General features: G+C 68.6%; 52 protein-coding genes and 3 pseudogenes (1 of these 55 cut by a window edge). 28 read left to right on the forward strand and 27 right to left on the reverse strand.

Going from position 1 to position 57,196, the window contains the following annotated elements; genetic code table 11:
* Positions 1-94: 94 nt before the first annotated feature.
* Entirely contained in the window at positions 95-292 is a 198-nt protein-coding gene (locus tag AB0959_RS38165; protein ID WP_366831367.1) for a hypothetical protein, read from the reverse strand.
* Between AB0959_RS38165 and AB0959_RS38170 the strand changes: the two genes are divergently transcribed.
* Complete coding sequence (locus AB0959_RS38170) at positions 258-869, forward strand: hypothetical protein (protein ID WP_366831368.1); 612 nt, start codon at positions 258-260, stop codon at positions 867-869. The two genes, AB0959_RS38165 and AB0959_RS38170, sit on opposite strands and share 35 nt — an antisense overlap.
* Before the next feature lie 70 nt (positions 870-939).
* On the opposite strand, the gene AB0959_RS38175 is transcribed toward AB0959_RS38170, so the two are convergent.
* The 4 genes from AB0959_RS38175 to AB0959_RS38190 form a co-directional block, all read right to left on the reverse strand.
* Positions 940-1,185 carry a hypothetical protein gene (locus AB0959_RS38175; protein ID WP_366831369.1) on the reverse strand — a complete coding sequence of 82 codons (246 nt, stop codon included), beginning with the start codon at positions 1,183-1,185 and terminating at the stop codon, positions 940-942.
* Between the two features lie 93 nt (positions 1,186-1,278).
* Positions 1,279-2,778 carry an MFS transporter gene (locus AB0959_RS38180; RefSeq protein ID WP_366831370.1) on the reverse strand — a complete coding sequence of 500 codons (1,500 nt, stop codon included), beginning with the start codon at positions 2,776-2,778 and terminating at the stop codon, positions 1,279-1,281.
* A 119-nt stretch (positions 2,779-2,897) separates the two neighbouring features.
* Positions 2,898-3,917: an NAD(P)/FAD-dependent oxidoreductase gene (locus AB0959_RS38185; protein ID WP_366831449.1), complete on the reverse strand. Its 1,020-nt coding sequence runs from the start codon at positions 3,915-3,917 to the stop codon at positions 2,898-2,900.
* A gap of 34 nt (positions 3,918-3,951) precedes the next feature.
* Positions 3,952-4,191 (reverse strand): hypothetical protein, encoded by a 240-nt coding sequence (locus AB0959_RS38190; protein WP_366831371.1) that lies wholly within the window; start codon positions 4,189-4,191, stop codon positions 3,952-3,954.
* Between the two features lie 438 nt (positions 4,192-4,629).
* Between AB0959_RS38190 and AB0959_RS38195 the strand changes: the two genes are divergently transcribed.
* Complete coding sequence (locus tag AB0959_RS38195; RefSeq protein ID WP_366831372.1) at positions 4,630-4,980, forward strand: hypothetical protein; 351 nt, start codon at positions 4,630-4,632, stop codon at positions 4,978-4,980.
* A gap of 212 nt (positions 4,981-5,192) precedes the next feature.
* On the opposite strand, the gene AB0959_RS38200 is transcribed toward AB0959_RS38195, so the two are convergent.
* The 8 genes from AB0959_RS38200 to AB0959_RS38235 all read right to left on the reverse strand — a co-directional run bounded on the left by AB0959_RS38200 (position 5,193) and on the right by AB0959_RS38235 (position 12,490).
* Entirely contained in the window at positions 5,193-5,708 is a 516-nt protein-coding gene (locus AB0959_RS38200; protein ID WP_366831373.1) for a DUF302 domain-containing protein, read from the reverse strand.
* A gap of 52 nt (positions 5,709-5,760) precedes the next feature.
* Positions 5,761-6,639 carry an alpha/beta hydrolase gene (locus AB0959_RS38205; protein ID WP_366831374.1) on the reverse strand — a complete coding sequence of 293 codons (879 nt, stop codon included), beginning with the start codon at positions 6,637-6,639 and terminating at the stop codon, positions 5,761-5,763.
* Positions 6,640-6,752: 113 nt separating this feature from the next.
* Complete coding sequence (locus AB0959_RS38210) at positions 6,753-6,938, reverse strand: hypothetical protein (protein ID WP_366831375.1); 186 nt, start codon at positions 6,936-6,938, stop codon at positions 6,753-6,755.
* A gap of 107 nt (positions 6,939-7,045) precedes the next feature.
* Positions 7,046-7,396 carry a UBP-type zinc finger domain-containing protein gene (locus AB0959_RS38215; protein ID WP_366831376.1) on the reverse strand — a complete coding sequence of 117 codons (351 nt, stop codon included), beginning with the start codon at positions 7,394-7,396 and terminating at the stop codon, positions 7,046-7,048.
* The gene (locus AB0959_RS38220) at positions 7,393-8,865 is read right to left on the reverse strand and encodes an ATP-binding protein (RefSeq protein ID WP_366831377.1); all 1,473 of its coding nucleotides are present in this window, start codon (positions 8,863-8,865) and stop codon (positions 7,393-7,395) included. Before AB0959_RS38220 ends, AB0959_RS38215 begins: the two co-directional genes overlap by 4 nt.
* A complete protein-coding gene (locus AB0959_RS38225; RefSeq protein ID WP_366831378.1) occupies positions 8,862-10,538 on the reverse strand; it encodes an FAD-dependent oxidoreductase in 1,677 nt (558 codons plus the stop codon). Before AB0959_RS38225 ends, AB0959_RS38220 begins: the two co-directional genes overlap by 4 nt.
* 185 nt (positions 10,539-10,723) lie before the next feature.
* Entirely contained in the window at positions 10,724-11,566 is an 843-nt protein-coding gene (locus AB0959_RS38230) for an alpha/beta fold hydrolase (RefSeq protein ID WP_366831379.1), read from the reverse strand.
* A gap of 108 nt (positions 11,567-11,674) precedes the next feature.
* Entirely contained in the window at positions 11,675-12,490 is an 816-nt protein-coding gene (locus AB0959_RS38235; protein ID WP_366831380.1) for an oxidoreductase, read from the reverse strand.
* 204 nt (positions 12,491-12,694) lie between these two features.
* Between AB0959_RS38235 and AB0959_RS38240 the strand changes: the two genes are divergently transcribed.
* The 3 genes from AB0959_RS38240 (at position 12,695) to AB0959_RS38250 (ending at position 15,044) form a co-directional block, all read left to right on the forward strand.
* On the forward strand, positions 12,695-13,318 hold the full coding sequence (locus AB0959_RS38240; RefSeq protein WP_366831381.1) for a TetR/AcrR family transcriptional regulator: 624 nt from the start codon (positions 12,695-12,697) through the stop codon (positions 13,316-13,318).
* A gap of 484 nt (positions 13,319-13,802) precedes the next feature.
* Positions 13,803-14,045: a hypothetical protein gene (locus AB0959_RS38245; protein WP_366831382.1), complete on the forward strand. Its 243-nt coding sequence runs from the start codon at positions 13,803-13,805 to the stop codon at positions 14,043-14,045.
* A 324-nt stretch (positions 14,046-14,369) separates the two neighbouring features.
* On the forward strand, positions 14,370-15,044 hold the full coding sequence (locus tag AB0959_RS38250) for a Type 1 glutamine amidotransferase-like domain-containing protein (RefSeq protein ID WP_366831383.1): 675 nt from the start codon (positions 14,370-14,372) through the stop codon (positions 15,042-15,044).
* A 404-nt stretch (positions 15,045-15,448) separates the two neighbouring features.
* Here the strand turns inward: AB0959_RS38250 and AB0959_RS38255 are convergent, their stop codons facing one another.
* Positions 15,449-16,981, reverse strand: a complete 1,533-nt coding sequence (locus AB0959_RS38255; protein WP_366831384.1) for a CYTH and CHAD domain-containing protein — start codon at positions 16,979-16,981, stop codon at positions 15,449-15,451.
* Between the two features lie 298 nt (positions 16,982-17,279).
* Here AB0959_RS38255 and AB0959_RS38260 point away from each other — a divergent pair, with 298 nt between their 5' ends.
* The 6 genes from AB0959_RS38260 (at position 17,280) to AB0959_RS38285 (ending at position 21,324) form a co-directional block, all read left to right on the forward strand.
* Entirely contained in the window at positions 17,280-17,675 is a 396-nt protein-coding gene (locus AB0959_RS38260; RefSeq protein WP_366831385.1) for a luciferase family protein, read from the forward strand.
* Positions 17,665-17,928 (forward strand): three-helix bundle dimerization domain-containing protein, encoded by a 264-nt coding sequence (locus AB0959_RS38265; RefSeq protein ID WP_366831386.1) that lies wholly within the window; start codon positions 17,665-17,667, stop codon positions 17,926-17,928. Before AB0959_RS38260 ends, AB0959_RS38265 begins: the two co-directional genes overlap by 11 nt.
* 584 nt (positions 17,929-18,512) lie before the next feature.
* Complete coding sequence (locus AB0959_RS38270) at positions 18,513-18,878, forward strand: metalloregulator ArsR/SmtB family transcription factor (RefSeq protein ID WP_366831387.1); 366 nt, start codon at positions 18,513-18,515, stop codon at positions 18,876-18,878.
* A gap of 11 nt (positions 18,879-18,889) precedes the next feature.
* Positions 18,890-19,321 carry an SRPBCC domain-containing protein gene (locus tag AB0959_RS38275; protein ID WP_366831388.1) on the forward strand — a complete coding sequence of 144 codons (432 nt, stop codon included), beginning with the start codon at positions 18,890-18,892 and terminating at the stop codon, positions 19,319-19,321.
* Positions 19,322-19,425: 104 nt separating this feature from the next.
* Positions 19,426-19,695 carry a hypothetical protein gene (locus AB0959_RS38280; protein ID WP_366831389.1) on the forward strand — a complete coding sequence of 90 codons (270 nt, stop codon included), beginning with the start codon at positions 19,426-19,428 and terminating at the stop codon, positions 19,693-19,695.
* A gap of 1,497 nt (positions 19,696-21,192) precedes the next feature.
* Positions 21,193-21,324 carry a hypothetical protein gene (locus AB0959_RS38285; RefSeq protein ID WP_366831390.1) on the forward strand — a complete coding sequence of 44 codons (132 nt, stop codon included), beginning with the start codon at positions 21,193-21,195 and terminating at the stop codon, positions 21,322-21,324.
* A gap of 277 nt (positions 21,325-21,601) precedes the next feature.
* Here AB0959_RS38285 and AB0959_RS38290 read toward each other — a convergent pair.
* The 5 genes and pseudogenes from AB0959_RS38290 to AB0959_RS38310 all read right to left on the reverse strand — a co-directional run bounded on the left by AB0959_RS38290 (position 21,602) and on the right by AB0959_RS38310 (position 26,586).
* Positions 21,602-22,638: pseudogene (locus tag AB0959_RS38290) on the reverse strand (HEAT repeat domain-containing protein).
* Positions 22,632-23,411, reverse strand: coding sequence for a HEAT repeat domain-containing protein (locus AB0959_RS38295; protein WP_366831450.1), 780 nt, complete (start codon positions 23,409-23,411; stop codon positions 22,632-22,634). The pseudogene AB0959_RS38290 and the gene AB0959_RS38295 overlap by 7 nt, the downstream one beginning before the upstream one ends.
* Before the next feature lie 34 nt (positions 23,412-23,445).
* Positions 23,446-23,685: a substrate-binding domain-containing protein gene (locus AB0959_RS38300; RefSeq protein ID WP_366831451.1), complete on the reverse strand. Its 240-nt coding sequence runs from the start codon at positions 23,683-23,685 to the stop codon at positions 23,446-23,448.
* A 40-nt stretch (positions 23,686-23,725) separates the two neighbouring features.
* Positions 23,726-24,559, reverse strand: a pseudogene (locus AB0959_RS38305) (LacI family DNA-binding transcriptional regulator); the annotation flags it as partial.
* 26 nt (positions 24,560-24,585) lie between these two features.
* Positions 24,586-26,586: an RICIN domain-containing protein gene (locus AB0959_RS38310; protein WP_366831391.1), complete on the reverse strand. Its 2,001-nt coding sequence runs from the start codon at positions 26,584-26,586 to the stop codon at positions 24,586-24,588.
* A 560-nt stretch (positions 26,587-27,146) separates the two neighbouring features.
* Here AB0959_RS38310 and AB0959_RS38315 point away from each other — a divergent pair.
* The 10 genes and pseudogenes from AB0959_RS38315 to AB0959_RS38360 all read left to right on the forward strand — a co-directional run bounded on the left by AB0959_RS38315 (position 27,147) and on the right by AB0959_RS38360 (position 39,401).
* Entirely contained in the window at positions 27,147-28,145 is a 999-nt protein-coding gene (locus AB0959_RS38315) for a LacI family DNA-binding transcriptional regulator (protein WP_366831392.1), read from the forward strand.
* Positions 28,146-28,448: 303 nt separating this feature from the next.
* The gene (locus tag AB0959_RS38320; RefSeq protein WP_366831393.1) at positions 28,449-29,747 is read left to right on the forward strand and encodes an extracellular solute-binding protein; all 1,299 of its coding nucleotides are present in this window, start codon (positions 28,449-28,451) and stop codon (positions 29,745-29,747) included.
* A 50-nt stretch (positions 29,748-29,797) separates the two neighbouring features.
* The gene (locus tag AB0959_RS38325; RefSeq protein ID WP_366831394.1) at positions 29,798-30,682 is read left to right on the forward strand and encodes a sugar ABC transporter permease; all 885 of its coding nucleotides are present in this window, start codon (positions 29,798-29,800) and stop codon (positions 30,680-30,682) included.
* A 7-nt stretch (positions 30,683-30,689) separates the two neighbouring features.
* Positions 30,690-31,586 (forward strand): carbohydrate ABC transporter permease, encoded by an 897-nt coding sequence (locus AB0959_RS38330; protein WP_366831395.1) that lies wholly within the window; start codon positions 30,690-30,692, stop codon positions 31,584-31,586.
* Positions 31,583-34,237: a family 78 glycoside hydrolase catalytic domain gene (locus AB0959_RS38335; RefSeq protein ID WP_366831396.1), complete on the forward strand. Its 2,655-nt coding sequence runs from the start codon at positions 31,583-31,585 to the stop codon at positions 34,235-34,237. The genes AB0959_RS38330 and AB0959_RS38335 overlap by 4 nt, the downstream gene beginning before the upstream one ends.
* Complete coding sequence (locus AB0959_RS38340) at positions 34,234-35,667, forward strand: family 43 glycosylhydrolase (RefSeq protein WP_366831397.1); 1,434 nt, start codon at positions 34,234-34,236, stop codon at positions 35,665-35,667. Before AB0959_RS38335 ends, AB0959_RS38340 begins: the two co-directional genes overlap by 4 nt.
* 28 nt (positions 35,668-35,695) lie before the next feature.
* Positions 35,696-36,028: pseudogene (locus tag AB0959_RS38345) on the forward strand (ABC transporter substrate-binding protein); the annotation flags it as partial.
* A gap of 290 nt (positions 36,029-36,318) precedes the next feature.
* On the forward strand, positions 36,319-36,951 hold the full coding sequence (locus tag AB0959_RS38350) for a LacI family DNA-binding transcriptional regulator (protein WP_366831398.1): 633 nt from the start codon (positions 36,319-36,321) through the stop codon (positions 36,949-36,951).
* Positions 36,906-37,319 carry a substrate-binding domain-containing protein gene (locus AB0959_RS38355; protein ID WP_366831452.1) on the forward strand — a complete coding sequence of 138 codons (414 nt, stop codon included), beginning with the start codon at positions 36,906-36,908 and terminating at the stop codon, positions 37,317-37,319. Before AB0959_RS38350 ends, AB0959_RS38355 begins: the two co-directional genes overlap by 46 nt.
* A gap of 300 nt (positions 37,320-37,619) precedes the next feature.
* Entirely contained in the window at positions 37,620-39,401 is a 1,782-nt protein-coding gene (locus AB0959_RS38360) for an RICIN domain-containing protein (RefSeq protein WP_366831399.1), read from the forward strand.
* A gap of 81 nt (positions 39,402-39,482) precedes the next feature.
* Here the strand turns inward: AB0959_RS38360 and AB0959_RS38365 are convergent, their stop codons facing one another.
* A complete protein-coding gene (locus tag AB0959_RS38365) occupies positions 39,483-41,750 on the reverse strand; it encodes a glycoside hydrolase N-terminal domain-containing protein (RefSeq protein WP_366831400.1) in 2,268 nt (755 codons plus the stop codon).
* Between the two features lie 226 nt (positions 41,751-41,976).
* On the opposite strand from AB0959_RS38365, the gene AB0959_RS38370 reads away from it, so the two are divergent.
* The 5 genes from AB0959_RS38370 (at position 41,977) to AB0959_RS38390 (ending at position 48,756) form a co-directional block, all read left to right on the forward strand.
* Positions 41,977-43,023 carry a LacI family DNA-binding transcriptional regulator gene (locus AB0959_RS38370; RefSeq protein WP_366831401.1) on the forward strand — a complete coding sequence of 349 codons (1,047 nt, stop codon included), beginning with the start codon at positions 41,977-41,979 and terminating at the stop codon, positions 43,021-43,023.
* Between the two features lie 259 nt (positions 43,024-43,282).
* Positions 43,283-44,566 (forward strand): extracellular solute-binding protein, encoded by a 1,284-nt coding sequence (locus AB0959_RS38375; protein ID WP_366831402.1) that lies wholly within the window; start codon positions 43,283-43,285, stop codon positions 44,564-44,566.
* A 41-nt stretch (positions 44,567-44,607) separates the two neighbouring features.
* Positions 44,608-45,513, forward strand: a complete 906-nt coding sequence (locus AB0959_RS38380; RefSeq protein WP_366831403.1) for a sugar ABC transporter permease — start codon at positions 44,608-44,610, stop codon at positions 45,511-45,513.
* Positions 45,510-46,328 (forward strand): carbohydrate ABC transporter permease, encoded by an 819-nt coding sequence (locus AB0959_RS38385; protein ID WP_366831404.1) that lies wholly within the window; start codon positions 45,510-45,512, stop codon positions 46,326-46,328. The genes AB0959_RS38380 and AB0959_RS38385 overlap by 4 nt, the downstream gene beginning before the upstream one ends.
* 100 nt (positions 46,329-46,428) lie before the next feature.
* Positions 46,429-48,756: a glycoside hydrolase family 3 N-terminal domain-containing protein gene (locus AB0959_RS38390; protein WP_366831405.1), complete on the forward strand. Its 2,328-nt coding sequence runs from the start codon at positions 46,429-46,431 to the stop codon at positions 48,754-48,756.
* 591 nt (positions 48,757-49,347) lie between these two features.
* Here the strand turns inward: AB0959_RS38390 and AB0959_RS38395 are convergent.
* The 6 genes from AB0959_RS38395 to AB0959_RS38420 all read right to left on the reverse strand — a co-directional run bounded on the left by AB0959_RS38395 (position 49,348) and on the right by AB0959_RS38420 (position 54,141).
* A complete protein-coding gene (locus AB0959_RS38395) occupies positions 49,348-50,322 on the reverse strand; it encodes a protein-ADP-ribose hydrolase (protein ID WP_366831406.1) in 975 nt (324 codons plus the stop codon).
* Positions 50,323-50,414: 92 nt separating this feature from the next.
* Positions 50,415-50,738 carry a hypothetical protein gene (locus AB0959_RS38400; protein ID WP_366831407.1) on the reverse strand — a complete coding sequence of 108 codons (324 nt, stop codon included), beginning with the start codon at positions 50,736-50,738 and terminating at the stop codon, positions 50,415-50,417.
* A 1-nt stretch (position 50,739) separates the two neighbouring features.
* Positions 50,740-51,501 carry a nuclear transport factor 2 family protein gene (locus AB0959_RS38405; protein WP_366831408.1) on the reverse strand — a complete coding sequence of 254 codons (762 nt, stop codon included), beginning with the start codon at positions 51,499-51,501 and terminating at the stop codon, positions 50,740-50,742.
* Between the two features lie 187 nt (positions 51,502-51,688).
* Positions 51,689-52,555, reverse strand: a complete 867-nt coding sequence (locus AB0959_RS38410) for an SDR family oxidoreductase (RefSeq protein ID WP_366831409.1) — start codon at positions 52,553-52,555, stop codon at positions 51,689-51,691.
* Positions 52,556-52,603: 48 nt separating this feature from the next.
* A complete protein-coding gene (locus AB0959_RS38415; RefSeq protein WP_366831410.1) occupies positions 52,604-53,470 on the reverse strand; it encodes an NAD-dependent protein deacetylase of SIR2 family in 867 nt (288 codons plus the stop codon).
* Positions 53,467-54,141 (reverse strand): DsbA family protein, encoded by a 675-nt coding sequence (locus tag AB0959_RS38420; RefSeq protein ID WP_366831411.1) that lies wholly within the window; start codon positions 54,139-54,141, stop codon positions 53,467-53,469. Before AB0959_RS38420 ends, AB0959_RS38415 begins: the two co-directional genes overlap by 4 nt.
* Before the next feature lie 102 nt (positions 54,142-54,243).
* Between AB0959_RS38420 and AB0959_RS38425 the strand changes: the two genes are divergently transcribed.
* Together AB0959_RS38425 and AB0959_RS38430 are read left to right on the forward strand one after the other, a co-directional pair.
* Positions 54,244-55,134, forward strand: a complete 891-nt coding sequence (locus AB0959_RS38425; protein WP_366831412.1) for an AraC family transcriptional regulator — start codon at positions 54,244-54,246, stop codon at positions 55,132-55,134.
* A 133-nt stretch (positions 55,135-55,267) separates the two neighbouring features.
* Positions 55,268-55,936, forward strand: coding sequence for a nuclear transport factor 2 family protein (locus AB0959_RS38430; RefSeq protein ID WP_366831413.1), 669 nt, complete (start codon positions 55,268-55,270; stop codon positions 55,934-55,936).
* A gap of 72 nt (positions 55,937-56,008) precedes the next feature.
* Here the strand turns inward: AB0959_RS38430 and AB0959_RS38435 are convergent, their stop codons facing one another.
* Positions 56,009-57,196, reverse strand: the 3' portion of a protein-coding gene (locus tag AB0959_RS38435) for an aldehyde dehydrogenase family protein (protein ID WP_366831414.1). The gene runs 273 nt beyond the window's last position; only the last 1,188 of its 1,461 coding nucleotides appear in the window; the start codon falls outside the window, past its right edge; it ends in the stop codon at positions 56,009-56,011.

The raw sequence follows: 57,196 nt of genomic DNA on the forward strand, positions 1-57,196 counted from the left end.
CGGACGACGAGCACTCACACCTTGCCTAACGACCGCCCACACCAGCCGTCACAAAATCATCCCTAACTACCAACTACTCAGATCAGATGCTCTCTTAGACGGCGATGTTGTGGCTGCCCACGACCTGCCCGCCGAGCGTGGCCCAGCCGCCCCAGCCTCCGTTGGGGCGGGTCTGCCATGTGTGCCAGAGTGCGCCGTCGGTTCCGCGGGCGAAGACCTCCAGTCGTCCGTCGGCATTGCGGAACACCGTGGGCGCCATGGTGATCAGGCCGCCGAGGGAGGCCAGTGACAAGCCGCGCCGCTCCCTGACAGACGACGAACGGTGGCCTCTGGCCCACTGCTTCCTTCACGACGACACCATCGACACCGTCGACCGCGTCGTCGGCTTGCTCGTCCTCCTCTACGGCCAGCCCCTCACCAAGATCTCGCGCCTCACCACCAGCCACGTCATCCAGGCCGGGCAACGCGTCCGACTGGCCCTCGGCACCCACCCCGTCGACGTCCCGCCACCGCTGGACCGTCTCCTGCTCGCCCTGGCCGAAGACCGCGAAGGCCCTCCCGGCCTCGGCCGCGCCGACCAGCCCTGGCTCCTCCCCGGCTTCTTCCCAGGACGCCCGCGCGGCACGGCCCACCTCCGCTCCCGCCTGACCGCCTACGTCCTGCCCTCCCGACGCGGCCGCAACAGCGCCCTGATGGACATCGCCGCCCAGATGCCCCCCGCCGTCCTCAGCCAAGTCCTCGGCGGCGGTATAAAGGCCGCCACCCAATGGGTCGACGCCGCCGGCAGCTCACGAACGGAGTACGCCGCCAGCCTGAGCAAAAGCCGACGCACCGACAGCGAGCCGAACAGACCTCGGCCCTCCGACTGACGCCGGCAGTGCGCCGGGCGGCGTGGGGCGCCCGGCACGGCGTGAACGGCGGAGCAGGCCACGCGCGGGGCTACGGGATGAAGGCGCTCATGCCGCGGTCAAGCAGCACGGCCATGGGGACAGTTCCCTCGCAGGCCACCCAGCCCGCCGTAGCTGCATCCGCGCAGGCGAGGGCGGCCGCGACCAGGGCGGTCGGCCTGGGATCCTCCGGCCGGTCGGGGTCGGCCCCCAGTCGCCGTGCGAGCTCCGGGACCAACATCTCCTGCCGGCCCAACTGCTTCTCGAAGTGCCGGGCGCGCAGTGACGGCGTATTCACCACCCTGAAGATGCCCTGCTTTCCTGCGCTGATTCGTGTCCTGAGAACAACAGTCATCGCAGGTAGCAGGACATCTCCAGGGTGGATCCAGGCTCAGTGGGCCATCACGGGCTCGCCCTCGGACGGCTCCAGAGCCCGATTCGGGATCAGGAACGCCGCGATCACCGCACCGACCACGAAGAACCCGGAGCCCCACGCCAGGGTGGCCGTGTAGCCCTCGACCCCGGCCTGCGCCGCGGCCAGCGCGCTGGGCTTGTGCGAAGTCAGGTAGTCGGTCGCGGCCGACGAGGCAACGGTGGTCAGCAGTGCCGTACTGATGGAGCCGCCGATTTGCTGACCGGTGTTGATCAGCGCCGAGGCGACACCCGCGTCCTCGTGGTGAATGCCCGAGGTCGCCCCCTGGAACGCGGTGGACATCACCGCGCCGATGCCGAGACCCAGCAGGATCAGGCCGGGCATGATGTGGGCGGCGTAGGTGCTGTCCAGTTCGAGCCGGGTCAGCAGGGCCATACCGGACGCGGCCACGAGGAAGCCGGCGCTGACGACGATCTTCGGGCCGACCCTGGGCAGCACCAGCGAAGCCATCGTGGTCGACGAAGCCACGACGGCCGCGACCATCGGCAGGAACGCCAGACCGGTCTTGATCGGCGAGTAGCCGAGGCTGGCCGCGAAGTAGTAGGTCAGGAACAGGAAGATCGAGAACATCCCCATGCCCAGCACGAACACCGCGATGAACGAACCACCGCGGGTCCGGTCCAGCACGACTCGCAGCGGCAGCAGCGGATGCGCGACCCTGGTCTCCAGCCAGACGAACACCGCGAGCAGCACCGCGCCGGTGATCATGGAGCCGAGGGCGACCGGGTCGGTCCAGCTGGTGGACTCGACGTGCGCGAACCCGTAGACGACGGCGAACAGCGCGGCGCTCACCACGACGATGCCAGGAATGTCGAGTTTGGGCTTCTTGGTGATCGCGGGCTTGGCCAGCAGCAGCAACGCACCGATCAGGGCGGGGGCCGCGAAGACGACGTTCACGTACATCACCCAGCGCCACGACGCCCATTCGGTGAGCATGCCGCCGAGCAGCAGCCCGATCGCGCCGCCCGCACCACCCAGGGCACTGAAGATACCGAAGGCCTTCGCCCTTTCGGACGGTTCGGTGAAGGTCACGCTGAGCAGTGAGAGTGCCGCGGGCGCGAGCACCGCGGCGAAGAGGCCTTGGGCCACACGTGCCGCGACGAAGATCTCGAAGCTGCCGGCCGAGCCGCCGACGACGGACGCGGCCCCGAAACCTGCCAAGCCGATCACGAAGAGGGTGCGTCGGCCCAACAGGTCACCGAGTCGGCCGCCGAGCAGCAGCAGGCTGCCGAACGCCAGGGCGTAACCCGTGATGACCCACTGCCGGCTGCCGTCGCTGAAGCCGAGGTCCTGCTGCGCCTCGGGCAGCGCGATGTTCACGACGGTCGCATCGAGCATGACCATGAGCTGTGCCACGCCTATGACGACCAGCACCCACCAGCGCACGGCATGCGAGCCGCGAAGGCCCGATTCTCTCTTTCCGGGGGCGGGCGCCCCGCGGTCGATGCTGGTACTCATTTTCTTCCCTTGCTTGGTGGGCATGACTGAAAGCCGTCTGGAAACTGATTGGTTTGATTGGTTTCCTCACCGGTGAAGGTGAGGCGAGGGTGACGGGCTGAGATCTCAGGGCTTCGAGATCATCGTGTGGCCGCTTTGGGGCTTGCCTCGGCGATCTTCTGGAGGACCGCTTCGGTGTCCGCGATGGCCAGCATTTTGTTGATGTCGGCGCCGGCCAGTGCGCCGGCCGCTGCGGAGGCCCCGACCTGGGCGACCGGATCGGTGACGTTGCCGGCCACCCACACACCCGGCACCTCGGTGGTGCCGGCCATGCCGGAGGCGAAGCCGCGGGCCATGTTCGGCAGGTCCTGCACCGGCAGGCGCAGACCTTCCAGGCCCTGGGTGCGGGGCTGCATCTGAGGGCCGACCGCGAGGACGCGGCGGGCCACGACCTGGCCGTCGGCCAGGCGCACTCCGGCGAGGGCACCGTCCTCGTCGTTGACGACCTCGGTGACCGGGGTGTCGATGACGCGGATGCCGCGGGCGGCGAAGCGGGCGCGGCTGTCCTCGTCCAGGTCGGTGCCGTGGGTGAAGTAGGTCAGGTCCTCGGTCAGCTGACGGAACAGATACGCGTGGCCGATGGAGGCCGGGCCGGTGGCGAGGATGCCGATGGGCTCATCGCGCACCTCCCAGCCGTGGCAGTACGGGCAGTGCACCACACTGTGCCCCCAGTGTTCGGCGAGTCCGGGCACCTCCGGCAGAACATCCGTGAGGCCGGTGGCCACCAGGATGCGGCGGGCGGTGATGTGGCGGCCGTCGGCCAGGCTGACGGTGAACCGCAGGTCCCCGTCCGCCGACGGGGCGGCGGACTCGGCCGAGACCACCTCGCCGAACACGACGCGTCCGCCGTACTGGCGCACCTGCTCCCGGCCCCGTCGAAGGATCTCGGACGGCGGGGTGCCGTCCAGGGCGATGAGGCCGTGCACGGCCTCCGCGGGCGCGTTGCGCGGGGCGCCGCTGTCGATCACGACGACCGAGCGGCGGGAGCGGGCGAGGATCAGTGCACCGTTCAGCCCCGCAGCGCCCCCGCCGATCACCACCGCGTCGACGGTCCCCTCGACCAGTGCGTCGCTCGCGTACGGAGGAGTCGTCACAGCCATGGCCTCCTGCTTTTCCTTGTCAGTCATGGTTCGGTCAACCCTTCGAGTTCTGGGCGGTTGCAGGGGGGCGGCTGTTCAGGAAGCCCAGGAAGTGGTCGGCGACCGTCGTGGGCTGTTGTGGAGATTCCGGCCCCGGTTTGCTTGGGACGTTCGTGATGTAGAGATCCAGTACGGCGATGAAACTCGCCGTCGCCACGATCGCGAGGATCAGACCGTGCCTTGCCGGCCTGGAAGGCGTCGCAACGCCGGGCGGCGCGGAGGAGTTCAAAGGCATGGGTCGCCCTCAATCGCGCCAGGCGTGCACGCGGGCCTGTCCGGTGAGCTCAGGACCGTTGTGTACTGAACAGTCAGAAACCTAGGCGGTTCTGTACTGAGTTGTCAAGTACGGCAGGTCGATCCCCGCTCACCACGATGATGCCCGGAATGTCGAGTTTGGGCTTCTGGGTGATCGCGGGCTTGGCCAACAGCGGCAAGGCACCGATCAGGGCGCTCGATGGCTACGGGCCCGTAGATGCCGGCGGAGTCCTCGCCGGGGCGAACAGCAGAAGACCGCAGTGCCACGCTCTGATCGAGACTCAGCTGGTGCTGGAGCACCGTGCCGAGTACCCGACCAAGTGCCGCGGCGGTGCCGACTGTGTCCAAGTTGCGCGGAGCAGGCGGTGCGGCACGGCCCGGGGGATGCCGACGATCGGCGTCCCCAACTCACGCTCCAGTGCGGCCCCGTCCGTCCGGGCCAGCCAGCCGCCTCCTGGCCCTGGACGCCTACGTGTGGAAGCTCATCTACAAGTGGGCAACCCGCACACACCCGAACAAGCCGAAGCACTGGGTCACCGCCCGCTACTCCGGCACGTTCAACAGGGCCAGGCGAGACCATGGGGGCTTCGGCGACCGCGACAGCGGCCGCTACCTCGCCAAGTTCTCCTGGACCAAGATCGTCCGACACCAGATGGTCAAGGGCACGTCGTCCGTCGACGCCCCAGCTCTTGCCGACAACTGGAGGGAACGACGTCGCAAACACAAGCCAGCACCTGCATACGCCCGCGAGCCATCAGGGCTTGCTTGAGCCATGTGCTCGGACAACGGGCCCGCACGGTTCTGAGGGGGGACCGCCGCAGCAATATGGCGGCCCTACCTGAGCAGGCCGCGCCGGCGGCGATGCCCCTCATCGGCGGGGGCGGTCCGGCAAGGCCGCCCCCGATGGGCCACCAGCCCACTGCACTCCCGACGATGCCTCTGGCCAGGTCAGACGGCGAAACGGTGCTGGAGTGCCATGGGTCAGGCCGTGATCAGCTCCGGTGGTACCGGCAGTGTCATGAGGCGGAGCAGTTCAGCGACTTTGGCGTCGAGTTGTGCTCCGACCTCGGCGATGCGGGGATCGCCGAAGCTGGCGAATTTGCTCGACGGCTGGTCGATGCTTATCTGTACGTGGCCGGAGGTGGTCTCGTAGATCGCGGTGCGCAGCGGGGCGTACAGGATGGTGCCGGGGTCGTGTCGGAACATGGTTTCCGCGATGACGTTGTTGCCCATCATGTAGGTGACGGCGCGCAGCTGGTGTCCCGACAGCCGCATCACCGGCATCGGGTCCAGCGTCCAGTAGATGGCAAACGAATTGGGTGTGTGTGCGGCGATGTAGGCCTGCAACGCCGCGAGGTCGCCTGTGCCGACCACCCCGGCGAGTTCGGCGAAATCGATGGTGGGTACCAGCGATTCGTAGCGCCGGCGGAGGTCGCCGAAGGAGTCCTCGGTGTCGATGACAAGGCGGTTGACGAGGTGAGGGACGGCTTGAGTCATGGCTCTTTCCCATGTCTGGACGGGGATGGGCGCGGGTGCCAGTCGTTTGGGGTCAGGCCGCGTCGAGCAGGATCCGTGCCATCTCGTCGGGGCGCTCCAAGGCGGAGAAGTGGCCGGTGCGGGGCACGGTGATGCGGTGGAGGTCCGTCAGCGCGTTGGCCACGCGGTCTCGTTCGGCGGGCCGGGACCAGTCGTTCTCGCTGTAGACGAGAGTGACGGGTGCCGACACGCGCGGGTAGCGCTCGCGGGCCCGGTTGAATCCCTTGAGGCTGCGGAAGATCCCTCGGGACACCTTGGCGTAGCCCTTGCGGCGGCCGCTCCTCAGTAGCTCGGTGATGAAGTCCTCGGGCAGTCGGGTCTTGTCGACGTAGCCGCCCTGCAGAATTGCCCGAAAGATGGGCCGCGGCTCGAGGGGGGCGAAGAGGGGGCCCAGCACGGGCATCCGCACGCTGGAGATGATGACGCGGGAGAGCCAGTTTCCCCGCTCTCCGCCCTGGGGGTAGTCGTAGCTGTTGAACGCCACGACCCGGCTGACCCGGTCCTTCAGGTCGACCGATGCCGACAGGGACAGGGCGCCCCCGAGCGATTCGCCCGACAGGGTGACGTCGTGAAGGTCCATTCCGCGGACGAATTCGACGACCGCGGCCCGCAGCTGCGGCTCCTCGTACTGTGCGCCGGGGACGATGTCGGACCACCCCATCCCGGGCAGATCCAGCGCGTAGACCGTGTAGCGGTCCCACAGCAGCGGGATCACCCGCTGGAAGTAGTCGAGCTGGCCGCGCACGGTGTGCATCAGCACGAGGGCGGGGCCGGTGCCCACCGTGTAGTAGCGCAGCCGCGAGCCATCGGCCCGGGTGAAGAACCGCACCTCGCCGCGGCCGTTGCTCCAGGTTCTCGCGTACGTCGCGTCGGGAGACTCGTTGCGTTCCATGGTTCTGTCCTTTCAGGTGAGGAGAATGCCGCAATATGGGCATTTTCCTTATTTCGTCGGTCGGTGAAGTTGATCAGGGGGCAAAGAGGTGCGGTCGCCCGAAGTGTCCTGTCTCAGAGGTCCGCGAGGGCCGTGTCGGTGATCCCGTGGAGCGTCGGCCGGTCGCACGGCTTGGCCATGACCCGCAGCCCGGCGCGGGTGTTCTGCATAAGCAGCGCCTGCGCTCTGGAGTCGACGCCCTGGCCGACGTCACCGTCCCGCTGCCCCAGCCGGATGCAGGCGGCGAAGAACTCGATCATGCGAGACGGGTCAGCTCGTCGTCGCGGCCGGTGAGTGGAGTGCCGAACAGGTTCTGCGGCACAGATGGATCCTGACCTCCACCGCTGACAGCCCTGGTCGGCCAGGCTCAGCGCAGCGTGTTCGCCCAGTTCGCCGGCACGCGCCCCGCCGGTCCCGGCGTGGGCTGGTCGGCAGGGTGGGCGTCCGGGGGAGCCAGGGCCGGACCGGAGTCGTACAGCTCGGAGGTCTCGAAGTTCCAGAACCAGGCCTCGCCCGGCTCGTAACTGCGGATCACCGGATGGCCGGTGTCCCGGAAGTGGCCGGTGGCGTGCTTGGCGGGTGAGTCGTCGCAGCAGCCGATGTGGCCGCATTGGGCGCAGCGCCGCAGATGGAACCACCAGCCGCCGTCGGCGTCGCACTCGACGCATCCGGCACCGCTGGGCGGGACGCTGGGGTCGATTCCGCTGTCCTTGGTCATGACGGCTCCTGGGCCGGGTCGGGGACGGTGTCGGGGTCGGTGGCGGTGAGGGGGAGCAGTACTTGGAAGCGGGTGTCGCCGGGTACGGACTCGACTTTCAGGTCACCGTGGTGCTTGTTGACGACGATCCGCCAGGAGATGTCGAGCCCCAGCCCCGTGCCCTCGCCCACCGGCTTGGTGGTGAAGAACGGGTCGAAGATCCGGCCGCGGATCTCGGCCGGCACTCCCGGGCCCGTGTCGCGGAACTCCACCAGCAGCCGGTCGTGCACCACAGCGGTGCGTACGGTCAACGTCCCTTCGCCGCCCGCGCTCTTGATGGCGAAGACGGCGTTGTCGATCAGGTTGGTCCACACCTGGTTGAGTTCGGCCGGGTAGGCCGGAATCCTCGGCACCGAACGGTCGTACTCCTTCACGACCTCGACCTGGGGACCGATCTTGCCCGACAGCATCAGCAGCGTGCTGTCGAGGAGTTCGTGGACATCGGCGACCTGGTAGGGCGCGCGGTCCAGCTGTGAGTACTGCTTGGCGGCGTCGACGAGGTGCGAGATACGGGTGGTGGAGTCCTCGATCTCGGACATCAGCAGCTCTGTCTCGACCGTGTAGGTGAGGCACTCGATGGCAGTCTGCAGGATTTCCTGCTCGTCGACGGCCGTCGCGATCTGCTCCAGCCAGTCGACGTCGAGACCGCCCTGCACGAAGGTCGGCGCGATCTGCCAGCCGCCCTGGATGCCGTGGTCGTCGAGCCAGTCGGTGAGTTCGTCCTCCCGGTCGGACGCTTCGAGCGGGCTCAGTGGCGGCGCCTTGGAGACCCGCTCGGCCGTACGCTCCTGGAGGTCGACCAGGGTCTTCAGGGCGTCGCCGTGGTAGGGGCCCGAGGCGATGGCGCTGAGCTTGTGGCGCATGTGCGCGGCCCGGTCCCTGAGTGACGAGGTGGCCCGTACGGCGGCCGCGGCCGGGTTGTTGAGCTCATGGGTGAGACCCGCGGACAACGAGCCCAGCGCCAGCAGCCGTTCGCGCTGCCCGACGGCCCGCTGAAAGGTCTGCGCGCCGAGGAAGAGCCCCTCCAGGAGATGGACCGCCATCGGAAACCACTGGTGCATGACGTTCGCGAACGATTCGGCGGGCAGGACGAAGAACCGCGTCGGCTCCGACACCCGCACCGAGTTCATGTACCGCTGCGGTTTCCCGTCCCCGACGTACGCCCGCACGGCCCCCGCGTACACCCCTGGCTGGGCCGTGCGGCTCACCTCGATGTCGTCGCCGCCCACCCGGCGTGACATGACGACCGTGCCCTCGATCATCACGTAGAAGCAGGCCGCCGGGTCACCTTCGGTGAACACCGGCCCCGGATCGAACAGTTCGACCCGTCCCTCGCTGCACAGCCTGCCGATCTGCTCGGCGCTGAGCTTCTCGAACAGGAACAGCGAGCTGATCTCCGCCGCGCTGCACGGCATCAGCCGCCCGCTCACGACTGCTCCCGATACCGGTGTACGAGCATCACGGCCATGGCTCCCTCTCCGACGGCGGACGCGACCCGCTTGGCGGACTCCGCGCGCGCGTCCCCGGCGACGAACACGCCGGGGATGTTGGTCTCCAGGTGGTACGGCGGCCGGTCCAGCTCCCAGTTGGCCGGTGGCCGCCCGTCGGCGGTCAGATCGGGCCCGGCGAGGATGAACCCACGCTCGTCCCGCAACACCGTGCCCTCCAGCCAGTCGGTCAGCGGGGCCGCGCCGATGAACACGAACAGCCACTGCGCGTCGACGAGTTCGGTCTGATCGCTCGTCGTGTCGCGCAACGTCAGCTGTTCCAGGTGGCCGTCGCCGTGCGCGGCCTCGACGACCGTGTGGGCCCGTACAAAGATGTTCGGCGACTGGGCGATCTGCTGGATCAGATAGTGCGACATCGACGCGGTGAGGTCCGCTCCGCGCACCAGCAGGGTGACCGACTTGGCGCCCCGGGACAGGTACATGGCCGCCTGCCCGGCCGAGTTGGCGCCGCCGACGATGTACACGTCGTGCCCCTGGCAGGCGGCGGCCTCGGTGAGCGCGGACCCGTAGAACACCCCGCGGCCCGACAACTCGTCGGCACCCGGCGCCTCCAGCTGCCGGTACGACACACCGGTCGCCAGGATCACGCTGTGCGCCGCGATCTGCGACCCGTCCGAGAAGCGCACGGTGCGGGCCGCCCCGTTGATCTCCAGACCGGTCACCTCTCGCGCGGTGAGGATCTCGGCCCCGAACTTCGCCGCCTGCCGCCGGGCCCGGTCGGTGAGCTGGGCGCCGGACACCCCGTCCGGGAAGCCCAGATAGTTCTCGATCCGCGAACTCTGCCCCGCCTGCCCGCCGGTCGCCGACCGCTCCACGAGCACCGTACGCAGCCCCTCCGAGGCCCCGTACACGGCCGCGCCCAGCCCGGCCGGCCCGCCGCCGATGACGACCAGGTCGTAGAAGTCGGCCGTGGGTGTCGTCGCCAGCCCCACTTGCGCGGCCAGTTCGGGCACCTCCGGCTCGACGAGCGCCGTACCGTCCGCCGTGATCACCACCGGCAGCCGCTGTCCGTCCTGGCCCGCGGCCGCGAGCAGCCGCTGCCCCTCGGGTTCCTCGATGGAGTACCAGCGGTACGGCACCTGGTTGCGGGCCAGGAACTCCCGCACGTCCGACGAGCGGGCCGACCACCGGTGACCGACGACCTTGGTGCCCGGCACCGGCCGGAAGTCACTGCACCGCCACGCCTCCAGCAGGTCGTCGAGCACCGGGTAGAGCTTCTCCTCCGGCGGGTCCCACGGCTTGAGGAGGTAGTGGTCGAGGTCGACGACGTTGATCGCGTCGATCGCCGCGTTCGAGTCCGCGTACGCGGTCAGCAGCACGCGCCGGGCGCCCGGATACACGTCCAGGGCCTGTTCGAGGAACTCGATGCCGTTCATCTGCGGCATCCGGTAGTCGGCCAGGATCACCGCGACCAGATCACCGCGCAGCTTCAGCTCCCGCAGCGCCTCCAGCGCGGACTCGCCGGACTCCGCGCGCACGATCCGGTAGGACTTGCCGTAGCGCCGCCGCAGGTCACGGGCGACGGCCCGGGACACCCCGGGATCGTCGTCCACGGTCATGATGACGGTCCGCGCAGCGTCCGCGGTCTGTGCCATACGTCCCCCACCCCGAGTGATCGGATCACCGGTCGGCGCCGGCTCGGTGCCGCGCCGCCTTTCAGCCATCGTTTGTTCGTCGCCCTGGTTCGCGCCCCGAGGGCCAGCAGCCGGTCGGCCTCGGCCTGCCGGTCGGCTCCGCGTCGCCCATATCGGTGGTCTCGCCGCGAGGGTCGAGTGATCCGCTACTGGGCCCATGCCACGATCCGTTCCGCGATCGCCTCGGGGGCCTCGATGTGCAGGAAGTGACCGACGTCGGGGACGACCTCCATCGCGTGCGGGGCGGCGAACCGGTGTCGGTCGTCGACCTGCGGGGGGAGGAAGCAGCCGTCGTCGGCACCGTGGAGGTGCAGCAGGGGCACCGCGATCGGCTGAGACAGGCGGCGCGCCGCCCCGAGCATGCCGGGTCGCAGCATCGCCCGGTAGTACTTCAGAGGCGCGGGCATGCTCGCCCGCAGGTGCTCGTGTAGCTCCGTCTGCACAGCTGGATCGAGCGAGAGGCTGGGCGACCACTGACGCCAGAGGCGGTCGATGAAGGCGAGATCGCGGGCGGTGGCCATACGGCCGCTTCCCGGCAGTTGAAAGAGCCCCATGTACCAGCTCCGGCGTAGCTGAGCGGGGCGCGGCCGGCTCAGGAACGTGAGTGGGTGGGGGACCGCGAGCGTGACCGCGCGTTCGATCCGCTCCGGCGCGGTGACGCAGGCATCGTATGTGATCAGGGCGCCCCAGTCGTGGCCGACCAACTCCACAGCTCGCCCCGGAGACCAGCGGTCGATCAGCGCCAGCACATCGCTGGTGAGGGATGCGAAGTCGAACGGCCCCGCGGTCGGGGACGGCGCGTAACCGCGAAGCCAAGGTGCGACGACGTGACGGCCGCGGCGGCCGAGCTCGGCAAGGAAGGGCTTCGCGGTCGGCGGATGGTCCGGGAAGCCGTGCAGGACGAGCGTCGGTCGACCATCGGGATCACCACCCTGCAGCGCGTGAAAGGTGCCGTGTGGCAGGTCGAAGGCGACGCGTTCGAACTCCATGTGTGTCAGCCTTCTCCGAGAGCGGTCGGACGAGAGATGCTCATGCTGGCTTCGGTGTCTCTGGTTTTGGACACGTGCGACTTCTCAGGCGCCGGGTGTACTGCGGAGTCAGCCGGCCAGTCGGTTGATCTTGCGGATCTGTCTGTCGAAGGCGCGCGAGGGCACGATCCGGCGCAGGACGCTGACGCGTCCGGCCATCGAGCCGGCGGTGTAACGGAGCTTGGGCCTGGAATCGGTGGCGGCCGCGACGATCACCTTCGCGACAACGTCCGGGTGATCGGCGTTGCGCACGGCCGTGGCCAGCACGTCTCGGGAGACCTCCCGCTGTGCGGCGTAGATCGGCAAAGGCGAGTCGGATGCCATGCTGCTCGCCTCGAAACTCGTGCTTGTGTAGGCCGGCTCGACCAGAAGCACCCGGACGCCGTGCTCGCGAAGCTCGTGGTCGACGGACTCGGAGTAGCCCTCGACCGCATGCTTGGTGGCGGCGTAGACGGCCATGAAGGGGGCTGGGATCAGACCGAGTACCGAGGAGACGTTGACCACGCGGCCACTGCCCTGGGCGCGCATGTGGGGCAGCACTGCGTTTGCCATCCGAATCACGCCGAAGACGTTGATGTCGAAGACCTCCTTGGCCTGGCTGATCGAGCTCTCCTCGCCGGCGCCGACCGCGCCCACGCCTGCGTTGTTGACCAGGACATCGATCCGGCCGAACCGATCGATCACCTCCCCGACCAGGGAGCGGACCGACTCGTCGCCGGCCACGTCGAGATCGAGGAACGTCACCCCGGCGAGCGGCTCGGCGTTCGCCGCGTTGCGGCTCGTGCCGACCACCGCGAAGCCGACGCCCACCAGGGCGAGCGCCGCCGCCCGCCCGATCCCGGAGGAAGCGCCCGTCACGAGGGCCACTCGGGGAGCTGTCTGCATGGTGGTTCCTTCGGTTGTGGGCATGGCTTCGTCGGGCGCTGCGCGGGGTCGCCCGCGCTGAGGCCGACACGGTCCGCACCGGTCCTGCAAGCCCGGACCAAGCCTGTCCGGCAAGCTCAGGATGGTTGTTTACTGAACAGTCCGAAACCTAGGCAGTTCTGTACTGAGTTGTCAAGAAGGGTGGGTCGGCTTTACCGTCTTTGGATGGCCAGACCACGAAGCTTTGACCGCGACCACGTCCTCCATGCCGCCGAGCGGCAGTTCCGCGCCTCGGGCTACAACGGCACGAGCGTCGACGACATCAGCGCCGCCACCGGCCTGGGCCGCGGCAGCCTCTACGGCGCGTTCGACGGCAAGCACGGCGTGCTGCTGGAGGCGATGACCGGCTACTTCGCCCGGCTGGCGCAGGGTCCGCGGGAGATGCTCGCCGGACCGGACGAGGGCGCCCTGGAACGACTGCACGCATACCTGCTCCGCGCCGTCCACGGGGTGCCACTCGCCGCCGACGTACCCCCCGCCTCTGACCGGGCGGGGGCGGCCTGCTTCGCCGCCAAGATGGCCCTGGAGATCGGCGCCTCCGACGCCGAGGTGAAACGCCTGGCCAACGACTGCTTCTCCGTGGTCGCGACGGCGGTGGCCGAGTGTGTGCGAGCGGCGCAGCGCAACGGCGACATCGACCCCGACGCGGATCCCGACGACCTTGCGTACCTTCTACTGAGCGTCATCCGCGGGACCGATGTCATAGGCGCGTACGGCCACAGTCCCGCCCGCCTGACCTCGATTGCGGAGAGCGTGTTCGCCCTGCTGCCTCGCCCGCGCCACACCTGAGAAGGGCACGGCCGGCCTCGTTGCACAGGCATCTGGTGCTGTCTGCCCACTTCGACGCCGCGGAGACACGGCCCGCAGGTTAACGCGCCGCCGGGCTTGAACTGCACGGTCAGTCGCCGAAGGACTCGCCGCCAGCAGACGGTCGTACTTCGGCCGCCGCCTGGAGGTACATGGCAGCTACAGAAACTCCGACCAATCGATCACGGACTCCTACCGGTGTCACACCCCGACTGGCCTTGACCGCGGTCGGGTCCGCTCGGCAGCCTCACCGAACGCTCAACCATTCCGCAGGTTCGCATAGCCACGTTCGCCAGTACTGGTGGCAGCACTGGCCCTGGCCGAGCGAACTGCTCTGGCCAAGGTGACCCTGCGCACCAGGGAGCGTCTGGCCGCGCTGTGGCCGTGGCAGGAGATGCTGGTGGTCCAGACGCTGCTGTGACCCGAGGAAGTACGCGAACCTCACGGACCGGCCGGGGCCGTTTCCGTGACCGGGCAGGAACCGGAGCTCGCCTCGCTGCTGCTGGCCCAGCTGCCCGAGCCCGACCTCGCGTCTGTGCACGACGGGTACGCCGCCGCTCTCGATCTGCTGGTGGCGGCGAAACAGTCCGGAAAGGAAACCACACAGCCTGTGGAGCCGAAGCCGGCGGCGGATCTGATCGCCACACTGGAGGCGAGTCTGCGCGCGGCAGCCGACCACCGGTCCGGGCAGCCCACCTCGTCACCTTGATCAGCGGCCTAGTCATCCCAACATTCCGGATGGCTCGCTGTTCATTGAGGGTGTCTCATCCTGAAGTCGCTGGTCACGGGTCTGGTGTGACCGGTGGCCGCGGTACTCGTCCTGGTCGGCGGCGTGATCGGCACCAGGTGATCGCCTGCCACGGGGCGTTCGCCGGAACCCGCCGTTGTTCGCGCGTGCTGCAAGCGCACGAGCCGGTCCTACGCGGCAAGCGGCCTGTTGCGGGAGCTGGATCCTGTTCGGCAGCGATGAGTTTCGCGGTGGTCCCAGGTCTGTATGTCAGACCGCTTCATCGCATTCGAATCGGGAGGTATCGTGCGGCTTCTTCTCACATCCGCCGGCATCAAGAACGCGAGCATCCACGACGCGCTGGTCGACCTGCTGGGCAAACCAGTTGCCGAGACCAACGCCCTGTGCATCCCCACCGCGGCGTATGCCATGCCCGGCGGTGTCGGTTCGGCATGGCGGTTCATCAGTGGACGATCCGTCATCTCCCTGTGCGAGGTGGGCTGGAAGTCGCTTGGGGTGCTGGAGCTCACCGCGCTGCCCAGCCTCGGCGAGGAGCTGTGGCTCCCCTCGGTCCGAGAGGCCGACGTCCTGCTGGCAGGCGGCGGCGATGCCCTGTATCTGTGTCACTGGATGCGGCAGTCCGGGCTGGCCGACCTGCTGCCGTCGCTGCGCGAGACGGTCTATGTGGGAGCGAGCGCCGGGAGCATGGTGATGACCCCCAGCGTCGGGAAGGACGTCAGCGAGTCCTACGTCTGGAAGCCGCCCACCGGTGGCGACGGTGCGCTGGGCATGGTCGACTTCTCGATCTTCCCGCACCTGGACCACGAGAATCTCCCGGACAACTCCATGGCCAACGCGCAGAAGTGGGCCGCCGGGATCCCGCGACCGGGGTACGCGATCGACGACGAGACCGCCATCAAGGTGACCGACGGCAGCGTCGAAGTCGTCTCCGAGGGGCACTGGAAGCTGTTCGCCCCTTGAGCTGGGGATGGTGTGCTCGCGCTGGTTGCGGGCATGCTCCGGCTCTGCACCGGCCCCTCTCTCACCGATCCGGCCCTGCGCCTGACGGCCATGCACGGGCACGGGTTCACGGTCGACACCGCCCCGTTCGACGGCTTCATCGTCGTCCGGGGACGCCGTCCGTCAGGGATCCGGCCTCGGGAAGCAGTGGCGGGTTCGTCCGGGCGGTCCGGCGAGGCGGGCAGGGCCCACTTCACCGAGGGCAGGTCCGGCTGCGCCCGCAGTTGGCTCATGAACCCGGTCACGGGCCTGCTTCGCAGAGCATTGCATCGCCTCCGGTCGGGCACCCGCGTCGGCCTTGCGGGTGCCTGTGCCCGGCCGCGCATCGCGTTGTCTCAAGGATTCCCGGATCCGTCAGGGATCCGTCAGCGCAGGTCCTTGCGCCGGGCGGCCGCGCGGACACGAGCCCACGCCTGGGGAAGCTGCCCCTCCCTGGCGCTGGCCGTGGCCCTCTCCTGACCGTGCAGCAAGCCCCAGGTGAAGCCGGGCTCGCCTGCTGCGTGCGCGGAGATCGCCAGGCGGCGCAGGGCGTCGCGGGCCACGACACTGTCGTGCTGGGCACCGCTCACCTGCTGGACGGCCTTGACGCGTTTGCCGAGACGTCGCGCGGGCTTTCCGAGGGCCGGGCGGGCCGCTTCCGCCGCGTAGCGGAGCCTCTTGGCCGCTTTGCGGGCGTAGTGGATCGCGGCGTCACGCTCAGCCCCTGAGGGCATGTCGAGCGCCCGGTCCATGCGCTGCATGAGCCGGTCGTATTCCTTCAGGAGTGCCTTGGCCAGCACTTTCTTGGACTTGTCGGCCGCTTTGGCGCGCAACGGCGGCGTGTCGGCCAGAGTCCTCAGCTTCTCGAGCAGGTCCAGGTAGCGGGGCGAGGCGAGCGCCTCAAGGGTGCGTCGACGGCCTTCGGCCCGCTGCGCCGTGTCCCAGGTCTGCAGCCGTGCGGTGACGGGGCCGAGAACCAGCTCGCCAGGCAGTTCCAGCACGCCGGAAGTGAGCCGCTCCCGGAGCACCTCGTGGTCGCGTTCTGCACCGAGTTCACCGGCGAGCCAGCTCAGTTCCCGCCGAATGGGGTCGGTGACCTCACGGTCGAGGACGGAGCGGTATGAGCGCAGGCAGCCGCGCAGGCGACGGGCCGTGGTGCGCATCTGGTGCACGGCGTCAGGCGTGTCGCGGCGGACGGCCGGGTCGAGGTCCGTGAGGGCATCGACCAGCCGGCCCACGTAGGCGAGCAGGTGGTCGCCGGCCGTCCCCGGGGTGGTCTCGTCGCGGGCAGTCTGCGTGCGCTCCAGCACAGGCGTGGTCTGTGTCAGAGCGCGGACCACCTTGGAGGGGTCTTGCGCGCGGTCGACGCCGTTGCTGTGCAGCACCTTCTCGATACCGTCCAGGAGTGCGGGGTCGCCGCTGTCAGCGAGTTCGATCTCCAACTCCGTCCACGTCGTGCGCTCGCCGTCGTCGAGCAGCGAGTCGGCATGCACCGCGTCGGTACTCACCTCGGCCAGGACGCCGCCCTCGGCGTCGAGGAGCTGGCGCAGGGAGCGTGTGGTACGGATCCGCACCACCGGCCGCAGCGGTGACCCGCGGGTGCGGGAGAGAGCGAGCTCCCGCAGTTCTGCGGGGACGCCCTCCGACAGCGGGGCCCCGATCTCTTCCCGGCTGTCGCCCGGCAGGGGAAGTTTCAGGTGCCAGCCGGCATCTGTGCCGCCCGTCCTGCGCCGCAGTGACGCGCTGGTGCGGGTCAGTCGCAGGTCGTCGGTGTCGTAGTAGACGGCGTCCAGCTCCTGCACCCCGCGATCGGCAAGCGAGACGACCGGGTCCACACCGGTCAGCTTGGGCAGCCATGAGACGTCGTTGGCCGCGGGTGCCGCGTACTTGCGTTCTGTCTCTCGTTTCGTCTGGGCCATACAGTGCCCGTTGACGCAATCGAAATGACTCAAACCAGTATGTTCTCCGTTTTCGGAGCACTCTGCGGGCTTGGTTCGCCCGGTGATCGATTCCGAGGGGGCAGCGGTCGTATGCGGTCAGTGAGCCTGACCGCGATGGCGCAGCCGCGAGCCGGGTGTCGACAACGCCCGGCTCCGGCCCCGCGCCGGCCACCGGCGCCGTCGAACGTCCGAGCAATCCGGACATCGCGGCGCCATCACTTGGTTACGGCTTCTTCAAGCCCTGGTGGCTTGATGGTGAGCGCCCCGTGATGGGGGCATGACGGCGGCCACGCGTGCTTTGACGCAACTGGCGAGCTGGCCGGACCTCGCGGAGGCCCGGCCCAGCTGCGGCACCGGCCGGGCGTTGCGCTCGGCCAGAGCCGAAATCGCGCACTTCCACGCCGACCGGCGCGTCGACCTGCACCTCACGGCCAGGACGATCCGCCGCTTCGAGGACGACCTGAGGGAGTCGACCGCCGTCCGGCTGGTGCCCGGCTCCCACTGGGTGACCATCCGCTTGGAATGCGACGCCGATATAGATCTGCTCATGACCTTGGTGAGCGTCGCCCTCCAGGCGCACCAGGGCTGGCCGGAAGCCGACGGCACGCCGTCCGCGCAGTGCAATGATCATCACGGCGTGCGACTGGCGCACGAGAGCGCGGGTGACGGCTGAGCAGAACTTCTTCCAGGTCAGGGGCAACACAGTGGCGATCGAGGCACGCGAGGAAGAAGCCATCCGGGCGCTTGTCGAGCGCCTCACGGATACCTACCGCGCAATCCGTACGCCCGACGAGATCGAGGCGGCAGTCGCCGCGGCCCACGCATCATGCAAGGCCCGACCGGTACGTGATTTCGTTCCCGTCCTGGTCGAACGCAAGGTCCGCGCTGCACTCGGCGAAGCCTCGACCGACACTGAACCGCGCTGACCAGGCTTCTCGACCGGCGCGCGATCGACGCCCCGATGGGCCTCGAACACAGATCCGATGTGCTGCGATCTTCCTCTACGAGCCCGGGGATGGGGACGCGCCACTCGCCCTTGTGGACGATCACGTTATTGCGTGACCGTCGACAGCCCTGCTCAGCGACCACGTCTTCATCTCGATGCGCCGATCCCCTCGAAATACCATGGCCGCGACGTCGTGGCCCGTCTCTTCGCCGGCATCTTCAGCTCGGCCAGGAGGGTTGACCTCGTGCCCACGCGGCCCAATGGTCAACCGGCGTTCGGGACCTGCCTTCACTCCGCCACCGGCGTCCGTGAGGGAGACCTGTTGGTCCGCACCCTCACCGGCGGCCGAATCTGTGCCTTCACTCGCGTCGGCAACAGCGTGCTCCCGTGGTTCGGGCCGCCGCGATCACTTCCCGGCCGACAGGCATAAGCCGCGGCAGGCCCGACCGGCGTGGCGTGGTCGCATCCACGACGCCCGCGCTCTCGGAGCGCCAGGAACCACCCTCCACTCGACGCGTCGGAAATCCTTGACGCGTCGGAAATCTCCGACCTATTCTTGCGGTCATGCCCTCGGACGTCTTCAGCGCACTCGCCAACCCCGTGCGGCGCCGACTGCTCGATGCGCTGCGGGACGGGCCACGTGCGGTCAACGACCTCGCAGGCCGTTTCGAACTGAGCCGGCCGGCGATCTCCGAGCACCTCCAGGTCCTCCGCCAGGCCCAGCTCGTACGAGAGGAGCCACGCGGGCGGCAGCGCTTCTACCACCTGGAACCGATGCCCCTGGAGGAAGTCAGCGAGTGGCTGCACCCCTTCGAGCACTACTGGCGCGCACGCATGCGCTCGCTGCGCGACATCCTCGACGACAAGGAGCTGCGGGAGCGGGGGCTCGACGCGAAACAGACCGGCGAGAACAGCGACCAGAACAGCTAGGACACCCAGCCATGAGCTCCGCACCCGCCGACGGCACTCCCGTCATCCACTGCGACCAGTTCCTGCCCCATGCCCCCTCGGTCGTCTGGAATGCTCTGACCGACCCCGAGCTGCACGCCCGCTGGTGGGCCGCAGGCGACGTACGCCCCATCGTCGGCCACCGCTTCACCCTCGACATGGGCCCCTGGGGCGAGCAGCCCTGCGAGGTCCTCGCCGTCGACCCGGAGCGTCTGCTCCGCTACAGCTTCGCCGAGGGCGATCTCGACACCACCGTCACCTGGCGCCTGGAACCCGAGGGCCACGGCACCCGGCTCTTCCTCACCCACGAGGGCTTCGACCTCGACTCCCCGCTCGGCAAGGCCGCCTTCGACGGCATGGGGCACGGCTGGCCCGGCGTACTCGGCCGCCTCGCCGATGTGCTCGCGAGCCCCGCGGCCCCGTAACACCGACACTCGACAGCTCTGTCAGTGCGCACGGCGGGCCGTTGTCAGCGGCCCGAGCGACTGTACCCACGTCCTAACCGTTTGACCCATTTCGGAAAGTCGTCATGCCCCTGCGCCGCAACTCGCACCTCAGGTTCGACGGCAGCGCCCGGCAGGCGATGGAGTTCTACAAGGACGTCTTCGCCGGCACCGTCCGCCTCAACGCCTTCGGGGAGTTCGGCCAGATGGCCACCCCGCATGCCTACAAGATCATGCACATCGTGCTGGAAACCCCCGGTGTTCCCCTGAAGGGCGCCGACACCCCACCGCGCAGAGGAAGGGCGCGTGCGCTCTCGCCACGGCTGCCCCGGTCTTCGGACGTTGACCACCTGTGATCATGCGGTGCCCTCAGCTACGGTGCGCGGTGTTCGTGGCGGTGCAGACGCCGAGGCCGCAGGATCCACCTGGACGGTCACCTGCGGCCCATCGACGGGATGATCGTCGATGTTGAAGTGCACTAGGCCGGCTTCGGCAAGCCGCCGCAAAGCGGTGTGAACCAAAACGGGCTGGACGCCCAGGGCCCGGGCGGCGGGGTGAGAACGGTGTGAACCGGAGCGGTCTGTCGCCCACCGGTGGCAAGATCCACAAGCAGTGCCGTCACGACTGCACCGTGTGGAACCTGCCGTGCTCTGAGTGCCCAGGGCAACGCCCAATTTCCCGAGGAAACGCAGTCCATCGTTGTCCCCTCGCTCATCGGCGGCATCCTGTCTGCTCTGGATCAGCTTCTATGCGCGTTGCCCCTCGGGCCACTCAGACAGCCGGAACGAGGTAGACGGGTAGACGGGCGACCGCGTCCACGAGCCCGCAACCACCACAGCCGGATCAGGTCGGGAGCCGCTGACCAGACCGGGTGGGTCGCCTGCCCACAGCAGTCGACAAGATGGGGATGAAGCAGGTGGTCGGGCCAGGCCGCGTAGACAGCGGGTACCGGATCTGCGCCGCACTCGCCGGCCAACTCCGCGACGACGCTGACGCGCCTTGTGCGTCCCGCCACTGTGGCGGGTGTAGGTCTTGCCCACATCTCGACGGCCTGCAATCGGCGGGCGCCGTCCGAGTGCGCAAGATCGGCGCCGGACGTGCTCCCCGTACGCGGGCGGCCGGTTGGTGTGCTGCGCTGCCGAGCCAAGATCTTCCACTTTTCGGGGCTGGCGGTAGTCCATTCGGGTATCGCGGAGCAGAGCGGGCCCCCTCCCGAAGCCATACCGGGACACTGAAGCCATGAGTGGAGGTCTTCCGCGCCGGGCGGCGATAGTCATCATGGGAGCCGGCTTGCTGGCGGTAACCACCGCCTTAGTTCTTACGGCTACTGGTACCACCATCCCGCTGCTGTACGTCCTGGGAAGCGGCATGGGAATTTACGGCGCGCATGGGAATCGGCGTCATCCTCACCACGTTGAGCCGCCCCGACTGGAGCGGCCATGGGAGCGGCCTCCACATGACTGAACGCACTGAAGATCCACCATCTTGAAGAGCTGGTCACGGGGCTGGTCCGCCTACTCGCCCGACCTCAACCCCGGCGAGTGGGTATGGGCACATATCAAACGCAGCCCCCCAGCCCTCTCGGGCTCACTCTGGACGACGCGGCCTCCCTGGGCGCCCGGGCGGAGTGCCGTACATGACCCAGCTGTAGGTTTCCGCGCTGCCTTCGTCAGCGGTGTGGCCGTGCGGGTCGGTGTGGGTCTGGACGTTGATGGTCACGGTTACGCCGGCCGGGACCACGAGACCGTGAACCCTCCCCGCTGACGCCCTCACACCCGCCCGATGGCGCCAGGGCGGAGTTGTTCGGGCAGGAAGTCAAGGTGGGTCGACGGCCAGGAAGCGCGTCTCGTCTCATGCCACCGGAACGTTCCGAGCGGCTCAAACAACTTCAGTACCGGCCCGACACCCTCGACGGCCTCATAGCCGGGACCGGCCTGACCCTCGACGACCCCGCGGCACCCAGACAAGTCGAAGTCAATAAGTGAGTTTTGGCTGAACCACGTTCAGCTGGATGATGGACCACAACAGCCCCAAGAGCCTGGAGCAGACCGGCACCCCCATAGCGGGCGCCGTGCTGGCCGGACTGAGCGCGGCTGGCTCCACAGTGCCCGTACTGCGCTCTCTGATTGGCCGGCCCTGCGAGCAATCCGGGTGTGCGCGCACTGCCGTCCGGCTATGCCCGTGACACCGGTTACTTACCAGGCGAGCCTCTCGTGAAGCGCATTGAGAGGCCATGGGTGATGGCTCGTTCAGATCGCGCTTTCAGGATTGCTCGTCACCTTGGTCTTCGAGGGGCTGGTCCTTGAGAACTCCGAGAAGGGCCGAGGCGACGAGGGCGACAGCGCTGTCTCGTCGTGGGCCAGTTGGCGCAGGACCTCCTGCGCGGTGGTTCCCGTGAGTTCGACCAGGGCCTGGGTAAGGCGGATCCGCGTTGCGGAGTCCGCGGTGTGCGCGGCGAGTTCGTCGACCAGGGCGGTCGTGATCCGATCCGTGCACGCGGGGTCCAGGGACAGCGTTCCCAGAACCTCCGCCGCGTCCACGTCGTTGGAGCCTGTCACCACCATGCTGACGAGTGTGGGGACGGCCGCGGCCTCGCCCTGCCTGCCCAGAGCCAGGGCAGCGTGTCTGCGCACCGTCGTGTCCGGGTCCCCGAGGGCGTTCGCGAGCACCTCGATAGCACCTGGAGCCTCAGGCATCTCAGCGATTGCCAGCACCGCGCGCCGCCGGATGTCGGCATCCTCCGCGTGCGTGCCGGCGGTCAGTGTCGCCATGCCGTCGCCGCCCGATCGGGCGAGCGCCCAGCGCAGGGCGCCTGCGACGTGCGGGTCGGATTCGGTCAGGACCGCCCCGGCCAGTAGTTCGGCGGGTACCGACACGTCCTCCGGCCGGTCCAGGATGGCCTGCTGTCTGCGCGCAGCGCTGGTCGAGTTGAGTTCTCGCATGAGTTCGACGATGCGCAGCACTCCCTGCCAGTCGTTGGGCGCCGACGCGTCGATCGCACGGAGTCGCTCGAGCAGCTCCTGTTCCCGCGCCAGGCGGTCCTCCGTTCGCCGGATGAGGTCGCTGACCAGGGTGGACGGAGTGAAGGCCGGGTCCTCCAGCGCGCTCCCGATCTGCTTGAGCGAGAGCCCGAGGGACCGCAGGCTCTCCACGTGGAAGATCCTGCGGACATCCTCGGCGGAGTACTCGCGGTAGCCACCGACAGTGCGGCCCGTGGGCCGCACCAGTCCCAGGGCGTCATAGTGCCGGAGCATCCGGGCGCTCACTCCGGAGCGGCGGGCCACATCGCCGATCAGCAATCCGCGCACTCCGATCCCTCTTCCGTCTTCGCGGCCTCCATCGGCTCGGTCGTCTCCACGGGCTCGGCCGTCTCCGAGGTCTCGGTGCCTGCTGACGCAGCCGCGGCAGCAGCAGCTCGTTCCGGGCCGAGTGCGACCACGCGCTTCGCCTCGTCGAGGGCCACGTCGAAACCGGTCTCCGGGTTCTGCCAGAGCAGCTCGGTGGCACGGGCGTGCGCGGCCACCGCCGGGTCGGAACTCTCCGCGGCCCTCTCCAGCGCGGGCTTGATCACGTCACCGAGGTCGACCAAGGCCCGGCTCAGACTCAGCTGCACATCGCGGTCGCCACGGCCGAGCTGCAGAACCAGCTCGTCGGCCAGGTCCTTCTCCTCGTCCTCAGGCACGAGGACGACCGTGACGCGCCACGCAGTGCGCGCGACCTCGTCGTCGGCGTCCCGCAGCATGTCGCGGGTGATCCAGGCCCACGTGCTCTTGTCGCCGATCTTGGAGAGTGTGTGCAGCGCCTGGCTGCGGGCCTGGGTACGCTCGGAGTCGAGCTCCTGGCGGATCCTGGGCAGGCTGATCTCCGGCGGGAGACGGGTCAGCGCCCAGGACAGCATGTCTCGTACGAAGAAGTCCGGCTCGACCGCGCACCGCTCGACGAGCATCTCCAAGAACACAGGGTCGGGGTTCGAGCCGACCGCCAGCGCCGTCTGAAGCCGGACCGAAGAGTCCTCGGCGCCCAGGGCGTTGGTCACACGGGTGTTCTGCGGGGTTACGTCGGTCGTGTTGATCGGGACCACCTCCTGTGCCCAAGTGAAAACCTTGTCACCGTGTCAAGGTCAAGTCCGTGACCGGCGAATCGGTGTCGTCGAAGCCGACCACGCTCACGTCGCCGGGCACCCGCAGGCCGTGCAGGCGGGCGGCCTCCATGACGCCGAACGCCGCCAGATCGGTGGCGGCGAACACGGCGGTCGGCGGATCCTCCAGTGTGAACAGGTCGACAGCGGCCTGGAAGGCGGGTTGGAATGAGAAGGCGCCGCCCTTGACGAGCCCGGGGGTCGGCACTGACGCCGGCGCCGGTGAGCGCGGCCTGGTAGCCGTGCAGACGTGCGGTGCTGCCTACGGTGTCGTGCCGTCCCCCGATCATCGCGATCCTGCGATGGCCGAGCTTGAGCAGGTGTTGCGTGGCGGTCATGCCGCCGCTGAAATTCGTCGCCCCGATGCTCGGCACCGACTCGTCGGGCACGTTCATCGGATCGATCAACACCAGGGGGATCTCGGCCCGCGCGAACTGCGCCAGCTGATGCCGCGTCAGCTCGGAGGAGACCAGGATGACTCCCTCTCGTCCAGCGTTGGTGATCTTCCCGGTCCAGGCGGCGCCGAGCGGATCATGGGGCGCGGTGCCGATCACCACGTCCACTCCCGCCTCGGCGGCGGCTTCCGTGACGCCCTGGGTGATCATCAGGTTGTTGGGGTTGACCATCTGGTCGAAGGTGAGGTCCACCGTCCGTACGGGCGACCGTGCGCCCCGGAGGCCGCGCGCGACGTACTCGTACTCGACCAGCAACCGCTCGATGCGCGCGCGGGTCCGGGCAGCCACGTCGCTGTGGCCGTTGACGACTTTCGAGACGGTGGCCACGGACACTCCCGCGGCTTCGGCGATGACCGTGAGCGTCGTCCGGCTACGCGCGGCGGCACGCTTCACCATGCTGATCCTTTCGGATGATGAGGCTGGTCGAGCCTGCACGGTGCCTCCCACCGGCCCGGCCGTGGTGTCCCGCGTGACCGACGACCGCGCTGCGCTCGCGCGGTGAAAGGGATTCGTCCCATGCGGAAGAGTGCATGTGGACTCGCCCGCCGCCCAGCCCCTTGCGCGCTGTTCGTCTCCACCGAGGAAGACGAACAGCCCGACTGGCGGTTCGATTCGCACCCGGTGCATCCAGGTGGTGGTGTGCCACAGGGGAGTCAGTTGATTTTCGTGATCGTCCACAGGCGGGAGGACGCGGTGGAGGCGGTCTCCTGGTCCAGCGGTGCCGCGTCGTCGGTGGAGGCGCCTGCGACCGCCAGGCTCAGTCCGCTGGCACGGTTCACGACCTGGTACTCACCGTTGCCCGAGTCGATCAGGGACCATTGCTGGGTGGTCGAGCCCGACGACGGCCTTTCGACGACGGCGCTGCCGCTGGTCCCGTTCCCCGCCGAGTCCAGGTAGTTGCCCGTGGACACGTTGGTGATCGTGTAGTAGGAGCCGACCTGTGTGAAGGTCCAGTACTGGTCCGGGTGGTTCACATCGCGGTACTGGTCGGCCTGCGTTCCGCTGACGCTCCCGACCACCTCGGCGTACTTCCCGCTGTTGACGTTGGCCATGACGTACTGGCCGGCGGTGAAGTCCGGGGGCGCTGTCTGGAGGAGGTTCCATCGCTGGTTCGTGGTCGAGGTGAGCGGTGCCTGGGTGACCTGTTCGTTCGTGGAGGTCTGGCCGTTCGCGTCGGTCGCCATGGTCAGCGCCAGGTCGCTGCGCCGGTTGGTGATGGTGTAGCCGCCGGCGGGCGCGGGTTCGACGGACCAGTCCTGCTCGGCGCCGCCCGTCGACGTCCACTGGATCTCACCCGTACCGGAGGACAGGGATCCACTGGGGACGGCGAGGTACTTGCCGCTGAAGGTGTTGAGGATGCGGTAGTAGCCGTTGCTCTGCAGAAGGAACTGCCAGTTGTGGTCGGGGGTTCCGTTGTCGGCCGCCTGCACGACCGGGGAGCCGGACGTGGAGCTGGGTACGCCCAGAACCTGGGAGCTGAGGCTGTTCTGGATTTTGTAGGTGGCGCCGGTGGAGATGCCGCCGCCGTAGTCGTCGATGCCGTACGTCACCTTGTTGGTGCCGTTGGTGACCAGGGCGCCGCCCCGGGTGACCAGGAGGCTCTTGCCGTCGGCGAGGGGGAGCAGACCGCGGCTGTAGCCCTGGACGGTGTTGGAGAACATGCGCACCCAGGTCGCGCCGTAGTCCGTGCTCTTGTACAACTGCTGGTCGCTGTACGCCTGTACCACGATCGTCCCGTCGGGACCGCCGGTGGGCAGCCAGGTGACGTACGGGTCGCCGTCCGGCTTTCTGTTGTCCGTGGTGATGAGCTGCACTCCGGTGACCGAGCCGAAGTTCTCCGGGTTGTCGGCGATCTTGTAGTAGACCGGGCAGCCGCCGCTGGGGGCGCCGCAGTACTCGTAGGTGAGGATGTACTTCCCGTTGCCGAGGTGGGCGACGATCGCCATGCCCGGCCGGGCGGCGTAGGCGGGGTAGGTGACGTCGTCGACCTCGGAGGACCAGTTGACGCCGTCGGTGGTGGTGAAGTGGGCGAGCTTCTGGCCGTGCGCCGGGTCGCGTTGGTCGGAGATCCAGGCGATGAGCTTGTTGTTCGCCACCATGAAGTACGGTTCCCACACCGGGGTGTTCCCGTTGGTGTCGACGGCCTTGCCGCCGGTGGCGATGGAGCTGACGAAGCTCCAGGTCACCCCGTGATCGGTGCTGGCGTACATGTCGATCTTGGTCTTGGAGTTGTCGGCGGGTATGGAGTCGCCGGCGGCGATGATCGTTCCGGCCGGGAAGGAGCCGACCGCCTGCGGCAGTTCGTAGAGCACCGGCTCGAGTTGGATGTTGTTCCACGAGTTCACCTGGTCGTTGATCGTGGAGATCTGCGTCCAGGTGTGCCCCGAGTCGGTGCTGCGGTACACCGGCATGCCGTTGCCCGAGTACTGCTCGAAGGACGCGAGGAGGGTGCCGTTGGAGTCGGTGCTGTGCTCGAGCCGGATCGCATGAGCGTAGAGCGAGCCGTAGGACGGAGCACCGCCCGGCGGCTGCCACATGGTGCCGCCGCTGTAGGTCACAGCGGCGGCAGGCGGAGCCGAAGTGGTCAGTGCCATCAGGGCGGCGGCCGCGCCGATGACAGCGGCTCTCGCCAGTACGTTTCGTCGTCCGGGCATTTTTCGGGGACTCCCTTGCCGCTGAGAGGTGGGATGCGAGGACAGCATGTGAGCGAGTGCCGGATGTCCGTCGACGCAGGTCAGAAGTGCTGTTCACGGCAGACCACTGGGGTGGTGCGGCGTCTGAGGAGCAGCGCCGCTTGCGTGAGGTCGATGAGTTGATGCGCTTCAATCGGATGAGCGGTGGGAGGCTCGCATTCTCCGAGCGGGCCGTCAAGACCAGGAACAGCGTTTTGCCAGTTCATTCCGCTCTCGCCGGCTGACGCCGTCGTCTCGGCCGGTCATCCCTATCGAGGTGTCGGTGACCGCGTGGAGCTCCCGGCACGGTGTCCGGCCCGGGCGGCGACCGGCTGTTGTCGCTCGCTGCCCTTCGTGCTCAAGGGAGCGAATGGGCGTCGATCTTGGAGCGCTTCAACGTGCGTCATGTATCCTGCCCCTTGTCCGCGACAGCCTGGTCACTGTGGGTGCCGTGCGGTCCGGGGACGGAACGAGACCGGAGGTCGAGGAGCGCTGTGGCAACCGCCCGTCCGCGAGCAGTGCAGGGGCATGCGAGTCCGAGCATGCAGGACGTCGCCGACGCCGCGGGCGTCTCGGTCGGCACGGTCTCCAACGTGCTGAACCATCCGGCGAAGGTGAGCCCGGCGACGGCGGAGCGCGTCCGGGAAGCGATCAGCCGACTGGGTTTCGTGCGTAACGACGCGGCCCGGTCGTTGGTGTCGGGCTCGACCAACAGTGTCGGCATGGTGCTCGCCGACATCGAGAACTCCCTGTTCATCGACATGGCGCACGGCGCGCAGGACGCCGCCCGTGCGATCGGGCAGAACCTGCTGTTGGCCAACACGGCGTGCGACATGAGACTTCAGGACGACTACCTGGACCTGTTCGACGAGTCCCGGGTGACGGGTGTGCTGCTGGCGCCGATGGAGGACTCCACGGCCGGTATCGCCCGCATCCGCTCGCACGGGCGGCAGGTGGTGCTCCTCAACTACGCTCCCAGGCCGGGCACCTGCTGCTCCGTGCTGGTCAACAACGAGCACGTGGGGTACCTGGCGGCCCGCCATCTCATCGACACCGGACGTACTCGGCTGGCGTACGTGGTCGCGCACGACGACTACCAGCCCGTGCGCGACCGCCGCAGGGGAGTGCGTGCGGCGGTCGAGGAGGCGGGCGGCGGCGTCACCCTGGAGGAGATCGGCAGCGTCGGCCTGACCGCCTCCCATGGGCACGTGGTCGGACGGGATCTCGCGCGGCGGGCCCCCGGCGAGCTGCCTGACGGTCTGATCGTCGTCACCGATGAGCTGGCCAATGCCATCATCCATGAACTGCACACCGTGGCCGGGGTCCGGGTGCCCGACCGGGTCGCGGTCGTCGGCTGCGAGAACAACCGCGCAGCCGGTGCAGCGGCGGTGCCGCTGACCGCGGTGGACATGCCGGGCCGGATGATGGGCCAGGAAGCGATCCGGCTCCTCATGGACGAGGTGTCGTCGGGCGGGCAGCACCGTCATGCCACGGTCGTGCTGGAGCCGGAGCTGATCGTCCGCGCCAGCGCGCCGCTCTGACCGTCCGGGCCCGCTCGCCGGACCGGCCGGGCGTATCCGCCCGGTCCGTGGCCTTCCCTGCAGGCCTTGTGCCAGTACCTGGCAGATCCGCGCGTTATCGCGGGCTTGTATGTCAGTGCCCCACGCTGACCAGCTGTTTTCTGGTCTCGCGCCTGCAGTGCTGTATCCAGACGACCGTCCAGGAGGCTCTGACGCGGTTCGGAAACAGCCGCGCCAGATCCTTGACACACGCCGAAACGGGTCATAGGTTCCGGGCATCCCTCATTTGAAGCGTTTCAACGCTCTATGTGCCGAGGAGCACCCGTGCACAAGACCCTCAGAACCCGCCGTATCGCCCTCCTGGCGACCGCCGCCACTTCGAGCCTGCTGCTGAGCGCCTGTGGCGGCGGGAGCGTCTCGAGCAGTGAGGCCAAGGCGTTCACCCTCACCATCAACGACGACAACCACATCGTGCAGCAGGAGCTCACCGCGTTGGGCAAGGGCTCGTGCGCGGCGCAGAACAAGACGCTGCCGCTGAAGATCCAGACGCTGCCGATCGGCAACGTCGACCAGAAGGTGCAGCTTCTCGCGGGCCAGAACGCGCTGCCGGTTCAGTTCGCGGCGGGCGGCACACCGCAGCTGACCAAGACCCTGGACAAGGCCGGCCAGGTCCTCGACCTGGAGAAGACGCTCAAGGACCTCGGCGTCTGGAACGACCTCCAGCCGGCCGCCGTCAAGACCGTCGAGAACCTGTACGGCAAGTTCAACGTCATGCCCTACCAGTTCAACATCGAGGGCATCTGGTTCAACAAGAAGCTCTTCGCCGACCACCACATAGCCACCCCGACGACCTACGACCAGCTGGTCGCGGCCGCCGCGAAGTTCAAGAGCGCAGGCGTCACCCCGTTCGCCGCCGACGGCAAGGACGGCTGGCCCCTCACCCGTCTCATCAGCGGGTACGTCTACCGCGAGCTCGGCCCGGACGCCCTGCAGGCGGTCGCGGACGGCAAGGCCAAACTCACCGACCCGGCCTATGTGAAGGCCGCTCAGGCCGTCGCCGACCTGGGCAAGGCGGGCTACTTCGGCAAGGGCGTCGGATCGATCGACTACGACACCGCCGTGCAGCAGTTCCTGACCGGCAAGGCTGCCATGTTCTACATGGGCAGCTGGGAGCTCGGCGACTTCAACGACAAGACCAAGAACAAGATCGGCGCGGACAACGTCGGCTTCATGCCGTTCCCGACCGTCGCGGGCGGCAAGGGCAGCGCGGACCAGATCCCGGCCAACGTCGGCCTCCCGGTCGCCGTGTCCGCGAAGTCGTACAACGCCAAGGTCGGCGACTGGCTGTCCTGCATCACGAAGAACTACGGCGCCGCCTCCCTCAAGGACCAGGGCACCATCTCCGGCTTCAAGCCCAATGGCGACACCGGCACACTGCCCCCGCTCACGCAGACGGTCCAGGACACCATCACCAGGACCACGACCAGCACCCTGTGGTTCGAGGCGCTGTTCAACACGAAGGCGACGGAGACCAGCCAGACCAACGCCGCGCCGCTCGTCACCGGGTCCCTCTCGGCCAAGGACTTCATGGCGAAGGTCCAGACCGACCTCGACAACGGGTGACCCTCCCGCCCCACCGCGCTTCGCCCCGACCCCTTCGTGAGAGAGCCGTCATGCGTTCAGTTCTGGGAGACCGCCGTGCCATCGCCGTCCTGCTGGGCCCGGCGCTGGCGGTGTACACCCTGGTGATGCTGGTACCGATGGGCTGGTCCCTCGGGTACACCTTCTTCAAGGGCAACGTCATCGAGGGCTTCACCTTCGGAGGGTTCGGCAACTTCACCAAGCTCTGGCACGATCCGCAGGCGCACTCCGCGCTGTGGTTCACCTTCAAGTACGCCCTCGCGGTCAGCGCCGGGCAGGTCCTCTGCGGGTACCTGCTCGCGCTGCTCTACGTGTTCGTCCTTCGCAGGTCGTCGGCGGTGGTCCGTACGCTGGTGTTCTTCCCGGTGATCCTTCCGACGGTCGCCGTGTCCCTGATGTTTCAGAAGCTCTTCGCCGTCGCGCCGCAGAACGGCCTGGCCAACGTCGCTCTGGAAGGGCTGGGTATCCACCACGGCGACTGGTTCGCCGGCGCCGGCGGATCGTTCATCGTCCTGGTCGTCATGGACGTATGGCGCTCCATGGGCTTCTACGGCGTCCTCATCTTTGCCGGGCTCCTCGACATCCCCGACGAGACGCTCGAGTCGGCGCGGCTGGACGGCGCCACCGGCTGGCGACTGATCCGGCACATCGTCCTGCCGTTGTCCGCGCCGGTGCTGCTGTCGTCGATCGTGTTCAGCATCAACGGCACGCTGAAGGTGTTCGACTCGGTCCTCGCCCTCACCAACGGTGGCCCGGGCAGCGACACCACGCCGCTGACCCTCTACATGTTCCGCACCGCCTTCTCCTACGGCGACTACGGCTACGGCAGCACCATCGCGTCGCTGCTCACCGTCGTCTGCCTCGGCGTCACCCTGCTCATCTTCCGCTTCTCGCGCCGCGACCTGACCAAGGGCTGAACCTGCCATGACCGACACGATGACGGCACCGCCGCGGGAACTCCTGCCCCTGCCACGGCCGGCCACCGTCCGAAAACGCGGGTACGCACGGCGCCTGACACGCAACCTGCTGGTCGCCCTGCTGGTGGTCGTCGAGGTGACGCCGCTGCTGTGGCTGCTGCTCAGCTCCTTCAAGACTCAGTCGGAGTTCGTCAACGACCCGGCCTGGTCGCTGCCCGGAAAGTGGGACCTGCACAACTACGCCGACGCGTGGACGACGGGGCATGTCGCCCTCTACGTCCGCAACAGCCTCCTGGCCACCGCGCCCTCCCTCGCGCTCATCATCGTGCTGGGCACCGCCGCGGGTTTCGCCCTGGAGGTCATGATCTGGCGCGGCCGCCACCAGGTCCTGCTCGTCTTCCTGCTGGGCATCATGGTGCCGAGCCAGATGATCCTGCTGCCCTTGTTCCGCGTGTACTTCCAGTCCGGGCTGTCGGGGACGATGTGGCCGTTGATCATCACCTACACCGCGGTCGGCCTGCCCCTCACCGTCTTCATGATGGCCACCTACTTCCGTGCCGTCCCCCGCGAGATCTTCGAGGCCGCCACCCTGGACGGGGCCGGCATGCTCACCGCCTTCTGGCGGATCGGCTTCCCCGTCGTCCGCAACGCCGTCTTCACGGTCGCGCTGGTGCAGTTCTTCTTCATCTGGAACGACCTGCTGATCTCCCTCACCTTCACCACCAGCGACGACCTGCGCACCATCCAGGTGGGACTGCTCAACTTCACCGGACAGTACGGGGAGACGGCCTACGGGCCGTTGTTCGCGGCGATCAGCATCAACGTCGTCGGCGCCCTCGTGCTCTACCTGCTGATCAACCAGCGCATCATCAAGGGCTTGACCGCCGGGGCGGTGAAGGGATGACCCGGGAGCCCATACCGTCCGTGGCGGCCCCGACCGCGGAACACCACCGCGAGCCGCTCGGCATCGGCGAGCCGTCACCCCGGCTCTCCTGGAAGACCACGGCACCCACGGGCTGGACGCAGCACGCCTATCAGACCGAGGCCATTCGCGCCGACGGCACGCACCGCACGGAATGGGTCACCTCCCAGGACTCCGTCCTCGTCCCCTGGCCCTTGCGACCGATGGCGTCCCGTGAAGCCTGCCAGGTCCGGGTGCGGGTCCGCGGAGCCGACCACGTCACCAGCGCCTGGAGCCCTCTCCTGCACATCGAGACGGGGCTGCTGACACCGGCCGACTGGACGGCCCGCGCGATCTCACCGAGCGAGCCACCGCAGTCGTACGACAGTCAGCGACCCCCTGTCGACCGCCAACCGCCGCTGCTGCGCAAGGAGTTCACCGCCGGCGCGGACATCGAGCGCGCCCGGCTCCACGTCACCGCCCACGGCCTGTACGAGATCGAGATCAACGGCCGGCGGGTGGGTGACCACGCGCTCGCACCCGGCTGGACCAGCTACCATCACCGGCTGCGCTACCAGACCCACGACGTCACCGACCACCTGCGGGCCGGAGCCAACGCCATCGGCGCGTGGCTGGCCGACGGCTGGTACCGCGGACGCCTCGGCTTCGGCGGCGGCCATGCCGACCTCTACGGCGACCGCATCGCGCTCCTCGCGCAGCTGGAGATCGTCCACCGCGACGGAACCGTCACCGTCATCGGCACCGACACCTCCTGGCGCGCCGGCCGGGGACCGATCCTCGCCTCCGGGCTCCTCGACGGCGAGACGTACGATGCGCGGCAGGAGCTGCCCGGCTGGTCGAGCCCCGGATTCGACGACGGCGACTGGTCGTCCGTGGACCTCGTCGACCGGGACCCGACGACCCTGGTCGCACCCACCGGCCCCCCGGTGCGCTGCACCGAGGAGATCAGCCCGGTCCTGGTCACCGCTCTCGACGCCGACCGGCTCCTGGTGGACTTCGGACAGAACCTCGTGGGCCGGGTCCGCATCACGGTCTCCGGCCCGGCCGGGCACACGGTCGTCATCCGCCACGCCGAGGTGCTCCAGGACGGAGAGCTGTGTGTACGCCCCTTGCGCGGCGCCGCCTCCACCGACCGCTACATCCTGCGCGGCGAAGGCCCCGAGACCTGGGAGCCGCGCTTCACCGTCCACGGATTCCGGTACGCGGAGATCACCGGCTGGCGCGGCGGAGGCTTCCCCGGCCGTGACATCGTCGCCCGCGTCCTCCACACCGACATGGCGCGAACCGGCTGGTTCGAGTGCTCCAACGAGCAGGTCAACCGCCTGCACCAGAACGTCGTCTGGAGCCTGCGCGGCAACTTCGTCGACCTGCCCACCGACTGCCCACAGCGTGACGAACGGCTCGGCTGGACCGGTGACATCCAGATCTTCGCGCCCACCGCCGCCTTCCTCTACGACTGCCACGGCATGCTCGCCTCCTGGCTGCGCGACGTCGCCGTCGAGCAGCACGCCGACGGGACCGTCCCTTGGTACGTGCCCGAGATCCCCGGCGGCGAGCAGTGGACCCCGGCCCGACCGGGCGCCGGCTGGGGGGATGTCGTGGCACTGACCCCGTGGGACCTCTACCGTGCCTCGGGCGACGCGGGCCTGCTAACCGCCCAGTACGACAGCGCACGGCGATGGGTCGACCTCGTCACCGAACTCGCCGACGAGTCCGGCCTGTGGAGCCGGGGTTACCAACTGGGCGACTGGCTCGACCCGTTCGCCCCACCGGAGGACCCGGGAGCCGGCCGCACCGACCGCCACCTCATCGCCACGGCCTACTACGCCTGGTCGGTGCGGCATGTGGCACGGACCGCCGACGTCCTCGGGCGCGACGACGAACAGCGCCGCTACGAGCACCTCGCCCAACGCGTGCGGCAGGCGTTCGTCGACGCCTACGTCCGGCCCGGTGGCCTCATGACCAGCGACACCCAGACCGCCTACGCCATCGCGCTCCAGTTCGACCTCCTGCCCGACGCGGCAGCCCGGGCCGCCGCCGGACGCCGACTGGCCGACCTGGTAGCCGACGGCGGGCACACCATCCAGACCGGCTTCATCGGCACCCCGCTGGTCACCCCCGCACTCAGCGCGACCGACCACGACGACACCGCCTACGCCCTGCTCCTCCAGCAGGAATGCCCCTCGTGGCTGTACGCCCTCAAGCACGACGCCACCACCATCTGGGAACGCTGGGACAGCATGCTGTCCGACGGCACCGTCAACCCCGGCGAGATGACCTCGTTCAACCACTACGCCCTCGGCGCCGTCGCCCAGTGGCTGCACACCACGGTCGCCGGACTGGGCGCGAGCGAGCCCGGTTACCGCGACGTCGTCTTCCGCCCCCGACCGGGCGGCGGCATCACCTGGGCGAGCGCCGCCCACGAGTCGCCGTACGGGCGTGTCGCGATCCGCTGGGAGCTGGACGCGACCGAACTCACCGTGGAGACGACCGTGCCCACCGGCGCCACAGGACGCATCGAGTGGCCCGACGGAGGCGTGACCACCCTGCCGACCGGCACGACCAGTACCCGCCGACAGCACATCACCCCCGGCTTGAACCGGCCCACAGCGACACAAAGGAGTCTCGCGTGACCAGCCATCACCACGAACAGTCCCGTCCCGGCATACCCAGACGGGAGAGGCAGCGCCCTGCCCTCGCCGCGATCCTGGTCGCGCTGCTGACCCTGCTGGGCCTGGCCACGGCCGGCCCCGCACAGGCATTGAGCGGCGACCTGCGTATGCACGACCCCAGCGTCATCAAGGTGGGCGGCTGCTACTACGGCTTCTCCACCGGATTCGAGAACGACCCGCTCAACCCCAGCGGCTCCATCACCATCCGCAAGACTTGCGGCGGCACCGCGGCCTCCGGCTGGACCAAGGTGGGCAACGTCTGGGAGTCGACCCCGTCCTGGATCACCGCCAAGCTCGGCTCGACCCCGCCGAACATCTGGGCCCCGGACATCAAGTACTTCAACGGCGTCTACCACCTCTACTACGCCGGTTCGCTCTGGGGCACCAACTACGCGGTGATGGGCCTGGCCACGGCCACGAACATCGAGGGTCCCTGGACCGACCAGGGCATGGTCACGGACGTCAACTACCCGATCGACCCCAACGTCGACTGGGGCCCCGACGGCCGCCTGTACATCTCCTGGGGCTCCTGGACCGGCAGCGGCACCTACATGCACGTCCTGGACCAGTCCACCGGCAAGCTGTCCACCACCGACAACAACCTGTGGCACATCGCCGTCGGCATCGAGAACCCGACGATCATCCTCAACGGCGGCTACTACTACCTCTTCGGCTCAAAGGGCCTGTGCTGCAGCGGAGTCAACAGCACCTACTACACCGTGGTCGGCCGCTCCACCAGCATCACCGGCCCCTATCTCGACCAGAGCGGCACCGACATGGCCTCCGGCGGCGGCACCACCGTCCTCACCGGTGCCTACCCCAAGGTGGCGGCCGGCGGCGCGGACGCCTACGACGACGGCACGTCCAAGTTCCTCGCCTACCACTACTACGACGGCGACAACTCCGGCCAGGAGACCCTGGACATCCGCCAGGTGACCTTCGCGAACGGCTGGCCCGTCATCGCCGGTCCGCTCAGCGCGGCCAACAACCACCTGCTCAACCGCAACAGCGCCAAGTGCGCCGACGTATGGTCCCTGAGCACGGCGGACGGGGCAGCGGTGAACTCCGGGAACTGCAACTCCGGAGCCAATCAGCAGTGGGTGTCCACCGCCGTCGGCGCCGGCTACGAACTGGTCAACGTCAACAGCGGCAAATGCCTGCAGATCTCCGGCGCCTCCATCGCCGACGGCGCGGTGGCCGTCCAGTCGACGTGCACCGGCGCCGCCCACCAACTGTGGACGAGAACACCGGTGATCGGCGGCTACGTCACCTTCACCAACGTCAACAGCGGCAAGTGCCTCGAAGTCGCCGGGGCGTCAACCGCGAACGGCGCGGCCCTGGACCAGTCGACCTGCAACGCCGGCGCCAACCAGCAGTGGATGGTCGTCTGACACCTGAGGGACCCCCGTGCCTGCGGGAGTGAGGAGCACTCGCTCCTCACTCCCGGAGAACGACACCTCTGCGCACCCCGCCACCCCGCAGGGGGCGCTCTTCGGGCGGGTCGCCGCCGACTACGCGGAAGGAGACCGAGAGCGTCGAGACCGGCATACGGTCGACCAAGCCCTGAAGGGCACGAAACTCAACGGCACCGGGCCCTTCGAGCTCGCCAAGTGGAGTCCCGGCACCGGGCTGAGCCTGACCCGCAACGAGAAGTACTGGATTCCCGACCGCCCCTACCTCGACAAGGTCGAACTCCGCGTCTACACCCAGCCGGACGCGCTGCTCTCCGCGCTCCGCTCGGGTCAGGCCCAGCGACGGGCTCCTGGACGTCAGCACAGCCAGAAAGGCGCCGTCCGCCCCAGGAGGGTGCCGATCCGGTTGCCCGTGACGACCTTGACGCCCAGTCCTTCGTATTCGTGCAGGACGCGCAGGGATTGCGGCTCAGTCGCAGACGGGGAGTGGAGTGTGAACAGCACGTCGGTGTCGGTGGGAAACGGACATCGAGCGACGGCGCAAGGCGAGGTGCACGAGTGACGGGTCGGGACAAGACGCACGGGGACGCGCAATACGGTTTGCTGACCACCATCGCCACTGAGGCGAAGGTGTCCCTCAGTACCGTCTCCAAAGTGGTGCACCGGCGTCCTGACGTCGGCGCGGCGACGCGCGCCCGAGTCGAGGAACTGCTGGAGCGGCATGGATACGTGCGACCGGGAGAGCGGGACCCCGCAGCGCCGCGCCAGATCATCGCGGTGTTCCGGGACCTGTCCGGCCCGTACACGCTGGAAGTCGTCCGCGGGATCGTGAACGCGGCGGACGAACTGGGTGTGAACGTGGTGACCGGGACGACCAGTCATCGCTCGATCTCCCAGTGGCTGCAGGAGTGCATGGCACTCGACGCGGCCGGGCTGATCATCGTGATCTCGATGCTGTCCGAGGACGACCAGCGCCGGATCGTCGAGCAGCGGCTGCCCGTCGTGCTGATCGATCCGCTCAGTGCCCCGAGCCAGGACATCCCGAGCATCGGGGTGACCAACTGGAGCGGAGCGAGGGACGCGGTGCAGCACCTGCTCGGGCTCGGTCACACCCGCATCGCCATGGTCGCGGGCCGTGCGCACTCGCTGACCGGCGCGGCACGGCTGCACGGCTACCGGGCCCCCTGGAGGAAGCCGGGATCGCCTACGATCCGGCGATCGTCCGCTCCACCGACTTCGAAGGGGCACTCAGGGCCAGCCTGAAGATCCTGCGCTGCGACGATCCACCCACGGCTGTCTTCGCTGCCAGCGACGCGCAGGCGCTCGGCGTCCTGGAAGCCGCCCGCCAGCACGGGCTGAGCGTGCCCGAGGACCTGGCGGTCATGTCCTTCGATGACACCCTCGTGGCAGCCATGGCCTGCCCGCCGCTGAGCGCGGTCCGCCAGCCCTTCGAGGAACTGGGCCGCGAGGCCACACGAGTGCTCGTCCAACTGGCCGAGGGGCGACCCCCGGCCTCCCCGCGCATGGAACTGGTGACCGAACTCGTGCTGCGCACCTCGACATCGGTACGCCGCCACGTCAATACACAGCGAGCTGTTCTCTCGCGAAACACTTTCGAAACGAACCGGTGACACGGACGGCGTGCGTCCGAATAATTACGGCATCCCCCGCTCCCGTCAGGGAGTTCAAGGAGGCCGAGGGAATGCGTTGTTGGCACGACAGCAGCGACGCCCACGGCGCCGTCAACGGCTGAGGCAGGCAGGCCGTTCGGAATCTCTGCGACTTGAACCGCAGGTTCAGCGACTCCGAACATTTCCGGGCCCTTGCACAATCACGCAGTGCTCGCCGCTTTTTGTCACCACTACCGGCATACGGATCCCAGCTCGCGTTGCTCTCCAACCGCCGGTCATCCTCGCATCTTCGGAGGCACAGTGAAACGTAGAAGAACACGGCTTCGTAACGCCGCTGTCGTCGTCCTGGCCATGGCCGCCGCCATGTGGACGTTCGCGCTGCCCGCGCAGGCGTCCACGCCGACTCCCGCTACCCTCTACCAACTCCCGAGCGGCTCGTCCTGTACGAAGGCCACGAACAACTGCGCCCTCTACCCGAAGACAGCCGTGTTGCCGAGCGGACGCCTCGTCGCGGCATTCGAGAAGTCAACGGTGGCTGCTTCCGGCTCGGCCGACGGTCAGACGATCCCGGTGTACAAGAGTGACGACAACGGTACGACCTGGCAGTCCCTGGCAAACGTCAAGGCACCCGCGTACGCGTCGTCGAACCCAGCCTACTCCCAGTACGTCAGCAACTGGACGAACCCATATCTCTACGTGCTGCCGCAGGCAGTCGGCAATCTCGCATCCGGCACACTGCTGATGGCCACCGTCGTATCAGGCGACGACTACAACTATCTCGATCAGAAGGCGTCCAACCCCAATTACCAGCCGACGCACGACGGTGATCGCAGTAACACGGCAATCGCGCTCTACTCGAGCACCGATTCCGGAGCGACCTGGAACGTCGTGAACATCATCACGACGGGCACCTGGTCGAATGGATACAACTACCCGGCCACCGAGAACACCAACCACCAGAACGACCCTGTGTGGGAACCGTACCTGATGGTCTACAACAACCAGCTCGTCGCCTACTACTCCGACGAGAACGACTATACCGGTTATAACTCGACCACCGGTGTTCCCACGCTCGACTCGAACAACAACACGACAACGGACCCCGACCTGCAGATCCTCGCGCACCGGACCTGGGACGGCTCCAGCTCGGCATGGAGCAGTCCGGTGGTCGATGTCTCTGGAACAACAGTCACCAACTCGTCCGGGTACAGCGAGATCGGTGGTGGCCGCCCGGGCATGACCAATGTCGTCCAGACCAGTGACGGCAAGTGGATGCTGACCTACGAATACTGGGGTGGCGGCGACAACGTCCGCTACAAGGTCGCCAGCGATCCGCTGCACTTCTTCTCGGTGGGCGGTGACGCGGGCACCGGCATCACCTCGCTTCCGGTGACCTCCGGCTCAGGCCGCCTGTCCCGCGGGGGCAGTCCGGTGATGATGCGCATGCCGAGCGGGCGGATCCTCTTCAATGCCTCCGGCAGCGGGGATGTCTGGACGAATGCCAGTGGGAGCAGCACCGGTGCGTGGACGCAGCAGCACACGACGATGGGGTCCGCCTACAGCCGCAGCCTGACCTACATCCCCAACACGGGCCGCGTCGAGATCGTCGGCGGAACGACCACCATCTCCTACGCGGACATCGACTTCGGGAACTCCGCGGGCACGTACTACAAGCTCGTCAACGTCAACAGCGGGAAGAATCTCGGCGTGTACGCCGCGGACCTCCTCGACGGGCAGAACGTCGTGCAGTGGACCGGCAACACCTCGGCCGACCAGCAGTGGCACGTCACGGACCTCGGCAACGGATACAACACGCTGCTCGACAAGAACAGCGGCCGGGCCCTCGGCATCCTGGCGGGCAGTACGTCAAGCGGCGCGAGCGCCGTGCAGTGGGTGCAGAACGGCAGCAACGACCAGCAGTGGCAGCTGGTCGCCGTCGGCTCCAACTACAAGCTGATCAACCGCAACTCCGGTCTCGCCCTCAGCGTGTCCGGAGGGTCGACCAGCGACGGCGCGCAGATCGACCAGGAGGCATACACCGGCGCCACGTCCCAGCAGTGGACCCTGGTGCAGGTTTCGTAGGCACCGGCAGCTCGACAGCAGCACATCAGCAGGGGAGCCCGGCCAGCTGCCGGGCTCCCCTCGCATGTCGGCCGCGCTGTGTCAGGAGAGCGGGATCGTCACCGTGACAGGGGTACGCGGCGCAAGGCGCACCGACTGCCGCCGTTCGGTGGCGGTACGGCACACGACCACAACAGTCCGTTCGCGTGCAGACATCAACACCACCCGCGCCACACCTTCCTCGACGTTCCAGCGCAATTCCTCGACGCGCACCCCGGCGCGGGTCTCGATGCCCCGCAGGCTGCCGCGCTGCCATTCCGGGGGCCGCGCAGGCAGCACCTCGATGACGCCGGGCCGGGAGTCGATGAGCATCTCCGTGAAGACGGCGGGCAGACAGTGCGAGGCGTCCGCGTTGTAGATGTCCAGGTCGGGGTTGTGCGAGGTCATCAGCGACCGGTAGACCATGTTCTGGCCGAGGATCTTGAGGACGTTGGCCTTCGCCGTCTCGCCGTCCTTCAGACGTGCCGCGACGAGGGCGCGGTGCAGGCTGCCGTGGGCGGACAGGTTCTCGTCTCCGCGCCGCAGCAGGGCCTCTCGAGCAGCGGCGGCCAACTCCGGGGTGTCGTCCGGGGTGATGTCGTGCAGCGGCCACACCGGGTAGAGGTGGCTGATGTGCCGATGGTCGTCGGCGGTCTCCAGCCCCGGCCACGCCCACTCAGCCAGCGCCCCGTGCTCGTCGACGCGGTACGGCGGCAGCCGCTCAGCCAGCGCCCGCCAGCGGCCGACCGCTTCCTGCTCGATGCCCAGGCGTGCGCAGACATCGGCGGCGATGGTCAGCGCATGCCGGGCCGCGGCGACGTTCATGGTGGCGTTCACCCCGGCCGCACCCCGCTCGCCCTTCGGGCCGACCTCCGGTGAGTAGGACGGCACGAGGACGAGATGCCCGTCGGCGTCCTCGCGAGTGAGGAAGTCCTCGAAGAAGACGGCGGCTTCGACGAGCCACGGGGCGAGCGTGCCGGCGAGGAACTCGTCGTCGCCGGTCGCCTGCCAGTACTCATACAGCGGGAACAGCAGCAAGTCCGCGCCCGCCGTCCACATCGTCCAGGGCCAGTCGTCGTCGAGGTGGAACAGCAGCCCGTGCTCGCCGTCGGTGCGGCTGGGCGCGAGGATGCCGCGGGCGCCGTAGATCGTGCGGGCGTTGGTGCGCCAGTCCTCGATCTGCCCGCGGATCAACTCGGCGTACGGTGCGATGAGTTCGGGCATGCTGGTCAGGACCACCCCGGCCATCTGCAGGTTGATGTTGGCGTCGGTGGTGTAGTCGCCCGACCAGGCGGCGCCCCAGGCCCCCAGCCATAGCCCGGTCAGTCGCGGCGGGAGCACCCCGCTGGAGCTGAGCAGGAAATAGCGGCCGGAATGGAACAACGCCTCGGCCAGCGCGCCGTCCAAGACCTTGAGGTCGGCGCGGGCGGCCAGTTCACCGACGGGGAGGCCACGGTCGCTGCCGGGCGCACCCAGGTCGAGTGCCGCACGCCCGTAGAGCTCGCTATGGACGGGAGCGTGTCGGCCGAGCAACTTGTCGTAGTCGGCGGGCAGTTCGGCCAGGCCCGCATGAAGGACATCAGTACGGGGGAGGGGCGCCGAGCGGTCCATCCGGGTCAGCAGGAGCACACGGCTCGCTCCCTCGACGCGGGCCGTGTCCCCCTCTGCGCAGACCCGGCCGCCGGTCACGACGACTCGGGTCACCCCGACGAAACCCGCCGCACCGGGCCCGGGCGGGTACGCCCCCACAGCGGCGAGGCACGCCTCACCATCCTGGGTGGTCTCGGCGGACGTCGAGAAGATGACCTCCGGCGGGCGCCCGGGCAACTCGCCGGAGAGCCGTATGACCAGGTCGAGCCGGAGACCGGTGATCTCGACGACTGCGACGGCATCGGTGCGCGAGACGAACGCACGCCGTGCCCACTCCCGCTTTTCGTCGGACCAGGTGACCCGGACCTCGCCGGTGGCGAAGTCCGTGACCCGGCGGTAGCGCTCCACGGGGCCTTCCGCCCCGCCGGTGTCGATGTGGAGCACATGCCCGGGGTGGAACGACTGGGTCCACGCCATTGCCCGGCCGTCGGAGAACTCGCGCTGCGCACGCTCCCGTTCCCCGGCGAGGATCAGGTCCCGGACCTGTTCGAGCCGGTCGGCGACGGCCGGCGGCCGCATCTCGAGAGACTCGTTCGGGAGCACGTAATGGTGATGGTTGTGAACGATCCGTTCCCGGTGCGGATGCCCGAACACCATGATCCCGTACTCGCCGTTGCCCGAGAGGAAGGAGTCCTCCCAGCGGTCTGCGGGTCGTGTGTCGTGGATGCTGTGCACCGGCATTCCCGGCCTCCCAGAAGTAGCGCGCCTGAGCAGCTCGAACAGGCTGCGCGGAGCCTACAAGCTTTGTCCGCGAGAACGGCGAAAGACTTTCGTAAGCCGCAAGGTCGTCGCATCCGGGCAGGTAGACGGGCCGTTCCGGGCTTTTGCTCCCGGCTCGGTGATCGAACGGGCATGTACGTTCCCTCTGCACAGTTCGTTGAACGCCGACAGGAAGGTCCCTGCCGAAGTGACGGGTTCGGCCAGATCGCACCGGGACGCCCAATACGGATTGCTCACCTCGATAGCGAACGAGGTCGGCGTTTCGCTCACGACCGTGTCGAAGGTCGTCCACCGGCGCCGCGACGTGTCCGAGGCGACGCGGGTCCGCATCGAGGCGCTGCTGACCGAGCACGGCTATGTCCGCGCCTGGGAGAGCGGAGCGAGTCGGCCCCGGCAGATCCTGGCGGTGTTCCGGGATCTGGCCGGTCCGTACACCCTGGAAGTGGTCCGCGGCATCGTCGGGGCGGCTGCCGAGGCGGGCGTCCACACGACCGTCGGCACGACGGGCCGGCGCTCGATCGCCCAGTGGCTCCAGGAATCCGTGACGTTGGACGCCACGGGAGTCGTCATCGTGATCTCTGCTCTGGCCGAGCAGGACCAGCGCCGGATCCTGGAGCAGCGGCTTCCCGTGGTGCTCGTCGATCCCCTGAACGCGCCGCTGCCGGAGATACCGAGTATCGGAGTGACGAACTGGCACGGCGCGACGACGGCCGTTCAGCACCTCCTCGATCTCGGGCACCGCCGGATCGGCATGCTGGCCGGCCGGTCGCACTCGCTGGCCGGGGCCGCGCGCCTGCACGGCTACCGCGCCGCCCTGGCGGAGGCCGGAATCCCGTACGACCCAGGGCTGGTCCGCTCGACCGATTTCGACTACGGCGAGGGCCTGCGTGCCGCCCGCAGTCTTCTGGATGAGAGCGGGCGCCCGACGGCCCTCTTCGCCGCGAGTGATGTACAGGCATTCGGCGCCCTGGAGGCGGCCCGGCAGCTCGGCATCGCGGTGCCGAGCCGCCTGTCGGTCATGTCGTTCGACGACACCCTGGTGGCCGCCATGGCCTCACCACCCTTGAGCGCTGTACGACAGCCGTTCCAGGAGCTGGGCCAGGAGGCGACACGTGTCCTGCTGCATCTGGCCGACGGCAAGCCTCCAGTGACGAGCCGCAAGGAACTCGCCACGGAACTGGTCGTGCGGATGTCCACGGCACCTCCCGGAGCAGAGGCGCGCGAACGGCATTGAGGCTGATTGCGCAAGCCCCCGGATCGCGAAAGCCTTTCGGAACTGATCGGCCGTCGTTATTGCCGTGGCCGAATTACGCCGCTTAGCGTGACGTCGCCAGCTCAACCGCAGGAGCAACGGGACGCAAACGTTGCGCGACAGCACCTGACGGTCTTGGCCCTCGACTCACATCCCTCATCGCGACAGGCCCGGGACGGCCTGCACGCCGGGTGAAGCACACCCGCGAAGGGGATCCTGCGCATTCGAAAGGTGTTCAACGATGAACAGAGTGTCCCGACGGTGGTTTCTCACCGCGACGGCGGCGACCACGGTGAGCGTTGCCGTAGCCGGCTGCGGCACGTCCGGCAGCTCCACCTCCTCGCCCACAGGCAATGTGGACTTCTGGATGCTGCAGGACCCCACCAACCCGGTGTCGCAAGCGGCGGTGGACTCCTTCGACAAGGGCGGCAAGGGCAAGGTCAGCATGTCCGTGATCGCCACGGACGGCTACAAGGACAAGCTGCGCACCGCGATGGGCTCGGCGAAGATGCCCGGGATGTTCTTCAACTGGGGCGGCGGCAGCCTCGACGACTACGTCAAGGCCGGCAAGCTCGTCGAGCTCGACGACTTCCTGGGCACCCACTTCCTGTCCTCCGCACTAGAGGCCGGCAAGATCGACGACAAGCTGGTCGGCATCCCGTGCCGCGGCACCCAGCCGGTGTTCCTCTTCTACAACAAGAAGGTGTTCAAGGCGGCGGGTGTCGAGCCGCCGAAGACCTACGCCGACCTGCAGCACCTGGTGAAGGTGTTCAAGGGCAAGGGCATCACGCCGTTCGCGGTCGCGGGCAACGCCAGCTCCTCCTGGACCGAGCTGATGTGGGTGGAGTACCTCGTCGACCGCCTCGCGGGCCCCGGGCTGTTCTGGAAGATCCAGGACGGCGACTGGTCGCAGTGGAGCGATCCCGCGATCCTCAAGACCGCGCAGATGATCAAGGACCTCGTGGACGCCGGCGCCTTCGGCAAGAACTTCGGCTCGGTGAACTACGGCGCCGGCGGCACCTCCACCCTGCTGTCCAAGGGCAAGGCGGCGATGGTCCTGATGGGCTCGTGGGAGTACGCCGTGCAGCAGGGCGCGGACCCCGACTTCGCCAAGAACGGCCTGGGCTACGTGCCCTTCCCCGCGGTGGAGGGAGGCAAGGGCGACCCGAAGAACATCGTCGGTAACCCCACCAACTACATCTCGGTGACCACCACCGCCCCGAAGGACACCGCGGCGGAGTTCCTGAAGACCACCTACAGCGATACCTACGTGCAGGGCCTCATCGAGAAGGGCGAGGTGCCGGTCACGACGAACGCGGAGAAGCTGCTCGCCAAGGCGCCCGACCCGGCGTACGCGAAGTTCCAGTTCGACCTGGTGAAGAACGCCCCCACGTTCACGCAGTCCTGGGACCAGGCGCTCGGCCTCACCCTGGGCACCCCGCTGCTCACCGAGATCCAGAAGCTGTTCAACGGCCAGAGCTCGCCCAAGCAGTTCGTCAGCGCGGTGCTGGCGATCAAGAAGTAGGAAGGCGCGTCCACGTGGTCTCCGCAACGACTTCGCGGCCCATGCGCAAGCACGGGGTTCGTGACCGGGCCGCTCCACCCACCCTGGAGCGGCCCGGCGTGGCCTGGGCGCTTCCCGGCCTGCTGTTCTTCCTCGTCTTCGCCGTCGCGCCGATGATCGGGGTGCTCTACCTCTCCTTCACCCACTGGGACGGACTGAGCAGCCCGCAGTTCACCGGCATGGAGAACTGGTCGCGCTTCTTCGGCGACAGCCAGGTCTGGCAGTCCACCCTGGTCACCGGGGTCCTACTGGCCGGGAACATCGCCGTCCAGGCACCGGTCAGCATCCTGCTCGGCACGTGGGCGGCCGGCAACCAGCGCAACCGGGCCGTCCTGTCGGCCATCTTCTTCCTGCCGCTCCTGCTGTCCACGGCGGCCACGGCCATCATGTGGCGCCAGCTCCTCGACCCGAACTTCGGCCTGCCGTCGAAGATCGAGTGGCTCTTCGGCTCCAACCCCATAGGAAGCCAGAAGGGAGCGATCGCCTGTCTGGTCCTGGTCACCAGCTGGCAGTTCGTCCCCTTCCACAGCCTGCTCTACCAAGGCGCGGCCCGCGCCGTCCCACACACCCTCTACCAGGCGGCCTCGATCGACGGCGCGGGACGGGTCCGGCAGTTCTTCCACATCACGCTGCCGCAGCTGCGCAACACGATGATCACCTCGACGATCTTCATGGTCGTCGGCGGCCTCACCGCCTTCGACATCGTCCTGCTGCTGACCAACGGCGGCCCCGGCACCGACACCTCGATCCTGCCCTTCTCGATGTACCAGACCGCCTTCCGCACCTACGACTACGGCTACGCCAGCGCCATCGCGAGCTTCCTGCTGCTGCTCGCCACCGGCGCCTCCGTCCTGCTGACCAAGCTGAGCGGCTACGACAAGATGACGAGCACCCTGGAGGGAGTGTGAGGACTCGCCCCAACTACGCGGCCGGGTTCGCCGCGTTCATCTGGCTCCTGATCATCGGCGTCCCGCTGTACGCACTGGTCAACACGGCGGTGCAACCGCAGTCGAAGTACACCGACAAAGGCCCGCTTGGGCTCCCCTCCACCCTCACTCTGGACAACTTCCGCACAGTGCTGGACAGCGGGTTCCTGCACTACATCTGGAACACCCTGGTCGTTGCAGGAGCCACCGTCGCCATCGTGCTGGCCCTCGGGATTCCGATCAGCTACGCGGTGGTGCGGGGCCGGGGCTTTCTCACCAAGGGCGTGTTCCGCCTGTTCCTGGTGGGCCTGGCGATCCCGTCCCAGGCCGTGATCATCCCGCTGTTCCTGATCATCAACAACCTGGGCTTCTACGACACTTTGTGGGGGATCATCCTGCCCACCGCGGCGTTCGCGCTGCCGGTGACCGTGCTGGTCCTCAGCGGCGGCATGCGGGACATCTCCACCGAGCTGTACGAAGCGATGGCCCTCGACGGCGCCAGCCCCGCCAAGACCCTGCTGACGCTGGTCGTCCCGATGTCGAAGTCCGCCATCGCGACCGCCTCCGTCTTCACCGCCCTGCAGGCGTGGAACGGCTTCCTGTTCCCGCTGATCATGACCCAGTCGGACGACAAGAAGCTGGTGACGATGGGCCTGTACAACTTCGTCTCCCAGTACGGCGCCAACGTCCCCGCCCTGCTCGCCGCGGTGCTGCTGTCCGCGGTCCCCGTCCTCGTCGTCTACCTCTTCGCCCGCCGCGCCCTCGTCGCGGGCCTGATGGGAGCCGGCGGCAAGTAACCGGCACGGCGGGGCGTGCCCCGCGCTCCTCCCTTCTCTCACTCTCCACCACGCCCTTCGCGGCGACCTTCGGGCTGCCCGCAACAGAACGGATGAGACCTTGACGATCAGTGACGAGCGCCCGACGACCGGGCTGTGGAACGATCCTGCCCTGCCGGCGCCCGTCCGCGCCCGGGCCCTGCTCGACGCCATGACCCAGGCCGAGAAGGTCGCACAGCTCGGCAGCACCTGGCCGGACCACGACGCCGGCGGCGACGTGGCGCCCATGCAGGAGACCTTCCGCGGCGCCGACCGCTTCGGGGAGGCCATCGCCGAGGGTCTGGGACAGCTGACCCGGGTCTTCGGCACGGCACCGGTCGACCCGGAGGCCGGCCGCGCGCGACTGATGGCGCTGCAGGAACAGGTGGTGGCGGCGAACCGGTTCGGCATCCCCGCGGTCGCCCACGAGGAGTGCCTGACCGGCTTCTTCACCTGGCAGGCCACCGTCTACCCGACCCCGCTGGCCTGGGCGGCCACCTTCAATCCCGCACTCGTCGGTCGGATGGCCGAGGCGATCGGCTCGGACATGGCGGCCGTCGGCGTCCACCAGGGCCTGGCGCCCGTCCTGGACGTCGTACGCGACTACCGCTGGGGCCGGGTCGAGGAGACCCTCGGCGAGGACCCCTACCTCGTCTCGGAACTCGGCCTGTCCTACGTACGGGGCCTGCAGTCCTCCGGCGTGGTCGCCACCCTGAAGCACTTCGCCGGCTACTCCACCTCCCGCGCGGCCCGCAACCATGCCCCGGCCGCCCTCGGCCCCCGCGAACTCGCCGACATCATCCTCGTCCCGTTCGAGAAGGCCGTGGTCGACGGCCGCGTCCGCTCGGTGATGAACGCCTACAACGACATCGACGGTGTGCCCTGCGGCGCGGACGAAACCCTCCTCACCGGGCTGCTGAGAGACACCTGGGGTTTTGAAGGCACGGTCGTGTCCGACTACTGGGCCGTCGCGTTCCTGGCCTCCATGCACCATGTGGCGGACGACGTCACGGGCGCGGCACAGGCCGCGCTGCGGGCCGGCCTCGACGTCGAGCTGCCCCACACCTCCGGCTACGGGGAGCCCTTGCAGGCGTTGCTGCGGGACGGCCGGGTCAGCACGGAGACCCTGGACCGGTCGGTGCTGCGCGTGCTGACGCAGAAAGCCGAACTCGGTCTGCTCGACCCCGACTGGAAGCCGGGGCAGTACACCACCCCGGCCGACTTCGACTCGCCCCGCAACCGCGGCATCGCCCGCGACCTGGCCGAACAGTCCGTCGTCCTGCTCAACAACCCCTCGGGGGCGCTACCGCTCGCCAGCCCGAAGTCGATCGCCGTGATCGGGCCAGCCGCCGACGACGCACGGTGCCTGTTCGGCTGCTACTCCTTCCCCAACCACGTCCTGCCCCACCACTTCGAAACCCCCCTGGGCGTCGAGGCCCCGACGGTCCTCGAGGGCATCCGGCGGGAGTTCCCCGACGCGTCGGTCCACCACGAGGTCGGCTGCCCGATCACCGGGGACGACCGCAGCGGCATCGAGGCGGCCGTGGCGGCGGCCGCGGCGGCCGACCTGACGATCCTCGTCGTCGGCGACCGCTCCGGCATGTTCGGGGAGGGAACCTCCGGCGAAGGCTGCGACGTGGGCACACTGACGCTCCCCGGAGTGCAGGAGGACCTGGTGGAGGCCGTGTTCGGTGCGGCCAGCCACACCGTCCTCGTCGTGGTCTCGGGCCGCCCGTACGCGATCGGCCGGCATGCTCAGACAACGGACGCGACCGTCCAGGCGTTCTTCCCCGGAGAGGAAGGATCGGCGGCGATCGCCGGTGTTCTCTCCGGCCGGATCAACCCCTCCGGACGACTGCCCGTGCAGATCCCCGGTGATACGGCCGGTCAGCCAGGCACCTACCTGGCGCCTCCGCTCGCGCTCAAGAGCGACGGTGTGAGCAACATCGACCCCACACCGGCGTTCCCGTTCGGGCACGGCCTGTCCTACACCGATTTCGCCATCGGGGACGTGCGGGCCGACACGGAGACCATCGCGGTCGACGGATCGGTGACCGTCCGGGCCACGGTCTCCAACACCGGCCCCCGTGCGGGCACTTCGGTCCCGCAGCTGTACCTCACCGACCCGGTCGCCTCCGTCACCCGTCCCGTCCGCCAGCTGATCGGCTTCACCCGCATCGAGCTGGCCGCCGGTGAGAGCCGCGCAGTGGAGTTCCAGTTCCATGCGGACCTGACCAGCTTCACCGGGCGGGACTTGCGGCGCCGCGTCGAGCCCGGCTGGATCACGCTGACCGTCGCGCAGTCGGCGGGTGATGCGGGCGGTGCGGTACAGGTGAAGCTGGAAGGAGCCCGGCGCTTCGTCGACCACACCCGGACCATGACCACAGCCGTCACACTGCTGCGAGACTGACCTGTCCGCTCCACGCCTGGGCAGGCGGGGCATACGCACCCCGTTCTCGGCGAGCCGTGTGCCGGCCTGCTGCGCAGAAGCCAGTACGTCGTCTCCTCCACGGTGGGCAATTGCCCGTGCCCGCGAACGCCCCACCGGCGTTCGCCAGCGGGAGCTTCGTCGTACGCGACGACGTGCGCAGGCGGTGGGGCGTCAGCTGCACGGCGTGCTCCGCTCCATCGGGGGATCAAGATGTGCAGCTGCCGCGGTGCGATGCCGTATCCCGGCCCAAGACCGGCAACCATGCCGCCGCAAAGTGCAGTGTGTGCACCGTGTCCTGCTCCCAGATGAGGGGGCCTGGTACCGCAGTACCAATAGCGGAGACAGGACCGGTTCCATGGTGCCTTCGACGCGAGGTGTGGCGCGCCTAGAGTTCCTGGCAGGGGCGCCGGGATTGTCGGCGTCCCTGCCAGGCATCGTGGAGGGAACCCGCACGTGATCCAGCACGTGATCCAGCACGTGGTCAAGCGCTACAGCGACAAGACCGCTGTCGACGTCCTGGACTTCACCGTGAAGCCCGGCGTGGTGACAGCCTGCGTGAAGGGCGTCGTGTCAGGGGCGGTCGCCGAGGGCGTTCTGGTAGGCGCGTTCGTCGTCGTCTTCGAACACGGTGAACACCACGCGGTCGAACCGTCCGGGATGCGCCGCGATCCAGTCGGCGACGGTGTGCAGCGCGATTGGTGCGGCTTCCTCCTTGGGGTAGCCGAAGACGCCGGTGCTGACGGCGCAGAAGGCGAGTGTGCGGATGGTCTCCACCTCGGCGGCGAGGTCCAGGCATGCCCGGTAGGCGGAGGCGAGCGCCTGCGCGTCGTGCGCGTGCGGTCGGCCCTGGACGACAGGGCCGACGGTGTGCAGGACGTACCGGGCCGGCAGGTGGTAGCCCCGGGTGATCTTGGCCGTGCCGGTCGGTTCGTGGCTTCCCTGGGCCGTGATGATCGTGTGGCAGTCGTCGCGCAGGTGAGGTCCGGCGGCGTTGTGGAGGGCGTTGTCGATACAGGGGTGCAGGGGGCGGAAGCAGCCGAGCAGTTGGCTGTTGGCGGCATTCACCACGGCGTCGGCGGCAAGCGTGGTGATGTCTCCCCGCCACAGCACGGCCTCGGCCGCGGCCGGGAAGGCCGTGCCGTGGAACTCCTCCGCGATCGTGGGCAGTTCACGCGCCGAGACGGCGGGCCGCAGGCGCCGTTCCGCGCCGAGGAGCGCGTCCAGCTCCCGGTCCGCTCCCTCCGGCAGCGGACCGGGATCACGTACGGTCAGCAGGGCGCGCAGCACCCGACGGGCCGTGGCGGCGTCGGCGAGGTGCCTCAGTGAATCGGCCCGCAGCCCGAGCCGGACCACGGCTGGATCGGCGCTGAGCAGGTGCAGTGCCGAGCGCACATGCGCGTCCAGCCGAGCGGTTGCGGCCGGGGCCGCCGTGGGGCGGAAGGGCTCGTCGAGGGCGACGGCCGACCGGTAAGCGGCCAGGGGCAGTGCGGAGAGCTGTGTCTCCACCCCGGCGACGTCATCGGGCACGACGCGGATCGGAATCATCAAAGGCTCCGGGTGGGGCGGGTGAAGGAGGTGTGCCGATGGCACGGCCTCCGCACGCCGGCGCGCGCGGGGCCGGGCCAATGGCGGGTGGATCACATCTCTTCGAGCGTGCCGGCGTGCAGCTCGCCGATCCGGCCCTCAGGGGTGTCGTAGGCCCAGAAGGCGTGGACCGTACGAGTGTTGAGGTTCATCGCGTGGGTGACGGTCATGCCGGACTTCTCCACCCAGCCGAGCAGGAAGACGCCGGGGGCGACCTCGGCCGCGTGCAGTCTGACGTCCTCGCTCGCTCCGGAGGTGGGCCCGGCGACGGTCTCGTAGTGAAGTGTGGCGCCGTCGGGGCTGTAGGCGTTGTGGAAGACCACGCCGTTGTCGACGCTGAACCTGTACGTCTTTCCTGCGTAGGTGAGATCGCTCATGTCAGAACAGGCCGTTGCCGTGCGGCAGTTCGGCCGGGACGGGGGCGATGACGTCCCAGTGCTCGACGATCTTGCCGTCCGCGACACGGAAGAGGTCGTAGTAGGCGACGGGCACGCCGAACTCGCCCTCGGACTGAGTCAGGACGAACTCACCCTCGGCGATGACCTTGTGTACCTTCTTGTAGACGAGGTTCTTGCCCTGCTCGGCCCACTTGGCCGCGGCCGCCCCGAAGCCGTCGAGACCGTCGGCGGCATCCGTGTTGTGCTGGTGGTATGTCTCGGTGGAGATGTAGTCGGTGAGCACCGAGTAGTCGGCGCCGACGAACACCTTCTCCGCGAACTCGGCCACCAGGGAACGGTTGGCCTCGGTCTTGTCGGTCTCGGTGACGGCCGCGGGCCCGTCGGTCTGGGAGCGGCCGGAGACGGTGTCCTTGACCAGCGGGGTCAGGGCGTCCCAGTGCTCGGCCAGCTTGCCGTCGGCGTCGACCCGGAAGATGTCGAATCCGACGAGCGGGTCCGGACCGAAGCCGTGGTAGGTGCCGTGCAGGGCGACCAGGTCGCCGTCGGCGATGACTCGGGCGCCTTCGTAGCGGAAGTCCTCACCCAGGCCGGCGACGAGCCCGCGCAGGGCCTCGGGCCCGTCGGGGGCGAGCGCGCTGTGCTGCTTGTAGTCCGCGGCCACCCAGCGGTCCACGGCGGAGGGGTCCTTGTCGCCGAACAGCTCGGTGGCCGCCTGAAGGACGGTGTTCTTCGCGTTGCTCATGATTGTCTTCCCTTGCTTGGAGACTGGCCTGGACGGACCGGCGGTCCAGCGGTGATGTGTTCAAACTATGCCGACTGCACCCGGTCGATCGGCGAAAATAGCGACTCTCGATGGTTAAAAAGCGACACACTTCCTTGCTGCTGGCCTGCCGGTCACCGGGCCGGGGTAGTGCCGACGGTGGCGTGGGTTATTCCCCTGCGGCGCGGACGACGCCGGAGAGGGGGGTGGCGGGATGGCCGGTGAGACGGGCTACGGCGTCGCTGACGCCGTCGAGTTCGCCGGACGCGATGGCCGTGTAGGTGGACACCCAGGCGTCCAACTGCCACGACGGGGCGCCGTAGGAGGCGCGGGAGGCGTAGGCCTCCTCGACCGTCTCCTGCTGGTAGGTGACGGTGCGTCCGAGCTGATCGGACAGGATCGCGGCCGCTTCGTCAAGGGTGAGGGAGTCTGGCCCGGTCAGGTCGTAGGCCACGCCTGCGTGGTCGTCGGGCCGGGAAAGCACCGCGGCGGCGGCGTCGGCGATGTCGTCCTGGCCGACGAACGCGGCGCGTCCCTGGCCGGCCGGGCCGCGGATGACGCCGTCCTCGCCGACGAGGTCGGGGACGAACTCCGCGTAGAAGTTGTCCCGGAGGAAGGTGTACGCCAGGCCGCTGGCGCGGATGTGCTGTTCGGTGTGGAAGTGGTCGCGGGCCAGGGTGAAGGTGGCGTCGGGTGCCGCGCCGTAGAAGGAGACGTATACCAGGTGCCGGACACCCGCCTGCGCGACGGCATCAATGAACGTCTTGTGCTGGGCGAGCCGGTCGGCGCTCTCGGAGGCGGAGACCATGAAGACAGTGCGGGTACCGGCGAGGGCCTCCCGGACAGCATCCTGGTCGGCGTAGTCGCCGCGCACCGCCACCGAGCCGGGAAGCCGTGGTGCGCGTGCCGGGTTACGGGCAAGGAGTTTCTGCGGGACGCCCCGCTCGGCCAGTCGCCGGGCGACGCGCCCGCCGAGTCGGCCGGTGGAGCCGGTGACGGCGGTCGTGGGGACGGATACCTCGGATACCTGGGACATGCCGTGACCTCTCTTCCTGTGGTGACGAAGGCGCGCTGCCTCCGGACGTCAGGGATGGAGCCTGTCGAGGAGCAGGCCCGCTCCGTGGGGAACGGACAGAGCTCGTATACCGAGGTCCGAGGGGACGTCGGGATGGGCGGGATTGATCCGGACGAGGCGGGCCCGAGGTGTATGGCGCACCAGGTTCTCCATGGGCCGACGGATCACGCCGGGGGTATTGAAACCGGCCCCGATTTCCAGCACGAGCAAGGCGCTGTCCGTGGGCGCGTCGTCGAGCCACCGGACCAGCCGCTGCCCGGCGGGCAGATAGACGTCGTCGACGAACTCCGGACCGACGCGGACGTTGGGGAAGACATCGGCACCGCAGTTGGGGCAGCGCGGCAGGGCCGCCGGGTCGGTCACCCGGCCGGTGTCGCGGTCGTATACGGCGAGGATCGTGTCGAGGAACGGCCTGCTGGACCAGGTCTCCCGCGAGCAGGGGACCGTGCACTGCAGGCGGCCGTAGTCTCCCTGCGGGGTGAACACCCGGTCGGGAGCGAAGCCGTTGCGGGCGAACAGGGCGTCGACGTTGGACGTCATCACCCAGTGGTCGCGCTCGCCGACCAGTTCCCTCAGTTTGCGGTAGAGGGGATTGGGGTGGGGGCTGTAGCGGATGTCGTCGATGTGCACGGCCCAGTAGCCCCACATCATGTCCTTCGGCAGGGGTGCGCCGAGCAGGTAGCGCGAGCGCAGGCCGAGCCGGTACAGCGCCGGCATCAGTTCCCGGAAGCGTTCGGTGTCGCCGTAGTCGTAGCCGGCGGCCGCGCTCAGACCCGCGCCGGCCGCGATCAGGACCCGGTCGGCTTCTTCAAGCCAGGCGCGGATGGTCTCGAGCGCCGGTGCGGTCGAGACGGGAACGTTGTGCAGGGTGCTCACGACGTGCAGGTTCCTTCCAGTGCCGCGGACACGCGGTGCATGTACTTGTCGAAGGCCGTGGTCAGTTCCTCGACACGGGTCAGCGGTCCGCCCAGCCGGTGGTTTCCGCCGGCGGTGGCGATCAACAGAGCCGGGTAGCTCTCCACACTCAGGCGGCGGACGGCGCGCAGTCCGGACCTTGCTCGCGCGCGTGTGACGGGCGCGGCGTAGGAGCAGGCCACGGCAAGGGGGCTCAGCCCCAGCTCGACGGCGAGCACTCGATAGGTCGCCGGGTCCGACAGGCTCAGGCCATCGACGAACCAGGCGTGCTGCATCGCTTCGAGCGTCCGCACAGTGTCCGCCCCGGGCTGGGCCAGCAGGGCCTCCAGCCCGGTTGCCGCGTCGGTCGAGTCCATCACCGTGCTGCCTTCGGCCACCGTCCGCCGGTGTCCCGCACCGAAGTGGGCACCGGTCAGTTCCGCGACGCGGACGCTCTCGCGCACCAGGCCGGGATGGGCCGAAACAGGCAGCGCACGTGCCCCCGTATACAGCCCGGCCGACAGGACACGCAGGTCGGCGTGGTCGGCACGGGCTTCGACGAAGGCCCGCAGGGACGGGGCGAATCCGTGACACCAAGCGCAGTAGGCGTCGAAGACGTACGTCAGCCCGACCCGCTCTCCCATCGTCGCCATGCGCCGTCCTTTCCGGTTTCCGCCAGGGAGACGTTCCGTTTCCGCAGCGGCATGACCAACGTACGAAGAGCGCTCAGGGAAAGCCGGATAAACTTCCGACTCATGATGGCCAAAAACCGACACGGATCCCTGCGTGAGATCCCCGAGGTCGCGTTTGCCGCGCCCGCGGGCACTCCCGCCGGTGTCGAGGTCATGCCGCTGGCCGAGCTACGGCGGCGCGTCTGCGAGCGCACCCTCGTGCGACCCCAGCGCCCCGACTTCCATCACCTGCTCACCCTCACCACGGGCGACCTCTGGCACATCGTCGATTTCAACGGCTACACCCTGCGGCCGGGCTCCTGGCTGTGGGTGCGCCCGGGCCAGGTGCATCAGTGGGGCGACCTCACCAACGCAGAGGGCACCCTGATCCTCTTCCAGCAGGACATGCTGGACCCGGCCACGGCGACCGCCGCACGGGTCGACGACCCGCACGCACCGGCCGTCATCACCCCCGTCGCCGCCGACGCCGAGGCGGTGACCATGGCCGCGGAACACCTGAGCCGCGAGTTCCGCTCGCTCGGTCACCTGCCTCTCGAAGTGCACATCGCAGCCCAGCGCCACCTCCTCGCCGTCCTCCTGCTGCGGCTGGCCCATCTCACCGTCCCGGTCGGCAGCCCCGCTCCGGAGCCGGACGAGACCTACCTCCGGTTCCGTGACGCGGTCGAACGGCACTTCACCACCACTCGACGGGTGGAGGACTACGCCCGCATGCTCGGCTATTCGGGGCGCACCCTCGCCCGGGCGACCCTGGCGGGCGCCGGGCTCAGCGCGAAGGAGTTCGTCGACCGCCGGGTCGTGCTGGAGGCGAAGCGCCTGCTGGCACACGGCGACGAGACCGCCGCCCAGATCTCCGACCGCCTCGGCTTCGTCACGCCCTCCCAGTTCAGCAAGTACTTCACGCAACGCACGGGCCGTTCCCCGATCGACTTTCGCAACGGGGTCAGGAAACGCTGAGGGCCTCGGGCCGTCGGCGGCCCTCGGTCAGGGCAACACCCCGCAGTGACGACTGGCCGAGGGCGAGCGCTTCACTGCTCCGACCCGCCGCACCTCCCATGCCTGCCGAGCCTCACGACGAACGAGTCGTATTTTGACCATCGGGACACTGGTTCAGGCATCGCCGCCGCCCCTGTCGAAGGGCAGCATTGACACGGCTCAACCTGCCGGATGCGCGAAATATCAACGTCCTCGGCAGCTGCCATCCGACTCTCGACGTGCAGAAAAAGAAAAGGCGATCCTTGCAATGAACCGCTCAGTTCGCATCTCTCTGTCCGCAGCCGCCGTCGCACTCGTGGCCGGCGCGGTGATCGTTCCCTCCGCGTTGGCCACGCCCGAGCACGGCACGCCGACGTATTCGACCGGCCGGCTTTCCGCCCAGGAACTGCGCAACGAGAAGGCCGCCGTGGCCCTGCTGGACCAGGCTTTCAACCAGCACCGTCCGGGCAAGGCCGCCGAGAGGTACATCAGCGCCGACACCTACATCCAGCACAACCCGAACTTCGGCAACGGCCGCGATGCCTTCGTCGCCGGTGTCACGGGCTTCCTCCAGCAGTTCCCGGACGCTTCGCTGACTTTCAAGCGGACCGTCACCCAGGGCGATCTCGTCGTCGTGCAGGGCTTGGCGAAGACGTCGGCCCAGGACCGCGGCACGGTCGAGGTGGACACCTTCCGCTTCGACCGGCACGGCAGGATCGTCGAGCACTGGGATGCCCTGCAGGCGGTCGCGGAGAAGAGTGCCAACGGCAACCCGCAGGTCTGACCCGACAGGACACAACGCCCGCACCCTCCCCGGGGGGTGCGGGCGTTGTGTCCTGTGCCCGGGGTGGACCGGTCAGAAGGGGTACTGGGCCTGCTGGGTCGCGATCGTCACCCAGCGGGTGTTGGAGAAGGCCTCGATGCCCCACCGTCCGCCGAACCGGCCGTATCCGGAGGCCTTCACGCCGCCGAAGGGCGCGTGGGGCTCGTCGGCCACGGACTGGTCGTTGATGTGCACGATGCCCGTCCGGATCCGACGGGCGACGTTCAGCCCGTGGGTGGCGTTCTCGGTGATGATGCCGCAGGTCAGACCGTTGTCGGTGTCGTTGGCGACGGCCACGGCGGTGTCGGCGTCGCCGAATGTCTCGACGACGCAGACCGGCCCGAAGGCCTCCGCGTAGTACAGGTCCGCCTCCTGGGGAACGCCGGTGAGTACGGTCGCCGCGTGCACCGCGCCCTCGGGGCGTCCGCCGCCCGTCAGCACGGTGGCGCCCTTGGCGACCGCGTCCTCCACCAGAGCGGCGACGCGCTGTGCGGCGGAGGCGGTGACCAGCGGGCCCACCACGGTATGTGGGTGGGCGGGGTCCCCGGCCTGGAGGGAGGCGACCTTCGCGGTGAACTTCCGGGTGAACTCCTCGGCCAGCGACTCGTGTACGAGGATGCGGTCGCCGGACATGCAGATCTGCCCGGAGTTCATGAACACGCTGAAGGTGACGGCGTCGACGGCGTAGTCCACGTCCGCGTCGTCCAGGACGATCACCGCGTTCTTGCCGCCCAGTTCCAGCACGGCCGGCTTGAGGTGCTGCGCCGCGTGCGTGCCGATGATCCGGCCGATGCCGGTGGAGCCGGTGAAGTTCACGGCACGCACCCGGGGGTCGGCGATCAGTACCTCGGCGATCTGAGCCGCGTCCTCGCGGGCGTTGGTGACCACGTTGAGTACGCCGTCGGGCAGTCCCGCCTCGCGCAGCACGTCCGCGACAAGCAGTCCGCAGGCGATCGGCGCGTCCTCGCTGGGCTTGACGACGACGGTGTTGCCGGCAGCGAGCGGTGCGGCCACGGCCCGGACACCGAGGATGACCGGAGCGTTCCACGGCGCGAACGCCGCCACCACGCCCAGCGGTTCCCGCACGGCCAGGCCCAGCGCGCCTTCCTCCTGGGCGCTGAGCACCTCACCACGCGGGGCAGTGATCGCGGAGGCCGCCTCCCGCAGGATATTCGCGGCCAGTGCCACGTTGAAGAACGCCCAGGGGCGGGTGCCGCCGGC

Source organism: Streptomyces sp. NPDC046862 (assembly GCF_040704615.1).
Lineage (GTDB): Bacteria > Actinomycetota > Actinomycetes > Streptomycetales > Streptomycetaceae > Streptomyces.

What these genes read in the sequence shown, in the direction of transcription:
- AB0959_RS38375 (WP_366831402.1), top strand. Translation starts at nt 43,283, where the DNA reads ATGAACAGAGTGTCCCGACGGTGGTTTCTCACCGCGACGGCGGCGACC.
- AB0959_RS38180 (WP_366831370.1), bottom strand. Translation starts at nt 2,778, where the DNA reads ATGAGTACCAGCATCGACCGCGGGGCGCCCGCCCCCGGAAAGAGAGAA.
- AB0959_RS38215 (WP_366831376.1), bottom strand. Translation starts at nt 7,396, where the DNA reads ATGACCAAGGACAGCGGAATCGACCCCAGCGTCCCGCCCAGCGGTGCC.
- AB0959_RS38425 (WP_366831412.1), top strand. Translation starts at nt 54,244, where the DNA reads ATGATGGCCAAAAACCGACACGGATCCCTGCGTGAGATCCCCGAGGTC.
- AB0959_RS38230 (WP_366831379.1), bottom strand. Translation starts at nt 11,566, where the DNA reads ATGGAGTTCGAACGCGTCGCCTTCGACCTGCCACACGGCACCTTTCAC.
- AB0959_RS38325 (WP_366831394.1), top strand. Translation starts at nt 29,798, where the DNA reads ATGCGTTCAGTTCTGGGAGACCGCCGTGCCATCGCCGTCCTGCTGGGC.
- AB0959_RS38200 (WP_366831373.1), bottom strand. Translation starts at nt 5,708, where the DNA reads ATGACTCAAGCCGTCCCTCACCTCGTCAACCGCCTTGTCATCGACACC.
- AB0959_RS38315 (WP_366831392.1), top strand. Translation starts at nt 27,147, where the DNA reads ATGCAGGACGTCGCCGACGCCGCGGGCGTCTCGGTCGGCACGGTCTCC.
- AB0959_RS38185 (WP_366831449.1), bottom strand. Translation starts at nt 3,917, where the DNA reads ATGGCTGTGACGACTCCTCCGTACGCGAGCGACGCACTGGTCGAGGGG.
- AB0959_RS38420 (WP_366831411.1), bottom strand. Translation starts at nt 54,141, where the DNA reads ATGGCGACGATGGGAGAGCGGGTCGGGCTGACGTACGTCTTCGACGCC.
- AB0959_RS38285 (WP_366831390.1), top strand. Translation starts at nt 21,193, where the DNA reads ATGCCACCGGAACGTTCCGAGCGGCTCAAACAACTTCAGTACCGGCCC.
- AB0959_RS38280 (WP_366831389.1), top strand. Translation starts at nt 19,426, where the DNA reads ATGCCCCTGCGCCGCAACTCGCACCTCAGGTTCGACGGCAGCGCCCGG.
- AB0959_RS38405 (WP_366831408.1), bottom strand. Translation starts at nt 51,501, where the DNA reads ATGAGCAACGCGAAGAACACCGTCCTTCAGGCGGCCACCGAGCTGTTC.
- AB0959_RS38330 (WP_366831395.1), top strand. Translation starts at nt 30,690, where the DNA reads ATGACCGACACGATGACGGCACCGCCGCGGGAACTCCTGCCCCTGCCA.
- AB0959_RS38210 (WP_366831375.1), bottom strand. Translation starts at nt 6,938, where the DNA reads ATGATCGAGTTCTTCGCCGCCTGCATCCGGCTGGGGCAGCGGGACGGT.
- AB0959_RS38395 (WP_366831406.1), bottom strand. Translation starts at nt 50,322, where the DNA reads ATGATTCCGATCCGCGTCGTGCCCGATGACGTCGCCGGGGTGGAGACA.
- AB0959_RS38410 (WP_366831409.1), bottom strand. Translation starts at nt 52,555, where the DNA reads ATGTCCCAGGTATCCGAGGTATCCGTCCCCACGACCGCCGTCACCGGC.
- AB0959_RS38400 (WP_366831407.1), bottom strand. Translation starts at nt 50,738, where the DNA reads ATGAGCGATCTCACCTACGCAGGAAAGACGTACAGGTTCAGCGTCGAC.
- AB0959_RS38380 (WP_366831403.1), top strand. Translation starts at nt 44,608, where the DNA reads ATGCGCAAGCACGGGGTTCGTGACCGGGCCGCTCCACCCACCCTGGAG.
- AB0959_RS38190 (WP_366831371.1), bottom strand. Translation starts at nt 4,191, where the DNA reads ATGCCTTTGAACTCCTCCGCGCCGCCCGGCGTTGCGACGCCTTCCAGG.
- AB0959_RS38335 (WP_366831396.1), top strand. Translation starts at nt 31,583, where the DNA reads ATGACCCGGGAGCCCATACCGTCCGTGGCGGCCCCGACCGCGGAACAC.
- AB0959_RS38255 (WP_366831384.1), bottom strand. Translation starts at nt 16,981, where the DNA reads ATGGCCCAGACGAAACGAGAGACAGAACGCAAGTACGCGGCACCCGCG.
- AB0959_RS38270 (WP_366831387.1), top strand. Translation starts at nt 18,513, where the DNA reads ATGCCCTCGGACGTCTTCAGCGCACTCGCCAACCCCGTGCGGCGCCGA.
- AB0959_RS38170 (WP_366831368.1), top strand. Translation starts at nt 258, where the DNA reads ATGGTGATCAGGCCGCCGAGGGAGGCCAGTGACAAGCCGCGCCGCTCC.
- AB0959_RS38205 (WP_366831374.1), bottom strand. Translation starts at nt 6,639, where the DNA reads ATGGAACGCAACGAGTCTCCCGACGCGACGTACGCGAGAACCTGGAGC.
- AB0959_RS38310 (WP_366831391.1), bottom strand. Translation starts at nt 26,586, where the DNA reads ATGCCCGGACGACGAAACGTACTGGCGAGAGCCGCTGTCATCGGCGCG.
- AB0959_RS38235 (WP_366831380.1), bottom strand. Translation starts at nt 12,490, where the DNA reads ATGCAGACAGCTCCCCGAGTGGCCCTCGTGACGGGCGCTTCCTCCGGG.
- AB0959_RS38365 (WP_366831400.1), bottom strand. Translation starts at nt 41,750, where the DNA reads ATGCCGGTGCACAGCATCCACGACACACGACCCGCAGACCGCTGGGAG.
- AB0959_RS38225 (WP_366831378.1), bottom strand. Translation starts at nt 10,538, where the DNA reads ATGGCACAGACCGCGGACGCTGCGCGGACCGTCATCATGACCGTGGAC.
- AB0959_RS38240 (WP_366831381.1), top strand. Translation starts at nt 12,695, where the DNA reads ATGGCCAGACCACGAAGCTTTGACCGCGACCACGTCCTCCATGCCGCC.
- AB0959_RS38275 (WP_366831388.1), top strand. Translation starts at nt 18,890, where the DNA reads ATGAGCTCCGCACCCGCCGACGGCACTCCCGTCATCCACTGCGACCAG.
- AB0959_RS38260 (WP_366831385.1), top strand. Translation starts at nt 17,280, where the DNA reads ATGACGGCGGCCACGCGTGCTTTGACGCAACTGGCGAGCTGGCCGGAC.